Origin of the sequence: uncultured Draconibacterium sp. (genome assembly GCF_913063105.1) — a bacterium.
In the GTDB taxonomy this organism is placed as follows: domain Bacteria; phylum Bacteroidota; class Bacteroidia; order Bacteroidales; family Prolixibacteraceae; genus Draconibacterium.
On the sequence record NZ_CAJXYQ010000002.1, the window covers coordinates 115343 to 173013 of the forward strand.

The 57671-nt window shown below is 39.4% G+C and carries 44 protein-coding genes and 1 tRNA gene (2 of these 45 running past the window's edge); 21 read left to right on the forward strand and 24 right to left on the reverse strand.

The window, feature by feature from the left end; all coding sequences use genetic code 11:
• Positions 1-260, reverse strand: the 5' portion of a protein-coding gene (locus QZ574_RS02160; RefSeq protein ID WP_297086304.1) for an AMP-binding protein. The gene continues 1645 nt to the left of window position 1, outside the view; the window shows 260 of its 1905 coding nt (coding positions 1-260); the start codon lies at positions 258-260; its stop codon lies beyond the left edge, outside the window.
• Between the two features lie 239 nt (positions 261-499).
• The gene (locus QZ574_RS02165) at positions 500-1537 is read right to left on the reverse strand and encodes an aldose epimerase family protein (protein WP_297086306.1); all 1038 of its coding nucleotides are present in this window, start codon (positions 1535-1537) and stop codon (positions 500-502) included.
• A 374-nt stretch (positions 1538-1911) separates the two neighbouring features.
• Here QZ574_RS02165 and QZ574_RS02170 point away from each other — a divergent pair, with 374 nt between their 5' ends.
• From QZ574_RS02170 to QZ574_RS02195, 6 genes are all read left to right on the forward strand, one after another.
• The gene (locus QZ574_RS02170) at positions 1912-2919 is read left to right on the forward strand and encodes a GntR family transcriptional regulator (RefSeq protein WP_297086307.1); all 1008 of its coding nucleotides are present in this window, start codon (positions 1912-1914) and stop codon (positions 2917-2919) included.
• Between the two features lie 124 nt (positions 2920-3043).
• A complete protein-coding gene (locus tag QZ574_RS02175) occupies positions 3044-4336 on the forward strand; it encodes a galactokinase family protein (protein ID WP_297086309.1) in 1293 nt (430 codons plus the stop codon).
• A gap of 180 nt (positions 4337-4516) precedes the next feature.
• Positions 4517-5560: a UDP-glucose--hexose-1-phosphate uridylyltransferase gene (locus tag QZ574_RS02180; RefSeq protein WP_297086312.1), complete on the forward strand. Its 1044-nt coding sequence runs from the start codon at positions 4517-4519 to the stop codon at positions 5558-5560.
• Between the two features lie 28 nt (positions 5561-5588).
• Positions 5589-6845 carry an MFS transporter gene (locus QZ574_RS02185; protein ID WP_297086315.1) on the forward strand — a complete coding sequence of 419 codons (1257 nt, stop codon included), beginning with the start codon at positions 5589-5591 and terminating at the stop codon, positions 6843-6845.
• Positions 6846-7008: 163 nt separating this feature from the next.
• Positions 7009-7929: a metallophosphoesterase gene (locus QZ574_RS02190; RefSeq protein ID WP_297086317.1), complete on the forward strand. Its 921-nt coding sequence runs from the start codon at positions 7009-7011 to the stop codon at positions 7927-7929.
• A 149-nt stretch (positions 7930-8078) separates the two neighbouring features.
• Positions 8079-8152, forward strand: a tRNA-Asp gene (locus tag QZ574_RS02195).
• A 623-nt stretch (positions 8153-8775) separates the two neighbouring features.
• Here QZ574_RS02195 and QZ574_RS02200 read toward each other — a convergent pair.
• Positions 8776-9525: an AraC family transcriptional regulator gene (locus tag QZ574_RS02200; protein ID WP_297086319.1), complete on the reverse strand. Its 750-nt coding sequence runs from the start codon at positions 9523-9525 to the stop codon at positions 8776-8778.
• On the opposite strand from QZ574_RS02200, the gene QZ574_RS02205 reads away from it, so the two are divergent.
• The 11 genes from QZ574_RS02205 (at position 9464) to QZ574_RS02255 (ending at position 28026) form a co-directional block, all read left to right on the forward strand.
• Positions 9464-11704 (forward strand): SusC/RagA family TonB-linked outer membrane protein, encoded by a 2241-nt coding sequence (locus tag QZ574_RS02205; protein WP_297086321.1) that lies wholly within the window; start codon positions 9464-9466, stop codon positions 11702-11704. The genes QZ574_RS02200 and QZ574_RS02205 overlap by 62 nt on opposite strands.
• 46 nt (positions 11705-11750) lie before the next feature.
• Positions 11751-13211 (forward strand): RagB/SusD family nutrient uptake outer membrane protein, encoded by a 1461-nt coding sequence (locus tag QZ574_RS02210; RefSeq protein ID WP_297086323.1) that lies wholly within the window; start codon positions 11751-11753, stop codon positions 13209-13211.
• Positions 13212-13346: 135 nt separating this feature from the next.
• The gene (locus QZ574_RS02215) at positions 13347-15425 is read left to right on the forward strand and encodes a hypothetical protein (protein WP_297086326.1); all 2079 of its coding nucleotides are present in this window, start codon (positions 13347-13349) and stop codon (positions 15423-15425) included.
• A gap of 260 nt (positions 15426-15685) precedes the next feature.
• Complete coding sequence (locus QZ574_RS02220; protein WP_297086328.1) at positions 15686-18133, forward strand: ABC transporter permease; 2448 nt, start codon at positions 15686-15688, stop codon at positions 18131-18133.
• A 65-nt stretch (positions 18134-18198) separates the two neighbouring features.
• Positions 18199-20388 (forward strand): right-handed parallel beta-helix repeat-containing protein, encoded by a 2190-nt coding sequence (locus QZ574_RS02225; protein ID WP_297086329.1) that lies wholly within the window; start codon positions 18199-18201, stop codon positions 20386-20388.
• Between the two features lie 332 nt (positions 20389-20720).
• Entirely contained in the window at positions 20721-22307 is a 1587-nt protein-coding gene (locus tag QZ574_RS02230) for a sodium:solute symporter (RefSeq protein WP_297086331.1), read from the forward strand.
• 171 nt (positions 22308-22478) lie between these two features.
• Entirely contained in the window at positions 22479-23162 is a 684-nt protein-coding gene (locus tag QZ574_RS02235) for an outer membrane beta-barrel protein (protein ID WP_297086333.1), read from the forward strand.
• Positions 23163-23174: 12 nt separating this feature from the next.
• On the forward strand, positions 23175-24056 hold the full coding sequence (locus tag QZ574_RS02240; protein WP_297086335.1) for an AraC family transcriptional regulator: 882 nt from the start codon (positions 23175-23177) through the stop codon (positions 24054-24056).
• A gap of 264 nt (positions 24057-24320) precedes the next feature.
• Positions 24321-25796 (forward strand): ketol-acid reductoisomerase, encoded by a 1476-nt coding sequence (gene ilvC, locus QZ574_RS02245; RefSeq protein WP_297086336.1) that lies wholly within the window; start codon positions 24321-24323, stop codon positions 25794-25796.
• A gap of 211 nt (positions 25797-26007) precedes the next feature.
• Positions 26008-27324, forward strand: a complete 1317-nt coding sequence (locus QZ574_RS02250; RefSeq protein ID WP_297086337.1) for an SO_0444 family Cu/Zn efflux transporter — start codon at positions 26008-26010, stop codon at positions 27322-27324.
• Positions 27325-27357: 33 nt separating this feature from the next.
• Complete coding sequence (locus QZ574_RS02255; RefSeq protein WP_297086341.1) at positions 27358-28026, forward strand: DUF1080 domain-containing protein; 669 nt, start codon at positions 27358-27360, stop codon at positions 28024-28026.
• 25 nt (positions 28027-28051) lie between these two features.
• On the opposite strand, the gene QZ574_RS02260 is transcribed toward QZ574_RS02255, so the two are convergent.
• The 4 genes from QZ574_RS02260 to QZ574_RS02275 all read right to left on the reverse strand — a co-directional run bounded on the left by QZ574_RS02260 (position 28052) and on the right by QZ574_RS02275 (position 30873).
• Positions 28052-29287, reverse strand: coding sequence for a DEAD/DEAH box helicase (locus QZ574_RS02260; RefSeq protein WP_297086342.1), 1236 nt, complete (start codon positions 29285-29287; stop codon positions 28052-28054).
• Between the two features lie 100 nt (positions 29288-29387).
• A complete protein-coding gene (locus tag QZ574_RS02265; RefSeq protein ID WP_297086344.1) occupies positions 29388-29801 on the reverse strand; it encodes a threonyl-tRNA synthetase editing domain-containing protein in 414 nt (137 codons plus the stop codon).
• A gap of 216 nt (positions 29802-30017) precedes the next feature.
• The gene (locus QZ574_RS02270; RefSeq protein WP_297086346.1) at positions 30018-30491 is read right to left on the reverse strand and encodes a heme-binding domain-containing protein; all 474 of its coding nucleotides are present in this window, start codon (positions 30489-30491) and stop codon (positions 30018-30020) included.
• Between the two features lies 1 nt (position 30492).
• Positions 30493-30873 (reverse strand): heme-binding domain-containing protein, encoded by a 381-nt coding sequence (locus QZ574_RS02275; RefSeq protein ID WP_297086348.1) that lies wholly within the window; start codon positions 30871-30873, stop codon positions 30493-30495.
• 149 nt (positions 30874-31022) lie between these two features.
• On the opposite strand from QZ574_RS02275, the gene QZ574_RS02280 reads away from it, so the two are divergent.
• Positions 31023-33206, forward strand: a complete 2184-nt coding sequence (locus QZ574_RS02280) for a T9SS type A sorting domain-containing protein (protein WP_297086350.1) — start codon at positions 31023-31025, stop codon at positions 33204-33206.
• Positions 33207-33264: 58 nt separating this feature from the next.
• Here the strand turns inward: QZ574_RS02280 and QZ574_RS02285 are convergent, their stop codons facing one another.
• Complete coding sequence (locus tag QZ574_RS02285; protein ID WP_297086352.1) at positions 33265-33738, reverse strand: hypothetical protein; 474 nt, start codon at positions 33736-33738, stop codon at positions 33265-33267.
• A 43-nt stretch (positions 33739-33781) separates the two neighbouring features.
• Positions 33782-35176: a redoxin domain-containing protein gene (locus QZ574_RS02290; RefSeq protein WP_297086354.1), complete on the reverse strand. Its 1395-nt coding sequence runs from the start codon at positions 35174-35176 to the stop codon at positions 33782-33784.
• Between the two features lie 124 nt (positions 35177-35300).
• On the opposite strand from QZ574_RS02290, the gene QZ574_RS02295 reads away from it, so the two are divergent.
• Positions 35301-36209 carry a glycosyltransferase gene (locus QZ574_RS02295; protein WP_297086356.1) on the forward strand — a complete coding sequence of 303 codons (909 nt, stop codon included), beginning with the start codon at positions 35301-35303 and terminating at the stop codon, positions 36207-36209.
• A 36-nt stretch (positions 36210-36245) separates the two neighbouring features.
• Here the strand turns inward: QZ574_RS02295 and QZ574_RS02300 are convergent, their stop codons facing one another.
• From QZ574_RS02300 to QZ574_RS02320, 5 genes are read right to left on the reverse strand one after another with little or no spacing between them, the layout of a single operon-like run.
• Complete coding sequence (locus QZ574_RS02300; RefSeq protein ID WP_297086358.1) at positions 36246-37289, reverse strand: hypothetical protein; 1044 nt, start codon at positions 37287-37289, stop codon at positions 36246-36248.
• 50 nt (positions 37290-37339) lie between these two features.
• Entirely contained in the window at positions 37340-37936 is a 597-nt protein-coding gene (locus tag QZ574_RS02305) for a hypothetical protein (protein WP_297086360.1), read from the reverse strand.
• 5 nt (positions 37937-37941) lie between these two features.
• The gene (locus QZ574_RS02310; RefSeq protein ID WP_297086363.1) at positions 37942-38496 is read right to left on the reverse strand and encodes a sigma-70 family RNA polymerase sigma factor; all 555 of its coding nucleotides are present in this window, start codon (positions 38494-38496) and stop codon (positions 37942-37944) included.
• Between the two features lie 60 nt (positions 38497-38556).
• Positions 38557-39237: a tRNA/rRNA methyltransferase gene (locus QZ574_RS02315; RefSeq protein WP_297086365.1), complete on the reverse strand. Its 681-nt coding sequence runs from the start codon at positions 39235-39237 to the stop codon at positions 38557-38559.
• A 34-nt stretch (positions 39238-39271) separates the two neighbouring features.
• Positions 39272-39967: a hypothetical protein gene (locus tag QZ574_RS02320; protein ID WP_297086367.1), complete on the reverse strand. Its 696-nt coding sequence runs from the start codon at positions 39965-39967 to the stop codon at positions 39272-39274.
• Positions 39968-40204: 237 nt separating this feature from the next.
• Between QZ574_RS02320 and QZ574_RS02325 the strand changes: the two genes are divergently transcribed.
• Positions 40205-42181 carry a peptidase U32 family protein gene (locus tag QZ574_RS02325; protein ID WP_297086369.1) on the forward strand — a complete coding sequence of 659 codons (1977 nt, stop codon included), beginning with the start codon at positions 40205-40207 and terminating at the stop codon, positions 42179-42181.
• 102 nt (positions 42182-42283) lie between these two features.
• Here the strand turns inward: QZ574_RS02325 and rho are convergent, their stop codons facing one another.
• From rho to QZ574_RS02365, 8 genes are all read right to left on the reverse strand, one after another.
• Complete coding sequence (gene rho, locus QZ574_RS02330) at positions 42284-44119, reverse strand: transcription termination factor Rho (protein ID WP_297086371.1); 1836 nt, start codon at positions 44117-44119, stop codon at positions 42284-42286.
• A 333-nt stretch (positions 44120-44452) separates the two neighbouring features.
• The gene (locus QZ574_RS02335) at positions 44453-45046 is read right to left on the reverse strand and encodes a class I SAM-dependent methyltransferase (RefSeq protein WP_297086373.1); all 594 of its coding nucleotides are present in this window, start codon (positions 45044-45046) and stop codon (positions 44453-44455) included.
• A gap of 50 nt (positions 45047-45096) precedes the next feature.
• Positions 45097-46032 (reverse strand): hypothetical protein, encoded by a 936-nt coding sequence (locus tag QZ574_RS02340; protein ID WP_297086375.1) that lies wholly within the window; start codon positions 46030-46032, stop codon positions 45097-45099.
• 425 nt (positions 46033-46457) lie between these two features.
• On the reverse strand, positions 46458-49385 hold the full coding sequence (locus tag QZ574_RS02345) for an FAD-binding and (Fe-S)-binding domain-containing protein (RefSeq protein WP_297086377.1): 2928 nt from the start codon (positions 49383-49385) through the stop codon (positions 46458-46460).
• Positions 49386-49477: 92 nt separating this feature from the next.
• Entirely contained in the window at positions 49478-50530 is a 1053-nt protein-coding gene (locus QZ574_RS02350; protein WP_297086378.1) for an alcohol dehydrogenase catalytic domain-containing protein, read from the reverse strand.
• Between the two features lie 249 nt (positions 50531-50779).
• Positions 50780-52894: a molybdopterin cofactor-binding domain-containing protein gene (locus QZ574_RS02355; RefSeq protein ID WP_297086380.1), complete on the reverse strand. Its 2115-nt coding sequence runs from the start codon at positions 52892-52894 to the stop codon at positions 50780-50782.
• 27 nt (positions 52895-52921) lie between these two features.
• The gene (locus QZ574_RS02360) at positions 52922-53389 is read right to left on the reverse strand and encodes a (2Fe-2S)-binding protein (RefSeq protein ID WP_347840634.1); all 468 of its coding nucleotides are present in this window, start codon (positions 53387-53389) and stop codon (positions 52922-52924) included.
• 6 nt (positions 53390-53395) lie between these two features.
• Entirely contained in the window at positions 53396-54514 is a 1119-nt protein-coding gene (locus QZ574_RS02365) for an XdhC family protein (protein ID WP_297086385.1), read from the reverse strand.
• Positions 54515-54551: 37 nt separating this feature from the next.
• On the opposite strand from QZ574_RS02365, the gene QZ574_RS02370 reads away from it, so the two are divergent.
• Entirely contained in the window at positions 54552-55172 is a 621-nt protein-coding gene (locus QZ574_RS02370; RefSeq protein ID WP_297086387.1) for a nucleotidyltransferase family protein, read from the forward strand.
• Between the two features lie 13 nt (positions 55173-55185).
• Here the strand turns inward: QZ574_RS02370 and QZ574_RS02375 are convergent, their stop codons facing one another.
• Both QZ574_RS02375 and QZ574_RS02380 read right to left on the reverse strand, forming a co-directional pair.
• Positions 55186-57429 carry an aminotransferase class III-fold pyridoxal phosphate-dependent enzyme gene (locus tag QZ574_RS02375; protein ID WP_297086389.1) on the reverse strand — a complete coding sequence of 748 codons (2244 nt, stop codon included), beginning with the start codon at positions 57427-57429 and terminating at the stop codon, positions 55186-55188.
• Positions 57426-57671: the 3' end of a hypothetical protein gene (locus QZ574_RS02380; protein WP_297086391.1), read on the reverse strand. It continues 882 nt past the right edge of the window; 246 of the gene's 1128 nt are visible here — the last part of the coding sequence; its start codon lies beyond the right edge, outside the window; the stop codon is at positions 57426-57428. The genes QZ574_RS02375 and QZ574_RS02380 overlap by 4 nt, the downstream gene beginning before the upstream one ends.

Consider the following 57671-nt stretch of genomic DNA (forward strand, 5'->3'; position numbering starts at 1 on the left):
GAAAGCGGGACATTTATTCCGCCGGCGTAGAGCATGCCTAATTCGCTAATTATCCAGTCGTTACGTCCATCGGCAACCAGTGCTGCCCTGTCTCCTTTTTTAAAACCAAGTTGTATGAGTCCGGCAGCCAAATCCAATACCTTTTCGCGGGTCTGCTTGTAGGTGGTGGGCTGGAATTCACCTTTTGTTTTTTCCCATAAATACGGATTGTCGGGGTAGTTGGCAACTGCCGTTTCAAATAGTTCAACAATGGTTCTCATTCGTTTTATTTTATTTATTTAGTATTCGTTACACAGCTTTAAACGGTGTATCCTGGTAATTAAAAATTACCGGCCGGCCGATTTTAGCCAATCAGCGCTTCTAATTCATAAGATTAATTGAATTTTATGCGCTTTTGCTGTAAATTTTAATTGCCTGTTCGCTCTCAAAAATATAAAAATTCCCGGAAGTACCTTGGTTGGTACATTGGCATAAAAAATGCCCTTTCGGGCATTTTCTTTTATTCGGTAATAAATTTATAAATTGTTTTCTGGTCGTATAGCTCTCCGGGTTTTAATACGGTGGTCGGAAAGTTCTTGTGATGCACCGAATCCGGATAGTGTTGCGTTTCGAGTGCAATACCCGAAAAACTGCCAAATTTCTTCTTGCCGTCTAAGGTCAATTCCGGATTCCAGTAACCGGTATAAACCTGCATTCCGGGTTGTGTGGTGTATACCTCTATTTTGCGTCCGCTTTTTGCTTCACAAAGAGTGCCGGCATGTATTAATTCGCCTTCTTCGTTATCGAAAACAAAATTGTCATCGTAACCCATTTCCAATCCTGCAGCGTTTAATTTTTTTGCCGAGGTAAAATCAAATGCAGTACCCACCACCGGAACAATTTTGCCGGTTGGTATCTGTTCTACCATTTCCGTCATTTTTGTGGCGTTTAGTTCCAGTTCGTGGTTTAATACGTTTTCTTTTTGGCCACTTAAGTTAAAATAGCTGTGGTTGGTTAAGTTTACCACTGTAGTTTTATCCGTTTCAGCAAAATACTGAATGCTTAAATCGTTGTTTTTATTTAATGTATAAATGCAGGTAACCTTTAAATTGCCGGGATAGTTTTCTTCGCCATCGGGGCTGAGGTAGCTAAGTTTTACACCAACCTCCTCAGTCGTGTCTATTTGCTCGGCGTCAAAAAGTTTTTTATCAAAACCTTCCAAACCTCCGTGTAAATGATTGGGGCCATTGTTAATGGCCATTTCGTAGCTGGTACCCTCAATTTCCAGTTTTCCTCCGGCAATACGGTTGCCAAAGCGGCCGATTATAGCTCCAAAATACGGATAGCTGCCCAGGTATTCTTCGCTCAGGTAGTTTTCAAGTTTGTCAAAACCACAAACAACATTTTCAATGCTGCCATTTTTATTAGGCATATCCACTGCTGTTATTATGGCTCCGTAGTTGGTAATTTTTACGGTAATATCGTTGTTACTCAGAATAAAAAGAGTGGCTTCGCGGCCGTCTTTTAATGTGCCAAATTTTTGTGAAGTTATTTTCATTTTAATCAAATTATATGTTTTTTCAACCCGATTGGTACCCCGTAAATTAACTGCTTTTGGTTTTGGCTAATTTATCGGTGCTTCTAAATTTCAATTGTTTATTAATCTTTTCAATCCTATTTTTTAGGTGTTACAAGGTGTATATTTTTTTCAGCATAGACATCGAAATTACTGTTTTTCTTGTATTTGTATATTTATTAGTTACAATTTGCAGCGAACCATAAGCTTAGGCTGTGTTAGTCAGAGTGGTCACCGCCCCGGTTTTTTCAGTTGCAAAAATGCAAAAATCAAAAAATTAACTGGTAGGTACTGGTGGTGTTTTAAAACATTATTTTCTGAAAAAAATCTACTAATTTTGCAGAAAGCTTAACTAAATGCCAAGAAAGAAAGTTATATCCATCAATCCAAAAACATCTGTACCCAAATACCGGCAATTAATTGATTCAATTTTGTCAGCTATTGAAAGAAAGACGCTGAAAAAGGGCGATAAGGTACCCTCGATTAATCAGATTTGTGCCGAATTTAAATTGAGCAGAGACACGGTGATGTTTGCTTTTAACGAATTAAAAGCAAAAGGAATTTTAAAAAGTCAGCCCGGTAAAGGGTATTACATTGCAAGCACCGAGATTCAGGTAGAGGAGCGCGTGTTTGTGTTGTTCGATGAATTTAATGCGTTTAAAGAAGATCTTTACAATTCGCTCATAAATTCGCTGAAGGGCAAAGCTACAGTGGAGGTTTATTTTCATCATTTTAACTACAAGGTATTTAAAAACCTGATTGCCGAAAGTGTTGGAAATTATACCTCGTACATTATTATGCCGGCAGCTTTTGATAATACCAACCATTTATTATCAAAATTACCGCAAGACCGTGTTTATATAATCGATAGAAAAAAAGCAGATTTAGAGCGCTACCCGGTGGTTTACCAGGACTTTGAACAGGATTTTTACGATGCCCTTGTTGAGGGGAAAGAACTAATTGAAAAGTACAGAAGACTTGTTTTTGTAAATCCGGGAGGCAAAGAACCGGTGGAGCGGTCACGGGGATTCGAACGTTTTTGTCAGGAGAATAATTTTAAATACGAAATTGTAAAATCGTTAGCAGGAATCAAGCCCTCGTTGTGGGAAGCCTACTTTTTAATTTCGGACCGCGATTTGGTGGAAATGGTAAAGATTGCGAAATATTGTAAGTTTAAACTGGGTAAGAAATTTGGAATCGTTTCTTTTAACGATACCATGTTGAAAGAAGTGGTAGCAGGCGGAATTACAACTATTTCTACCGATTTTAATGAGATGGGCAAAACCCTGGCAAATATGGTGTTATCGCGCGACAAGTCTCAAATACGCAATAAATCGCGCATGATTTTCAGAAATAGTTTATAAATGTTAAATCTGCTGTGTAACATCTTTTAAAGAAGCCTTGCGCTAGCTTTAAAAATTATATTTGTACCCACCAGTACCTACCAGTTGGTAAAATGAATAACTATAATAAAATCAATAACAAATTATGACAAAAATTGGTACATTAAACGAGAAGATTAACGGTGGAGAGAATCCGTTATTTAAAGAATTATATGGCAGCGATGCCTCGGAATTGAAACTGCAGGCTGAGCGTTATGCCAACCTGATGGGGGAGTTTGAAAAAACATTTGGAAACGACGATGTAGCTCTTTTTAGCTCGCCAGGCCGTACTGAAATTGGTGGCAACCATACCGACCATAACTTTGGCCGTGTTTTGGCCGGGGCTGTAAATCTTGACAATATTGCTGTTGCTGCTGCAAACGGAACAGGTACTGTTCGTATAAAATCAGCAGGATATCCTGAATTTCAGGTAGAGCTGAGCAACTTCGAACCCAATGAAGACGAATTCTATACTTCTACTTCGCTGGTGAAAGGAATTGCCGCAAAAATGAAAGAAAACGGCTACGAAATTGGCGGTTTCGATGCCTGTATTGAGGGAAGAGTTCCAAAAGGCTCGGGGCTGAGTTCTTCAGCTTCATTTGAAGTTTTAATAGGTGCGATTTTTAATGCTTTGTTTAACGATGGCAAAATGGGAGCTGTTGAAAATGCAATTATCGGGCAATGGAGTGAAAACAACTACTTTGGCAAGCCTTGTGGTTTAATGGATCAAACAGCCTGTTCGGTGGGTGGTTTAATTACCATCGATTTTGAAGATCCTGCAAACCCAATTGTAAAAGAAGTAGATTTCGACTTTGTTTCAACGGGTTACTCCCTGGTAATTACCGATGTTGGTGGCGGTCACGACGATCCTGCATCACAGGCAGAATACGCATCGCTGCCAACCGAAATGAAATCGGTTGCTGCCGAATTGGGTGCTAAAGTACTCCGCGAGGTTACTTTGGAGCAAATAGTTGATAAAATTCCTGAGCTGCGCGAAAAAGGTATTAGCGACCGCGCAATACTTCGTTCGTATCATTTCCAGGGCGATAATGCTCGTGTGGTAAAACAAGTTGAAGCCTTGGAAAACAATGACTTTGATGCATTTTTACAAATGGTTGTGGAGTCGGGTTACAGCTCGTATATGTACAATCAGAATATTTTTGATGTGGTTCATAAAGACGAGCAAGTGGTTTCGCTTGGTTTGGCTTTAAGCGAGATGGTATTAAAAGGAAGCGGTGCCTGGCGTGTACATGGCGGTGGCTTTGGTGGTACCATTCAAGCATTTGTTCCGCAGGATAAACTGGATGAATATGTAAAAATACTAGAGCACGTTTACGGACAAGGCTCATGTCATAAATTGTTTATCCGTTCAAACGGATCAATAAAACTTGACTTATAGAAAACGCCGGCCAATCCAGGTCGCTTTTTATAGCGAAGGATGAGGTAATTAAAAAATGTGCCTTTATACTTCGCAATTTCAAACGATATTTTAACTTTGAGGCCGAATATCAGACTTATCCCGATCCATATCGGGATAAGTTCGTTATCGACCTAAATTATAACTGACATAATAGATTCGATGAGTTTTAACATAGAAGACCATCCCCATAAAAGATATAACCCGTTAACAGGCGATTGGATTTTGGTATCGCCACACCGGGCGAAAAGACCCTGGCAGGGGCAGGTTGAAAAACCGGTAATTGAAGAAAGACCCAAGTACGATCCGAATTGTTACCTGTGTGCCGGAAACGAAAGAGCTGGCGGAAAAGTAAATCCTGATTACAAAGGAACTTTTGTTTTTACCAACGATTTTAGTGCTTTGTTAACCGATACGCCTGAGGGAGGTATTGATGACGGAGAACTGTTTCAGGCAGAAAGCGAAAGTGGTATTTGTAAGGTAATTTGTTTTAGCGAAGACCATAGTCTCACCATTCCGGAAATGGAGGTGGAAGATATACGGAAAGTAGTTGATTTGTGGTGCGAACAATATAGCGAGCTGGGTGAAAATCCGGCCATTAATTATGTGCAGATTTTTGAGAATAAAGGCTCGATAATGGGCTGCTCAAATCCGCATCCGCACGGTCAAATCTGGTCGTCGAAAGGTATACCTACCGAACCATCAAAAGAGTGTAAAACACAAAAAGCATATTTCGATAAACATGGTCGCACCATGCTGGCTGATTATGTGAATGCCGAACTTAATAAACAAGAGCGCTTGCTGGATCAAAACGATTCGTTTGTAGCCTTAATACCATTTTGGGCGGTTTGGCCTTTTGAGGCAATGATAATTAGCAAACGGCCCGTGCAGAATATTCTGGAGCTTAGCGATAACGAGCGTACTGATTTGGCTGATATTTACAAAAAGCTAACGGTAATGTACGATAACCTGTTTGAAACATCATTTGCATATTCTGCAGGTTTACACCAGGCCCCTACCGATGGACAGGACCATCCGGAGTGGCATTTGCACATGCATTTTTATCCACCATTATTGCGTTCGGCAAGCGTTAAAAAGTTTATGGTAGGATACGAAATGTTGGGAACACCACAACGCGACATTACTGCCGAAGGGGCTGCCAAACGATTGCGCGATTTACCAAAAATTCATTTTAAAAAGAATTAATTACTACTAAAATCAATACAAAATCATTATGGAAACGAAAAATCAAAATCGTACAGTTCCTATTATTATGATGATCCTACTCTTTGGTATGATCTCATTTGTTACCAACCTGGCAGCACCTATGGGAGTTGTTTTAAAAGCTCAGTTCGGAGCCAGTAACTTTCAGGGGATGATGGGTAATGCAATGAATTTTATTGCATACGCCGTTATGGGAATTCCGGGTGGAATTTTATTACAACGAATTGGCTACAAAAAAACAGCCCTAATTGCCATTGCAGTTGGTTTTATTGGCGTCGGAATCCAATATCTTTCGGGTTATGCCAGCGAAACATCTGCATTTTCTGTTTACCTGGCAGGTGCATTTGTGGCCGGTTTTTCAATGACTTTATTAAACACAGTTGTTAATCCCATGCTTAACACTTTAGGTGGTGGAGGCAACAAAGGTAACCAGCTTATTCAGGTTGGAGGTTCATTCAACTCTGTAATGGCTACTATTACTCCAATATTTGTTGGTGTTTTAATTGGTGAAGCTGCAAAAGCGAGAATTTCTGATATTTTTCCGGTAATGTACATTGCAATGGGGGTGTTTGCCCTTGTTTTCTTTGTATTGTTATTTGTAACTATTCCTGAGCCAACTTTGGAATTTGCCAAAGAACCTATGAAAAACCTAATGGCTGGTGCAATGAAATTTCGCCATTTTGTTTTGGGTGCGGTTGCCATTTTTGTATACGTAGGTGTAGAAATTGGTGTGCCCGGAACAATGATTCTTTGGTTGTCGGAACCAGGTGGAGTTGGAATGAATGCTGGCGTGGCAGGTTCTATTGCCGGGGCTTACTGGATGTTAATGCTGGTTGGTCGTCTGACAGGAGCAGCTATTGGTGGCAAAGTTTCAAGTAGAACCATGTTAACTGTGGCGTCAGGCCTGGGGCTAATTTTAGTTCTTGCTGGTATTTTTATGCCCGTATCGGCAAGCGTTAGTCTGGGTGCTTTTGGTGTTGACCAAATACCCGTGAAAGCTCTGTTGTTTGTATTGGTTGGTTTGTGTACTTCAATTATGTGGGGGGGTATTTTTAACCTTGCAGTTGAAGGACTGGGAAAATACGTTGCAGCAGCCTCCGGTATTTTTATGACAATGGTTGTAGGTGGTGGATTGGTTCCATTGGTGCAAAATGCAGTTGCTGATGCCGCCGGATTTATCCCAAGTTACTGGGTAATGGTAGTTTGCCTGGGTTATCTATTCTTTTATGCTGTAATTGGAAGTAAAGTAACCAAGCGTGCCGATTAATTTTTGAATACTTTTTCCCTTGTTTTGGGAAGAAATATATATCAATTCGGGATTATCCCACATGAAGCCATCTGTTGTTGCAGATGGCTTTTTTTGTGGAAAAAAATAAATGAAGCTATATCCACCTACATTTTTTTTATTTTAGCACTACTTAATCACTGTTATGTACGATATTATTGGAGATGTGCATGGGTATGCCACCCTGTTAAAAAAGCTGTTGCTTGAAATGGGGTATAAAAAAACAAATGGTAGTTTCTCTCATGAATCGCGAAAAGCCATTTTTGTTGGAGATTTTATAAATCGCGGACCAGAGATACGAAAAACAATTCGAATAATAAAGGCAATGGTTGAAGCCGGACATGCCTATGCTGTGCTGGGAAATCATGAGTTAAATGCCATAATATACCACCTGAAAGATAAACAAGGACGCTCGATTATAAATAAACCCAGCAAGTATTTTCTTTCCTTATTTAAAACGATAAACGAATATTCCGCACAATCGCTCGAGTGGCGCGAAAACCTGAAGTGGTTGCGCACCTTGCCCTTGTTTTTAGATTTTGGCGAAATAAGGGTAGTACATGCCTGTTGGAGCGACCAGGCCATACAAACTGCAGCTGGTTTATACGAGGATGGGAGATTACGAAAAAAAGTTTTCCGGAAAGTTTATAAAAAAAACAATTCAGAGGAGGCTAAATGTGTGTGGTTGCTGACAAAAGGTATAAACATGAATATGCCGTCAGATTTGAGGGTAATGAACAATAAAGGGGTTTCTCCGCGTTCATTTCGTATAAAATGGTGGGAAAATCTGGCCGGATACGATTTTAGAACCGCTTCCTTTGAAAGCAAATTTACGATGCCTGCCTATACCATACCCAAAGAGATTGTTCCAGCGACCTTTCCTTATCCCGAAGATGCCCCAATTTTATTCTTTGGACATTATTGCCGCGGGGTAGGTCCGTACCTGATAAAACCTAATATTTGTTGTGTAGATTCATGTGTTACCGGTACAAAATCGCTTTTAGCCTACAGGTGGAGTGGAGAAAAAGAGCTAAATATGAATCATTTAGTAAAAATGAGTATGTAAATTGTGTTGTAATAAGTTGAAATATAGCGTGTTGTGTAAAAGTGTAAAAAAATATTTTTTTGTATTGCAGGTAAAAAAAGAAAGTATATATTTGCATCACCTTTGCAAAGGGCAACTAGCCCGTTAAAAGGGAAAAGTTCTAAAAAAACGGTGGCGTAGTTCAGTTGGTTAGAATGCCGGCCTGTCACGCCGGAGGTCGCGAGTTCGAGTCTCGTCGTCACCGCTTAGTCTCTTAGACAAAAAATAGACAAATGATGAAAAGGAGTGTAAAACAGAGAGTTACACTCCTTTTTTATTTTGTGTAATGCCATTAAAAGGACAAATAAATTCCAAAAAACGACAAAGATAGGATACCAAAAGGTTACACATTTTTGAAAAGTGTTTTCTGTAATCATTTTTGCTATAAGTCTTTGATATGTAGTGTTTTGACTTTGCGTAACTAGCTTAGTTAGTACAGTTTTCATCTTAAAATTAAGCATCATGAAGAGTATATTTAAGATTTTATTTTGTGCCTGTAAAAATTACGTTACCAAAGACGGGGATCTTGGAATTATGGTTCGCATTTCATTAAATGGTCAAAGAACGCAGTTTAGTACGAAATTGCAGTACCCCTTGGTTTGTGGAATACCGCCGCTAACCATACTATTGAAGTTTAATTGTTTCTAATATTTCTTCTGCCAATACATCTATGTTGGTTTTGAAATAATTCCGGAGTAAAAACAACTAATCAATAACTTTTTTGTACTTGTAAAATAGATTTAGTCAGGGCAGGTGCTTCCATAAAATAATAACGGCTTAATAAATACGACGTACTAGTGGAATAGCTTATTGTAGAATTTGAACAGATTAACTCTTGTTTCTGAGTCGAAATTTTTTCGGAGTAAATCCGGTCTTTTGTTTAAACAACCTGCAGAAATAATAGTCCGATTCAAACCCAATTTCAAACGCAATTTGTTTCGAAGTGAGTTTGGTCTGCACCAGCATGTTTTTGGCTTTCTCAATTTTTAAGAGAATAAAATATTGGTTAGGAGCAAAGCCAGTATGCTTTTTAAAATCTGACCTGAATTTTGAATAGCTCATACCAAGTGTTTTCGAGAGTCGTTCAAAATCTATTGTATTATCAATGCGTTCATTCATAATATGTATGGCTTTTGAAATGGAAGGTTGGTGCTGAATTTTATGATTCTGGCTTTGTTGAATATTGCAAATTTCGGCTAACAGCTGAAAGCAAATACCCGATGCAGAGCGTTGGTAGCCAAAGGGTTCGTTACTGATTAATTGAAATAAGCTTGAAAATTGCTTTACTATCAGTTGGTTGCCGCAGTTTTTTATAATTCCCGTCTCATTTTTAAACAAAGAATTATTCATGATGGAATCTGCCAGGTCACCTGAAAACCCAACCCAATGTTCGGTCCAGCCTGTTTTTTGAGAGGGGCGGTAGCGGTGCCATTCTCCCGGAAATAATAGAAAGCCATCACCTGCATTAACGTTTACTTTGCCTGTTAATTTATACGGTTCGCGTGGAGCAAACGGGGTGGTAATTATTACAACCAAAAGTGGCAAAGGAATGGCCGGTGGTGGTATTGAGTACAGCACATCTATGGGAGTAAGTACTGTCTCAAAAAGATACGATGTGTTGGAACCTGAAGAATATTTAAATGCAATTGACGATTTAGGCGGTAACTCTGCCTCGCTCGATGCCGGTTACGATACCGATTGGCAAGACCAGATCTACCGAACTGGTATTTCGCAAACGCATAACCTTTCTTACAGCAGCTCATCAGCAAAAGGAGATTACCGTGCGTCAATGAGCTATTTTAAGCAAAATGGTATTATCGAGGAAAGTTCGCTTGAACGGTTCACTGCCAGAATTAACGGTAACCGCAACTATTTCGATGATAAACTGAAGTTTTCTACACAACTTACCGTTTCAAATGTAAAAGACCAGGGAGTACCGATTGGAAACACACCAAACCATTATGGCGATCTTATTGCATCGGCCCTTTATATGAACCCAACCGAGCCCGTATATTTAGAAGACGGATCACTAAATCAACCATCGTACGATCGGTTGAATCCCTTAGCCATGCTGGAGTACAGTGCAAATAACACCAGTACTTTGCGTGCCTTACTCAGTTTGTCTGCTGAATATCAAATCACCAAAGATTTATCTATCAAAACCATTTATGGTTACGATATGTCAAAATCAGACAGAACATACGCGTACTCTCCGTTATTGTATGCAAATGGAATTTGGGAGAATGGCCGTGCCGGATTAACTACTATTAGCATGGATAATGGCCTGTGGGAAAATTTTATCAATTACAAGAAAACGTTTGACCAGGTAGTATTTACCGGATTATTGGGCTACTCTTACCAATTTTTCAATACAAAAGGTTCAAATATGAACGCCGGTAAATTCAGGTTTGACGACCTGGATCTGATGATGAACAATATGGCATCAGGCGAATCGATTGTTGGTAACACCTGGAAATCGAAAGATGAATTGCAATCGTATTTTGCCCGTTTAAATTTTGTGGCTAAAGATAAATGGTTGGTAACAGCTACCGTTCGAGCCGATGGTTCAACCCGGTTTGGTACCAATAACAAATACGGTTACTTCCCGTCAATGGCATTGGGGTATCGTTTGTCGGAAGAAGATTTTATTCCTGAATCAATTTCGAATTTGAAAATTCGTTTGGGATGGGGGATTACCGGTAACCAGGAGATTCCACATAACTTATATTCGCAACGTCAGCGTTACGGAACTTCGGGTATTACCAATAGCGGCGATATAAATATTGGAACCTTGTACAATGTTACATTTGCAAATCCTGATTTGCAGTGGGAAACCACAAAACAGTTTAATGGCGGTATCGATTTTGGTTTTAACGATAATAAAATCAGAGGTACAGTTGATTTCTACCACAAAACCACTACCGATCTGTTAATACAGCAACGAAGCGCACAGCCTGCTCCGCAATCGTACTTCTGGACAAACCTGGATGCCAACATTATTAATGCGGGTGTCGACTTTTCTTTATCAGCCGATTTAATCTCAGGTCGTGATTTTAGCTGGGAATTTACTTCAAACCTAAGTTACAATAAAAATGAAGTAAAAGATTTTGCAACTACAATTGAAACGGGTAGGCTCGACGGACAAGGGCTTACAGGCGTTTTTGTTCAACGTATTGCAAATAAGCAGCCAATGTATGCCTATTTCCTACGTATTTTTGAAGGATTTGACAGCAACGGACTGGCTGTGTACAAAGAAGATAAACCAGTGTATACCGGAGATAGCCCAATACCTAAAGTAAGCATGGGGCTAACCAATACTTTCAGGTATAAAAATTTCGATTGTAACGTTTATTTGAACGGACAGTTTGGCCATAAGATATACAGCAATACAGCCAATGCTTTCTTTTATGCAGGTAACCTGGCTATCGGACGAAACGTACCTAGTTATATTGTCGGAAACGGAGAAGCTGCAGTGAATACCGCCGATCCATCAACACGATTTTTAGAAGACGGCTCATTTGTTCGCTTGCAGGATGTTACACTGGGGTATAATATTCCGGTGTCGAAAATAAAGAACATTTCGAAATTACGCTTGTCGTTAACAGGCCAGAATTTATTTGTAATTACAGATTACAGCGGACAGGATCCGGAGGTAAATGTAAACAAAGCTAATAATGGTGTTCCTTCTTTGGGAATTGATTACACCACTTATCCGCGTTCAAGAACAATACTAATGGGGCTAAGTGTACAATTCTAAAACAAAAAAAATGATTGACATGAAAAGAGATTATAAATACATAGTAATGGTCTGTACTCTGTTGTTCGGGATTGTATTTTCGGGCTGTACAGACCTTGAGGTTGAATTTAACGATTCGTATTACGTAGAACAAACCGACGAGGGATTTACAAAAGTTGATGTTGAAGCGGTTCTGATATCGGCTTACAGTAGACTTAATTCAATCGTGGGAAGTTCGTTTAGCGGGGTGAGCGGATTAAACGAGCAAACTTCTGATGAATTAATGATTCCGACACGTGCAACCGACTGGGGAAACGGTGGTGTACATCGTCTGTTACATGCACACAACTGGGATGCAGCACATAACGATATTTTGAGCGTTTGGAACGATTTGAATGTTGGTGTTTATTATTGCAACCAGATTTTGGCTTCAAATCCAACAACTCTTCAGGCCGCCGAGGCAAAAACCATTCGTGCTTATTTAATGTATCACCTTATCGATTTATTTGGCCAGGTACCTTTTCGCGAAGTGGATCAGGGAGTTGATGAAGATCCTGCAGTGTGGAATCGCTCTGAAGCTTTTGATTTTGCTGTTGGCGAACTCGAAGCTGTTATGAACGACCTTCCCGATGGCGGACCCGATGTGGAAGACCCAACAAAAATGAGTAAGGCATTTGTACACGCACTACTCGCAAAGTTTTACATAAATAAAGCGGTTTACAAATCAGCTAATCCGGCCGGTCCATATACTTTCGAGGCTGCCGATATGAATAAGGTCGTTGCGCATTGCGATGCCGTTCAATCCTATGGTTACGAATTGGAAGAGAACTATTTTGATAACTTTAACAAAAACAGCCGCAAAGAAAAAATTCTGACTTTCACCAAGTGGTGGAATGGGATGTGGATTTGGCCACAATTGCACAATAGCCAGGGAGGATGGAATGGAGCAACAACTTTGGGTAGCTTTTACGATAAGTTTGAAACAAATGACAAACGTTTGTTTTACAGCCCTGATGGTGGCAGAGGTTTTGGCTTGTTGGAAGGTTTGCAAACAAAAAGCGATGGATCTACCTATTTGAACAGATCGGGAGAACCATTAGTATTTACAAAAGAAGTATTACTTACCGGTAATGCCGATTTTGAAGGAATTCGTGTTTTGAAATACGATCCGAACAGCGATGATGGTTTCGTATTGATGCGCTATGCAGATATACGCTTGTTAAAAGCAGAGGCCATTTTGCGCGGAGCTACCGCTACCAATGGCGAAACTGCCGAAAGCATTGTGAATGAATTAAGAACAATACGAGGCGCAAGCAATACTACTGTAAACCTTGAGATGTTGCTGGATGAACGTGGCCGTGAATTATATTGGGAAGGTATAAGACGTTCTGACCAGGTACGTTTTGGAACCTTTAGTACCACAACATGGGAGTTTAAAGACGTAACCGATGACAATCTGGTGTTATTTCCAATACCTAATCTGGCTGTTGAGTCAAATCCTAATTTTACACAAAATCCAGGATATTAAATTTTAAATGAATAGAATAAATAGCATAGGAAGCCTCATTAAAATGAGGCTCCTTGCTTTTGTTCTTATCTGATATCAATCAATTGGTATAAATCATATAATTCACTCGAACCAACTAATAACTTCACTTCTATCATGGCTTCAAATGTTCACAAAGAAATATGGCATTCCTTGTTGTTCTTTATTTGTTTATTTACTATTTCTGCTTGTTCAAACGATATTTATGTTTCGCCTAAGGGGAACGACGCAAACAAGGGAAGTAAAAATGCGCCGCTTCAAACTTTAGCTGCTGCACAACAAGCTGTTCGCAACTTAAAAAAAGAAGGAATCCCCAATGGTGGTATTAATGTTTATCTACATGGAGGAACCTATAATCTGGATGAAACACTTGTGTTTTCGGAAGAAGACTCCGGTGAAAAAGGCAAAGCAATAAAATGGCAGGCAGCAGAGGGTGAAACACCTGTAATTAGTGGTGGACAACAGTTGAAAGGCTGGCAAGAATGGAAAAATGGTATTTGGTGGGCACCCTTAAACCGTGAAACTAAATTAAGAGCGTTGTACGTAAACCAACGTGCTGCTAAAATGGCCAAAAAGAAAAGTAGAATTAAAGCCCAGGGGTGGTATGGGCAATTTGAAATAACCGGCCAGGAACCATGGGCGATGACAGAAGGAACGCGAGCAGATGGTCTGATGTTTAATTCAGATGAATTGCCCCTTTTGAAAAATGCAGAAGACATTGAAATACGTAATCAGACTACCTGGACTATGAATCGAATTTCGCTGAGGGAAATGGTAGGTGAGGGAAATTATACCATTGCATTATTGCAGCAACCCTTTGGAGCCATTGCACAGATGCATAGCTGGGGCTGCGCACTTCAGCCGGATTCGGAATATGAGGTTTTTAACGCATTGGAATTTTTGGATGAACCGGGTGAATTTTATTTCGATCGCGAAGCAAAAAAGTTGTACTACTATCCACTTGATGATGAAGATATGTTTAGCTCTGAGGTAATTGTGCCGGTTTTAGAGCAGTTGATAGTATTAAAAGGAACGAATCGCGATAAACGTATTCATGACCTTACTTTTGAAGGAATTACTTTTGCGCATACACATTGGGAGATGATGCGGGTAGAAAATTCGACCGGAGCAACAGGAGTACAGGCAAATGCACTGGCCACAAAATATATCGACCACGGCAACTGGCATCTTAATAAGTATACTTCTACCGATCTGTCGTCTGCTGCTGTTTCTGTTTATTCGGCAGACCGGATTACATTTGCCAATAACCGCTTTGAATTAAATGGGGCCATGTCGTTAAACCTCGAAAATCACGTATCTAATGCAAAAGTAATTGGCAACATATTTTGGTATTCGGGAAGTGTTGCAATAAATGTCGGACACCCACAGCATGTCTACATTGGCCGGCAAAATGGCGACAATTATGGTTGGGGGCCTTACCATATTGATAATTCAAAAGATAAGTATGATGAAACAGAAGAGGGGCTTTGTGAGCAGATTGAAATCTCAAACAACCTAACCCGTCATACCAGTTGGGAGCACCCGCCTTCATTCCCAATAAATGTATTTTATGCAGCCGACCTGAACATTGCTCACAACGATATTGGAACAACGCCATATGGCGGAATAGCTGTTGGCTGGGGCTGGTGGGAATGGCTCGGAAATGCTCGCTATGTGGAAGAGGCCAAAAATAAGCCATCGCAAAATATGCGCAATATTAAAGTAAATTACAATAAAATTGAAGGTGCTGTTAATACCCTCCACGATTGTGGTGCAATTTATTTTTTAGGAAGACTGGAGCCTGAAGCAAAGGATGGAGAAGAGCAAAAATATGCCGAAATTCAGGGCAATTACATTCTTAACATGCATAATGGCCATCTTATTCGCGGTATGCATCCGGATGCAGGAACGCAATACTGCCACTTTTTTAATAATGTTTTTGATATCCCGGAAGGAATGCTAACTATTTGCGCAACACCCTGGCAGGACAAAGGCCGTTGGCTTATTGAAGATAACTATACTACTGCCACTCCGACATGGAACCACTGGCCTGAAAAAGGACCAAATAAGACTGTTGAGATACGAAATAATTACCATGTGCCGGATAAAAACTGGCCCGAAGCTGCCAAAGCAATTATTGAAAATGCCGGACTTGAGGAAGCGTACAAGCATCTTTTTGAATTAATTGAAGAATAGAGCCTGTTTAAGAAAAACAGGTTTAATGGGAAATAAATTACAATACTTAGGTTGATACGTTTTTACAGAATTGACCGTTGTGCAAAAAATGTATATTATTTTTCGTAAAAGAAATATCTTGAAATAAATTTAATGCATTAAAGCCGATTTGTTTGATCGATTAAATTATAGAGCCATTTTATGTAACTTACTATAAAAGTGTGTTGTTAAAAGAACAATACTTGTTTGTTTAAGTATCCAGTAAAACTAACGCTAATAGTATGGAAAACCATGCAAAGAGATTTTATCGAAACCTGAAAAGAAACTGCTTTGTTACTGTAATCAGTGCCATTAGTTTAATTATTGGTTTCACTGCGTGTATGCTCATCTTTTCGTATACTTTAAACGAATTTAAGTACGACAAACATTTGCCGAATTATCAGCAGCTTTACCGGGTTGCGTCGAAGGTTAGAATGGGCGGTATTGATTTTAGTTCGGCAATGGCAGCCCCGCCATTGGCAAAAACATTGGTTCAGGAAATTCCCGAAATCCAAAAAGCCACCCGTTTATGGCAGTGGAATATTCTTTCGGTAAAACGGGAAACAGCTAAGGGAGAACTTATTGCGTACAACGAGAATTATGTAACCGAAGTTGATTCTAACTTTTTCGATGTTTTTAACTTCGAATTGCTGCAGGGAAATAAGCAAAACTGTTTAAAAGCACCCAATGCAATTGTTATTACCGAGGCCACCGCAAAAAAGTATTTTGGTACGGAAGCCTATGAACAAGGTATGATAATGGGAGAGGTGTTGTTCCTGAAAATTTTTGGAAAATACAGGCCCTACGAAATTATGGGAATTTGCGAGACTCCGCCTAAAAAGATGCATTTCGATTTCACTATTCTGTTTTCGAATAAAGCCGATCCCGACAGTGGCACCAACCATTGGTTAAATAATACCTATTATACTTATGCGCTTTTAAATCCGCAGGCAAATATTGCCAGGGTTGAATCGAAACTCGAAAATATTGTCACGAAATATGTTAACCAGGGGTACAACAAAAACTTTGCTCTCTCCGAAAATGCTGATTCTGATTATTGGCAATACACGCTGCAACCGATCTCTGATATTCATTTAAAATCAAATTTCGAGCGGGAACTAAAAGTAAACAGTAGTTACCGCAATATTAAAATAGCCATTGGAATTGCTTTACTGATTCTGATAATTGCGCTAATTAACTATATCAACCTGTCAACTGTTGTCAATTTTAGTCGCTCAAAAGAAATGGCCATAAAAAAAATTGCCGGGATGAAAAGCGGCTCAATTTTTTTCGGATTTATTTCCGAGTCGGTTTTGTTTGTAGTAATAGCAATGGTTATTGCATTGGTATTAAGTTTGTTAACTGTTGATTTGTTGGAGTCGATATCAACAGGAATTAGCGAATTGCAAATTTTGCAGGAGCCTTTAACCTTCTTTTTAATTGTAGTATTGATATTGCTGACAGGAATTGCCGGAGGAATGTATCCGGCGCTTAAAATGGCCGACGCCAAAAATATAACACTATTGAGCTCCAAAGTAACAGGCATTGCTTCGGGGCAGCGTTTCAGAAAGGTTTTTGTAATTCTGCAATTTGTTATTGCAATTGTTTTAATAGTTTCATCTATTGTTGTTTCTCGACAGTTAAGCTTTCTTACCCATAAAAATCCGGGTTTTGATAACGAGCATGTTTTAATTTGCGATGCCCCTGTTTTTGCCATGAGGAACCATTTCGAAAACTTTAAATCGGCACTTACAGACCAAGACGGTATTCTCGAGGTATCATCGGCAAATACGGTACCAGGCGATGGTGAATTTAACTTTCCCTTGTACCTGAAGAAGCAGCGGCAAGGTGCACACCAGGTGGTTATTCCATACGAGGCCGGTTACGATTTTATTTCAACACTGGGGCTTCAGCTGCTTGAAGGACGGGATTTTGCAAAAAATTACGACGATACAAATACAATTATTTTAAATGAAACGGCTGTAAAGGCATTGGGACTTACCAACCCGGTAGGCAAGTATATTTACAACAGCGAAGTAAGGGCAAACACCGAAAAGCTCACAAGGCTACAAATTATCGGAGTTGTTAAAGACGTTCACTTCCAGTCGTACCATAAAAGCATTAAACCCTTTGCCATTCAATTAAAGAACTTTCATAACTACCTGGTTGTGCGCGTTCAACCCAACAACCTGAAGCAAACCATTGATTTTGTGCAAAAAAGCTGGAGCAATTTTTACCCAGAATCCCCTTTTAGCTATACTTTTTTAGATAAAAAATTTGAAGCACTTTACCACAAAGAGGAAGGAATGAAATCCTTCATTCTGCTTTTTACGGGCCTTGCAATATTTATTGCAGTTATAGGATTGTTTGCTTTGTCAGTTTTTGTTGCCAACCAACGCGTGAAGGAGATAGGAATCAGGAAAGTGAATGGAGCGAAAATAACAGAGATAATAATCATGCTAAACACCGATTTTGTAAAATGGGTGGTAGTTGCTTTTGTAGTGGCCTGCCCGCTTGTTTATATTGCCATGCGCGTGTGGCTCGGTAATTTTGCCTATAAAACTGAACTGGATTGGTGGATATTTGCTTTAGCCGGAGTAATGGCTTTGGTAATTGCATTATTTACGGTTTCTTATCAATCGTTTAAGGCTGCTGTTAAAAATCCGGTGGAGAGTTTAAGGTATGAATAATCAAATACAAGATAATTAAAGTAAATCCTATCCAATTATATAGTTAATTAATAATTCGTAAAAATATGACACGTAAAATGATTAAAAAGGTTAATAAAATTATGCTCCTCTCTTTGGGGTTGACTATAATATCATTGGGAGTACTAACTGCCCAAGAGGTTTATCATGTTAATCCAAATGCTGTAAAAAACGGTAGGGGAACTTTAAAATCACCATTTAATTCTATTCAGGCGGCACAAAAAATGGTAGCCAAAAAGAATGGAAATATGTCGGAAGATATTATTGTGTATTTGCATGATGGCACCTACAAACTTACAAATCCATTGGTTTTTAAAGAAGAAGATTCGGGAAGCAATGGTTTTAATGTTATTTACAAAGCCTACAAAAATGAAACTCCGATAATAAGTGGTGGGCAACAAATTACCGGGTGGGAAAAAGTAGATGAGAACATTTACAAAGCTCATTTCGAGCGTGACCAAAAGCTAAGAGCATTGTTTGTAAATGGAAAACGGATGCGTATGGCAGGAACCGATGTTCCTGTTGCCGGGCAAGGAGATTGGGGTGAATTTAAAATTTCAGGAGAAGAAAGTTGGGCATTCGGACCGGGCACTACCATCGATGGAATTAAATTTCTGTCAGCAGATATTAATGTGTACGAAAATCCGGAAGACATTGAATTGGTGCAATTTAATGTCTGGACTGAAAAGATACTTTGTGCACGTGAGATTGAAAAATTTGGAGATACCACTGTTGTAAAATTACAACAACCTTACGGAGCTATTGCCACATCAATGGCCTGGGCCGGAAAAATAAATTACCAGAAAAACTTTGTGATTCGAAATGCCTATGAGCTTTTGGATGCTCCAGGCGAGTTTTATTTTAACCGTAAATCACAAACTATTTACTATTACACCGATGGTGAAGATATGGCAACGGCCGAAGTTATTGCCCCCGCATCTGATGGGTTAATTCAAATAAAAGGCAGCTCAACAAATTCGCGTGTTAAAAATATTTGTTTTGAAGGAATTACATTCTCTCACGATCATTGGCAACTAATGGAAGTTGCAGGTTCGTATGGTTTTGCCGGAATACAATGTCTGGGACTGGCAGTAAAATATATACCTAATGGCAATTGGCATCCGAGCGAATACAACAGCACCGATATTCCGAGAGGTACGATACAAGTGCAAAATGCTGAAAATATTTCTTTTCGTCGAAACCGTTTTCAGAAATTAGGCTCGGCAACTACCATAAACTTTGTGAACGATGTAAGAAACAGCGAAGTGGTTGGGAATTATTTTAACGATTTATTGGGCAATTCTGTAAATATTGGCCATTCGCAACATTATAAAATTGGCGATGGCCCAATTGCCGAACCACAACAGCGTTTACAAAACAACAATGAGGTTTCAGCTGCCCACCTAAAAGTTGCCAACAACGAACAAATTCAACAAAAAACGCCTGTTCCGTCTTTAGTCGCAAATCATTCCGATGCGATTTCCAGCGAAGATCAAATGCTTGAAGAGCTGTCAAATAACTACTATAAAAAAGGAGACGGAGCCGTTTTTACGGTTGCGGCAGAAGGTTTGTGCGAATTCAATACAATAAGTAATAATTATGTACGAAATGTGAGTCTCGATTTCCGACAAGTAGAAGGAATTACTTCATTTTTTGTAGCCAATACAACCATCGAACATAACGATATTGAGTGGACACCCTATGGTGCCATCACCTGCGGTTGGTGGTGGGGAAATGCAGGGATTCCTCCTTCAAAAGTTGCAAAAAACAATAGGATTCGTTTTAACCGGGCAGGAAATACACACCAGGTTCTCGACGATGGCGGTATTATTTACATGCTGGGAGAGCAGCCCGGTTCGGTAATTGAAGGCAATTACGTGTTTAACGGACCACGCTGTATTTATCCTGATGACGGTTCGGCTTACCTTACCATCAAAAAAAATGTGGTGGATAATCCAAGCTACAAATGGATGTGGTTGCATTTTTGGACTAAAAGATGCCACGATAATGTGGTAAGCGAAAATTATGTGAAAAATAACCTGCTGATGGATAACGGCACGAACAATAAAATTGAAAAGACTTTTTCGTTTCGGGAAGACGAGTTCTCAGAAGAAGCGCAAAAGATTATTGAAAATGCCGGAATTCAGAAGGAATATGAAGACATAATCCCGAAAGAAGAACCGGAAAGAATATTTATTCATCCGAAAGATTTTGTTGAAGGCGATATTTTCCACTAAAAAGATGAGTTGGAAATTTTTATATTCTGGTAAAAGTCAATAGTTGTTAGTAATGAGTTGTATATGTGCCGTGGTTAAACATCCTTGGCAGGTAATGTTTTGTTTAAATATTTGTTTTTAAAGCGGTATACAAACGCAATGCATCTTGTTTTATCGCACACTAGCTGTTTTTATCAAAAATTATAGAATCGACCGTAGTAAAATTGTAGTACTTATTTTGTATAAAAACAAACATCTTTATACCTAATCGTATTTTCAATAACCATTAAAATTTTTACTGCAAACAAAACCTGTTTTGAAGTAAAAAATAAGTGAACAATAAACCGGAATTTATGGATAACATTAATAGCTTTTTAAGTACAATAGATTTTATTGTAGTTGCAATTTACCTGTTTGTTCTTATTGCAATAGGGTATTGGGTAAGTTTTGTTAAAAAGAAAGATGAGGATGCTAATCTTTTTCTGGCAGCCCGATCCCTTAATTGGTCAAAAATAGGCTTAACAATGTGGGGAACCAATGTGGGACCATCTATGCTCATAGCATCGGCCAGTATCGGCTATACATCGGGTGTTGTGGCAGGTAACTTCAGTTGGTATGCATTTGTTTTTATATTGCTTTTGGCAACCGTGTTTGCACCACGTTATTTAGGGGCAAAAGTACAAACCCTGCCCGAGTTTATGGGGAAACGTTTTGGACAATCAACAAGAAGTATTCTTGCGTGGTACACTTTAATCGCAACGCTAATTTCATGGTTGGCTTTAACTCTTTTTGCAGGCGGGATATTGGTCGGTCAGATATTAAACATCTCCTTATTTTATTCGGTAATTATTTTAATGCTGATATCCGGTTTTTTTACAGTAGCCGGAGGATTAAAAGCAATCGCTTATACCAATGTCTTTCAAATGATTTTATTAATTGTTGTTTCAATGATTCTAACAGTAATTGGAATTGTAAAGGCTGGTGGTCCGGCGGCAATTGTTGAGGCAACACCGGCAAACTACTGGAATTTGTTTCAACCTCTTGATGATCCAAATTATCCGTGGATAGCTATTGTGTTGGGGTATCCTATAATGGGGGTTTGGTTTTGGTGTACCGACCAATCCATGGTACAATCGGTTTTGGGGGCTAAAAATCTGAAACAAGGTCAGATGGGAGCCAACTTTACAGGATGGTTAAAAATTCTGGATGTTTTTCTGTTTATAATTCCTGGCGTTATTTGTTTTGTGTTGTTTCCCAACCTTAGTAACCCCGATGAAGCATATATGACCATGGTTACCCGATTATTGCCTGTGGGTTTAATTGGACTTGTAATGTCGGTTTTAATAGCGGCTTTGGTTAGTACAATTGGCTCGGCACTTAATTCACTTAGTACAGTTTTTACCATGGATATTTATGTAAAAAACTACAAACCGGAAGCAACTCCGAAGCAGGTAATTAAAACAGGTAGAATTGTTACCGTAATTGGTGCATTTTTAGCTGTAGTTTGTGCCGTTGCCATAGATAGTATTAAAGGCTTAAATTTATTTGACGTTTTCCAGGCAGTTCTGGGATTTCTGGCGCCTCCAATGTCAGTAGTCTTTTTGTTTGGTGTATTGTGGAAAAAAACGACTAAAAAAGCAGCCAATTTTACGCTTTCGGTTGGCACCTTAATCAGCTTAGGAACGGGCGTAATGTATTTGTGGGTATTTCCCAACGAAAAATATGATTTCTGGCCGCATTTCCTGCTGCTTTCATTTTTTATTTTTATCCTACTTGCGGTTTTAGCCTTCTTAATTTCTAAGTTCGATAAAACTGACGATACGCAAGTTGAATTTAATTATGGGAAACTTCCAAAACCAGATAGGCAGGTATCGATACTTTGGGGGGCTTTGGTTGCTGTAATGATAGGTTTATACCTGATTTTTAACCTGGTTTTATAGTTTCTGATTAGTGTTGCCATAAAAATTTGTAGCTAATATGAACACGTTAAGAAAAGGAGAGCCACCTTAACGAAATATGCGAAATAGTTGCACGTACTATGTATTACAGTTTTTTCAATAAATTATTTATATCTTTCAACATGTTTTTATAAACCCAATTATAACTAAGAAATGAAAAAATCTGTAAGACTCTCTGCTGTAATCTTTTTTGTGTTTTTGTCGGCTACGGTTTTGGCGCAGTACCCTTCGGTAACTTTTTTTGGAGGGGCCAACATGGCCACCACCGATGTTAAATTTGGATCAGTTAATACTGATATTGAAGATACCTTTAAACCCCTTTACGGAATGAATATTGGTGCGCTGTATGAGTATGTGTTAAACAAGGATAAGTCGCAGGAAATAGCTGTAGAGGGTGGTTTGATTTTTGAAAATAAAGGCTTTCATCAAAAACTGGAAGAACCAAGCTACAGCCACAAGAACAAAACAACACTTTATTTCATTGATGTTCCTGCCTATTTAAAATACATTTATCGGTTTCGGTCGTTAAATAAAATTTATGTTGGTGCCGGAGGTTTTGTGGGAGCCGGTTTATTCGGCAACGAATCAATAACTTTTCAATACGAGGGGGCAGACCCTACAAGTAATTCGGAAAGTGTAAACTGGGGATCAGAAGGAGACTACCAGCGTTTGGATTACGGCGTTTCCGGAAAAATAGGCTTCTTAAGCCATCGTGGTTTAAACATTTGTGTATCGTACGACCATGGTTTTGCTGATATTGCAACCTTAGAAACCGAAGAGGCAAAAACCCGCGTATTCCGTTTATCCCTCGGATATACCCTGAGGTTGGATGACTAAAATCTGCGTTTATTGAAGCCTGACGCTGAAAATATTCCCGTTTACAGCTTGCATAATTTCAGTTCGGAAGAACGTGCAAGCCAGCAGTTTCAAGTAGAAGTATTTGATGCAAATCGCCATTTTGCGGTTAAATATCCGCATCGGCACGATTTTTTTGAAGTGCTGTACTTGCAAAAGGGCAGTGGCTCGCATGTTATTGATGGGAACAAATATGATATTAAGCCCCCATGTGTGTTTTTTATGTCGCCGGGGCAAGCCCATAAAATCGACTTATCGCACGATATTGATGGCTATATATTTATTTTTACTTCCGAATTTTATCTCATAAACCAACGCAACCCTAATCGTTTAATTGAATTTCCCTTCTTTTTTACCATTCGGCAAAACAATCCTCCCTTGCTTCTTGAAAATGAAAACGATGTGCTTTTTCTTGAGCGTTTATTTCAAAAAGGAATTGAAGAAATAAAGAAAGAAAAAGGAGGCGCAATTGATGTCTTGAGGGCAGTACTTGATCTGATTCTGACCACCTGTGCGGCACAATATCCTTATGACGAAAACCGATGGAAAGGAAAAGGGCATATTATAGTTAAAAAATTCTTTCAGTTGTTGGAAGAACATTTTCACGAGAACCTTACGGTAGCCGAATATGCCGATTTAATGGCATTAACGGCAAACCATTTAACACAAACAGTAAGTCAGCTTACAGGTAAAACGTCGTCGCAAATTATAAAGGCAAAACAAGTTATCGAAATAAAACGCCTGTTGGTTCACACCAACCTCTCGGTAACAGAGATTGCTACTAAACTGAATTTCCCCGACCAAAGTTACTTTGCCAAATTTTTTAAACGCGAAGTGGGTATGTCGCCACTGCAGTTTCGAACTCGCTCGATGTAGCGCCAAGAGTAAATATTCCATTCAATAGGAGTTGTTAAAATATTGAAAATTAATGGGGTAAAATAATGTCTGTGGTGGTTTGTAAATCCTAATCCATGAAAATTACCTAAAAATCATGTAATTTTACATTTTCTTGTAACGAATATTTTATTGCTTTGTACAGGTAAAATTTGTTGGCTATATACGAGACGGCAGAATTTATTATTTTTTCCGGGTAAGTTACCGGAGACTCAAAAAAGAATAGATTATTAAAAAATAAAACAGATGGGAAATTATTTCAATTCAATTCCTTTACGGATACAGTTAGAAGAGTTAGGAAAATGTGACTTTATGGATCAGTCGGAATTTTCTGACGGAGTGGAAAAACTTAAAGGAAAGCAGATAGTAGTGCTTGGTTGTGGTGCTCAGGGCTTAAACCAGGGCTTAAACCTTCGCGATAGCGGGCTGAACGTAGCTTATGCATTGCGCCAGGTGGCAATTGATGAAAAACGTGCATCGTTTTTAAATGCTACTGAAAATGGTTTTGAAGTAGGTACTTTCGAAGAATTGGTTCCCAAAGCTGATTTGGTGCTTAACTTAACGCCAGATAAACAACACACTCCGGTAGTGAATAAGGTGGTGCCGTTAATGAAAAAAGGTGCTTGTTTGGCCTACTCTCACGGTTTTAATATTGTAGAAGAGGGAATGCAAATTCGCGATGATATTACCGTAATTATGGTGGCACCAAAGTCACCCGGTTCAGAAGTTAGAGCGGAATATGTGCGTGGATTTGGAGTTCCTACACTGATAGCGGTACACCGCGAAAACGACCCAAATGGCGATGGATTGGAGATTGCAAAAGCCTATGCCGTTGGTACCGGAGGACACAAGGCCGGCGTGTTGAAATCGTCGTTTGTGGCTGAAGTAAAATCTGACCTTATGGGGGAGCAAACAATTTTATGTGGATTGTTGCAAACCGGTTCTATACTGTGTTTCGATAAAATGATTGAAAAAGGAATTGATGCAGGTTATGCGTCAAAACTAATTCAGTATGGTTGGGAAACCATTACCGAAGCACTAAAACTCGGAGGTATTACCAACATGATGGATCGTTTGTCGAATCCGGCAAAAATTGAAGCCTACAAATTATCAGCGGAATTAAAGGAAATAATGCGCCCCTTATTCGAAAAACACATGGATGACATTATGAGTGGAACTTTCTCTACAACCATGATGGAAGACTGGGCTAACGATGATAAAAACTTGCTGGGATGGCGTGCTGCCACCGGCGAAACAGCTTTCGAGAAAACACCTGCAGGAGATGTTGAAATTACCGAGCAAGAGTATTTCGACAATGGTACCTTAATGGTAGCTTTTGTAAAATCAGGGGTAGAGCTGGCTTTTGAAGTAATGACCGAATCTGGTATTAAAGAGGAATCAGCTTACTACGAATCGTTACACGAAACTCCGCTGATTGCCAATACAATTGCCCGTAAAAAACTTTTCGAAATGAATCGTACAATTTCGGATACTGCAGAGTATGGTTGTTATCTTTTTGACCATGCCTGTAAACCTTTATTGACTGATTTTATGAAGAAAATTGAAACGAACGTTATCGGAACTAATTTCAATGAAGGAATGGATGCTCATGTGGATAACAAAGAATTGATTGAAATTAACGACGAAATTCGTTACCATGATGTGGAAATAATTGGTGCCGAATTGCGCGATGCAATGGAAGCCATGAAATCAATTATTTAATTGATCTGAAAAAAAACAGACGATTATATATTTTTATTACCGGCTCTGCCTTTACAGGTAGGGCCGGTTTTCTTTTATACCTACCCTCTGCCAAATAAAGTAAGACGCATCGTAAAATAAGCAGTTCTTAATGTATTGAATTATCTATATGTTTATATTTGCAGAAATAAGTTTGTTGAAATCAAGCAACAGACCTTGAAAAAAGAAAAGGATGACATACATTCAACAATACCTCGGAGAACTTTGGTACCTGATAATGGAAATGGCGCCATGGTTGGTGTTGGGATTAATTTTTGCCGGTGCGCTAAAAGTATATTTCCCGCAGAAACATATCGACAGATACATGGGGAAGGCCAATTTTAAATCGGCATTAAACGGGTCTTTGCTTGGTATTCCTATGCCTTTATGTTCGTGTGGCGTAATACCAACGGGCATCTCTTTTTATAAAAATGGTGCCTCAAAAGGAGCTAGTAACTCCTTTCTGATTTCCACACCCCAAACCGGTGTCGATTCCATTTTGGCAACCTATTCAATGCTGGGGTGGCCCTTTGCTGTTTTGCGTCCGCTGGTGGCTTTTGTTACCGGAGTTGCCGGTGGCGTGTTAACCAATATTTTTGTAAAAGACAAACCAAAGCCTAAAGCAAACCCTTCAGCTTTTGCGAACTTCTCGCTTGATGTGGCAACGGTAAAAGGCGAACCAAGTTGTGCAGATGATGACTGTGGATGCCACGATGAGGAAGAGAATGATCAGCGGCACTCGCTGGTTCGTGTCGTTGATTATGCTTTTATTGAATTATTGCAGGATATAGCCCGCTGGCTTATTATTGGCTTTTTACTAGCTGCCCTTATTTCGGTGGTTTTACCCAACGATTTTTTTAGCCGTTTTCAAGGCCTCGGAATTATTGAAATACTTGTTGTATTGGTAGCATCTGTTCCGATTTATATTTGTGCAACAGGTTCAATTCCCATCGCAGCCGTGCTCTTAATGAAAGGCGTTTCGCCCGGTGCAGCCCTTGTGTTTTTAATGGCCGGGCCCGCTACCAATTTGGCAACAATTACCGTGTTAGGCAAAACTATGGGCCAAAAATCACTTTTGATTTACCTGGCTACAATTATAGGCGGTGCTGTATTTTTTGGTTGGTTAACCAACCTTTTAATTCCTGCTGATTTTATATTATCAAAAATTACCATGTTGCATGATGGAGCGCATAACCACGAGGTGTTGCCGAAATGGTTGCAATGGTTTTCATCAATTTTACTGATTGGTACAATGGTTTTGGGGTATTTCTTAAAAGACTTTTTTAAAAGAAAGCGGGTTGCCGAAATTACAGGCGAAACCTTTACTGTTGAAGGAATGACTTGTTCGCATTGTGAAGCAAACGTGGTGAGTAATCTGAAGAAAATAAAGGGTGTTAAAAGTGTAGTTGCTGATAGCAAAAGAAATACCGTTAAAGTTAGCGGCTCGCGTTACAAAAAAGAAAAGATAAAAGAATCGGTAAATAATTTAGGCTATCGTTTTATTGGATGAGGGTGAGTTCTTTTTTACCTTTAACTAAAAAAGATGATTCGATTCATAGTGCCGGTTGTTTTCGTTGTTCTTCTTGCTTTTTCGAGTTGTAGTCACCGCTCAGGGCAGAACGAAAAAACACCCGAAAAACAGATTTCTGAACAAAAGGTACCTGAAGGCTGGCAGACATTATTTGATGGTCAATCGTTAGGGAAATGGCAAATTACCTCGTTTGGTACTGAGGGGCCGGTTATGGTAACAGACGGTAAATTGATAATTAATTATGGCGATGGTTGTAGCGGAATAACCTGGACAGATACTTTCCCAAAGATAAATTATGAGATACAGCTGGAAGCGCGCAAAACGGTGGGTAATGATTTTTTTTGCGGATTAACCTTCCCGGTTAATAATGATTTCTGTTCGCTGATAATTGGCGGGTGGGGAGGCCCTGTTGTTGGTTTAAGTTGTATTGATGGTGTAGATGCATCGGAAAACCAAACGAAAGTTTTAAAACATTTTGAGAAAGATGTGTGGTATGCTGTGCGCCTAAAGGTAAGCGATACAAAAATAATGGCCTGGATTGACGATGAGCAAATGGTAGACCTGGCCTATCCTGAAGTTGAACTTACGATTCGGCCGGAAGTGAGTCTATCAAAACCCTTTGGCATTTGCACCTGGCAAACCACCGCCGAATTACGAAATATGTTTATCCGTAGGTTTTAAATTACCACTAACACCAGCAGTACACCTATTTACGTTTTTTCTTTTTGGCAGCTTTACGTTCTTTTTCGTTATCGCGCATTAATTTTTGCCAGTTATAATCGGTGTCTTTGGTAAAATCGAGGGTTTCAAGGTAGTCTTGTTTTTCAATTTCCAAACGCGAAATTTCTTTCCCTAAAAAGCCCTCAATCTCTTTCAGAATTTCACGTTCTTCGTTGCTGCAAAACGATACAGCTTTGCCTCTCTGATTTCCACGGCCTGTTCTTCCCACCCGGTGAACGTAATTCTCAGCCACTTCGGGCAAGTCATAATTTACCACAAAATCAACATCCGGAATATCGATTCCTCGTGCGCTAACATCGGTGGCAATTAATAGCTTAAGTTCTCCGGTTTTAAAACGGTTCATGGTGCTGTCGCGCTCTGCCTGATCTTTATCACTGTGTATAGTTTCGCTTTTAATGGCAACGCGTTCCATTGCTTTTTTTACACGTTCGGCTCGTACTTTTGTTCGCACAAAGGCAAGAATTTTGGCCTCCTTGTTTTCGTCAACCAACCGTTCAAGAAATGCACGTTTATCGTCCATTTCAATAAAGGCCACCTGGTGCTCGATGGTTTTTGCCACCGGATTTTTTGGCGAAATCTGAATGCGTATCGGTTTGTTAACGAGCGAGTAAGCCAGTTTTTTTATTTTTTTATTGATTGTGGCCGAAAAGAATAAAGTTTGTCTTTTTTTCGGCAACAGACGAACCAGGTCGTTAATGTCGTTTATAAAACCCAGGTCGAGCATATGGTCGGCTTCATCAAGGATTAGCGTTTTTACCTGGTCGAGCCGTATAACCTGTTGACTCACCAAATCGAATAAACGCCCCGGAGTAGCCACGAGGATATCGGTGCCACTTTTTAATCTGCTGATTTGAGGATCCTGGCTTACTCCACCAATAATAACAGTTGTTTTAACACCGGTATTTCTTGCAATTGAAGTAAAAACCCCGCTAATTTGTTGCGCAAGTTCGTGCGTAGGTGCCATTACCAGACAACTAATTCCCTGCGATTTTCGTTGATGCTTTAATTGTTGGATATTGTGCACAACAGGAATGGCAAATGCTGCTGTTTTCCCGGTCCCGGTTTGGGCAATTGCCAGTACATCTTCTCCTTTTAATACTGGGGGAATAGCCTTAAACTGGATATCGGTTGGCCTGCGGAATCCGCTCTTTTCCAGGTTGTTTTTTATGGTGTTGGATATGGAATAATCCTCAAATCTCATTTTGCTTATTTTGCCGCAAAGATAGGCGAATTTATTTAGGGTAAGAATCAAAAGGTTAAGCTTCGCCTTATTGACTGCTGAAATTAAAAGTATTGTTATTTTAAAGCGTTGCCCAAATACGCGCCAGCGAGAAACCCGGAGCTTTTATATTTAAATCCAAAAAATAACCAAAAGGAGTTTGTGCCGTTTCAAATTCGGCATTTTTAAGGCGTTTCTCGGCTAGGTCAAACAATTCTTTAGTAAACTCAACTGAAGCTTTCGATTCGGATAAATGAGCAAAAGAGTGCAAAATAATACGCTTGCAATTGTTTTTTCGAGCTGTCCATTTTAAATGATTTACCAACTTTTTTTCACGGCTTTTAACGTCTTTTTCTTCATCGATTGCTTCAACTTGAATAAAAGCTAAAATCGAATCTGAATACGCAGCTCCTTTTGTAATATCTTCAACGGCATCGAGATTTTTCTGTGCGGGTTGATACGAAAACTCATCAACATACATTACCAATACCTTCATTTTACAAATTTTTGGCAAAGATACTATTAAAACATTCATGATTTCCGGGAATCATCAACAGGAATGAGAGTGCAACTTTATTCGACTAACTCTCCCTTTCTATTCATGAAGATGAAAGTTTGTGTAGTAGCAACAAGCAGGGTGAGTTTTTTTAATTTGAATTAGATTTTGCTATTCATTTTTATAGAACTCTCAGAAATAAAAGCTGGCGAAATATCATTTCCCGGCAGCATTGGCCAGTAACTCTTCCGATAATTTTGTAGTCCAGGCACAAAGTGCGGCAATTTGTTCGTCGCTCAATTTTGCTTTGGGGTGCAAGGTACTGTACGATTTTAGTGGCATGGTTTTTCGCTCGGTTTCCTGGCACACTTCTTCAAGCATCGTAATTTTCTCAAAAATATCCATCGTTTCCCATTCCGAAAAGTTAAGTTCTGACTTTCCATGCTGAATGTGTTTGTCAATAATCCACGATACGGGTGCAATTTTGTTGTACCAGAGGTAGTTGGTTTGGTTAGAATGGCAATCTAAACAGGCAGCTGTTAAAATCTGCCTGATGTTTTCCGGTACTTCCTCTTGTTTAAAAATATGCTTGCTGCTTACCTGTTCATTATTCTTTTCGGTTTGAAAGAATTGCATCACAATAAAAGTAAGCAGCAAGAGTACTAAGAAAAATCGTAAAAATCGGCGCATATTAAATTCCTTTAACCAAAGTCTCCGCCTCTTTTTTCGACCACTCAATCAATACTTTTTTATCCGCATCGCTCAAAGCTTTTTCCGGAAATCGTTCTAAAAATTTCTTCGGAGGCATATCATTTTCTTCCACCACTTCCGAAATTTCTTTATAGGCACTTATTTGCTTAATTTTAGAGAGGCTTTCCAGCTTTTTAAAATCAAGTGCGTCTTTACCATCCTCATTTTTCGAGTCGGTGTTGTGACAGCCAAAACACGATTTGTCGATTACTGCCTTAACATTCTCTGGCATAACGCTTTTTTTCTCAGGCTTATCCGAGCCAATGGCAATAAAACTTACAATAACAAATACAGAAACAAAAAGGAAGAATGATTTTTTCATAATAATTTTTTTTGCTTTATTGGTTTATGTACAATATAAAACACTTTACTGGAGTTTTTGTTGAAATGTTACATGTTTAACCTGAAATGAGTAAAAAATACGTAATTTACGGCCAAATATTTTTTATCCTTCAAGAAAACCATTTGAAGATGCGTTTATACATTCCTGTACTCATTCTATTCCTTTTGGTGGTAAACTCTGTACACGGCCAACTTTCTGAAGGTGGCTTCCCCTTGCAGGTGCTTACACTAAAAAGCGGAGAACCTCCATACAAAAAAATGCCTGTACTGAAGCAACAAGTTATTGATGCCGCTTTGGCAAAAAATCAGTCGGCTCACATGCAATTAAAAGCCTTAACTTTTGCCCATGCTTTTGAGGTGGATTTTACCCCTGAAAATTCCGGTACCTGGTACACCACTAATTCTGGTGTAAATGTTTGGAAACTCGATATCGTTTCAGAACGAGCTTACTCTCTGAATCTTATTTTCGAGGATTTTAAACTTCATAATAAGGGACGCTTGTTTATTTATAACGAAGAAACAAACCATTATTTGGGAGCTTATACTTCGAGGAATAATAAAGCAAGCGAAAAGTTTGCGGTGTCGCCGGTTGCCGGTGAAAGAATTACGGTGCAGTACGAGGTGCCTGAAGAATTGGGAACACCCACAGACTTTACAATAAGCAGGGTAAACCATGATTTTATGGGGATTTTGAAGTTTGACAGAAGACCCATTCAGGGGCAAATTGCCGGCGATTGCAATATTGATGTTAACTGCGAAATTGGAGAACGGTGGAGCCAACTAAAAGATGCAGTTTGCCGGCTAATTGTTGATGGACGAGAAGTGTGTTCAGGTACACTCATTAATAATACTGCCGAGGATGAAACACCTTATGTATTGTCGGCATCACATTGTTACGACGAATGGGATTTGGCAGAAACCACAGTTTATACATTTAATTACGAGAGTCCGTATTGCGCCCCTTTGGATGGTGATCCTATTCATTCCTTATCAGGAGCAGTAATGAAAGCTCATTTTGATAGCCTGGACTTTGCATTGGTTGAACTCGATGATATTCCTCCGCCCGATTTCAGACCATACTACGCAGGCTGGGACCGCTCGACAGGTTTACCCGATTCTTCCCTTAGTATTCATCACCCCATGGGAGATGTGAAGAAAATATCGTTCGACTATGACATGCCCGAGTATGCTACTTTTAAATCATCAACCATTAAAAATCCAACCAATGGATCTTTTAAAGTGTTGCGGTGGGATGAAGGTGTAACAGAGGTAGGCTCATCAGGCGGTGCATTATTTAATTTTAACGATCAATTAATTGGTACGCTTTCGGGGGGTGCAGCAATGTGTGGTAACCCGGTAAACGATTATTATGCTCGTTTTGCCATGCAGTGGGACTATCGAACCGATTCAACAAAACAATTAAAATATTGGCTTGACCCTAATGATACAGGTGCAGCAAGTGTTGATGGGAAACAGTTTAATACCAAAGAAGATTTATGTAATGCCTTTACACACTTAAACGATGCGGATGAGCACGGAAATATTGCCATTACCGTTTCAGGAGAAACAAAAGGTTACTGGGGCGGAACAAATTCGGTTGGTATTGATGAGTTTGTTGAGCGCTTTGCCATTGATGGAAATGAAATTTTGGATGGAGTTGCTTTTGGTGTGGGGCGCCTGGAAAGTAACAATCCAGACAATAAAATTACGGTTAAGGTATACAATGGCAATCGTATTCCTGAACAATTGATTTACAGTAAAGATGTGTTTGTAAATAACTGGGCTGAGGATGCCATGAATTTTGTTGGCTTCGATGAGTTGGTAGAACCGGCAGATACCTTTTTTGTTGGATTTGAGTTGAGTGGTATAAATGCAAACGATACTTTTGCCATTTATCAGTCGCTAAGGCAAAATGAACAAGCTACGAACCATTTTTACCTGAAGCAAAATGGAAGCTGGCAAAGCTTTGCTGCCATGAATACCGAAAACTTTGCAATGGTAAACGTTATTGAATTGGTGGCCTGCAATTATAGTTTAACAACAGATCCTCCAATTGTGGAGCAACCCGAAAATGTATGGCTTTATCCAAATCCAACGGCAGGTGCGTTAACTTTGGAATCGGATAATGAGATTGACCCGAATAATATTTCGGTGTATAATTTAATAGGACAGGCCATTGAAACAGAAGTGGAGCAGACCGATATGTATCGCGTAAAAATTAATTTATCGGGAAAAACACCGGGCGTTTATTTTGTGCGATTTTCGTATGGCGACTCTTATGTTACCCGAAAAATTTCGTACGTGCCCTGGTAAAATTTATCGGTCAATTTTACTCGGATTACTCATCAAAACTTTGTGTAAGTAACCCGGCTTATTCGGGTTTAAAGGGGAATGACGAATGATGCAGGTTAAGTTTTAGCAGGTTATTTTCGGTTTTGAAAAACCCCATTGTGTACTCTACCTTTGTTTCGGCGCCGTTTGCATCAATAAAAAAATAATTTCCCATGGTAATGGCCTGCTTAAAATTGGCAATAAAACCGTGGTTTTCAAAACGCACCTTAACCCAGGGTTGTAGCGCAAAACCCAAATCCTCGGGAAATTTCTCGTTACCCCCAACAAAATAGGAAACAGCTTCTTCTTTATTCGACCTGAACTGCGGGGTTGTTGCCTTAGTAGGTTTAAACAGCACAGTGCCTTCGTCGTAACCGTAAAACGAATCAACCAACTCTTCGGCAGCTTTTACAATATCACCTTTTTCGGTAAATACTTTTCCAAGAGCAATAATGGCATTACCCCAATCGTAATGTCGTTTAAAAATTTCTTCTTTATTGAATTGTTCATTCATCTTTTTGCTGTTTTTTTAACAAGATAACAGGCATAAACAGTGCTTAGTTCAAATCACGTTCAATAATTTTTTGTAGCTGTTCAACTGTCATTTTTTTACCAATAATCTGTTTGTTTTCATCAAGCAAGTATACACCCGGGGTTTTTCGGGCATCGTATTTAATTTTAAATCCTGAACTGTGGTGCTCGTCCCAAACATTTATCCACTCAAACAAGTTGTGCCGGGTTAAAAAGTCGCCCCATTCTTCTTTATCGTCCATCGAGTAAATGGCATACACTTCCAGGCCTTTGGCTTTATTGGGCAGATAAACATCTTTGTACAGTTGCGGAATAAATACTTTGCAATGCGAGCAATTGGGTTCGTAAATTACCACCAATGTGCGTTTGGCAGTAATTTGATGCAGTTTGATAAATTCGCCGTCAAAACTCTCGAGGGTGAGGTCTGCAGCAGTTTGCCCAATCAAGTTATCTTGCAGAAAAAGCACATTCTCTCTTATCTGCTCCATCGATTCGTCTGATGCCCAAAAAGCCTCTCCGCTAAAGTAGTAATCGCGAGCGATATCAATAAATAAGGCATCCATTCCCATTATGTTGCTGTTTATGCTGCTGTTTAAAAAGTAAGCGCATGCAAACTGAAAAATACGTTTGCTGGGTTTTACATCGGCTAAAAAATTGTAGACGTAAGGTTTTACCGAATCGTAAGCAGGGTAGAGCACTTTGGTAAACCAGGTTTCAATTTTCGATTTGTAAAAAGGGGTGTAAAGGTAGCGCTCGTCGGTATAGTCAAAGTAATCCCAAAAATGCTGACGCTGATAATTAAATCGTACCCGCAGCAACAACGAATCGTTTTGGATAATGGAATCAGCCAGAGTAGATTCATCAAGAGCCGGAACATAGTTGGCGGTTATAAATTTGTAAAGAAAAGACTCCGGATGCTTTTCTCGGATCATTTCCCAATATTCCATCATTTCATCATTTAGCTTCCGGCGTTGTTCTGAAAGGTTTATTTTTTCAGCATCGGTGGCTGTTTTATACGCCTGGCTGATAGCGGCACTTTTTTGTTGAAGGTTATTCAGGAAATTCATATAATCCACAAATAAAGCTGATTCGGGAGCGCCGTCAAATTGGGCATTTTTACCATCAAAGGTTGCATTGGTAAGTTTAAACTGCTGGTCAGCTCCAAGTAAAAAATCAAAATGGTGGTCTTTATCAACAAGTATTTTATATAAGCCTTGTGGCAACAATGAATCGCCTGAAAAGGTTCCATAACCATCAGCATTGAGTTTTATCGTATCGGCTGCATAAATTTTACCGAGGTAATGATAAGTGAGTTGTACACTTTTATCTGGTGCCTGCGCGAGCTGAATTTCGATAGTATAATTCTGAGCACTTAGCTGAAAGCTTAGCAGTGTAAAAATGAAAATAGTAAATCGTATCATCTAATATGGTTAATCTTTGGCTAAAAATATAAAAATCAAACAAACCATTAAACACAGAATAATTCGTTAAGATATACAATGTTGGTATATGTTTGTTAAATTCAGGCCCTGTTAAAATAAAATTATGCTTTCGGTAAATATTCCGGTTTATAATGTTGAAATTGTTGAGTTGGTAAATCAGTTACACCAGCAAGCTATTCGTTTGGATTTGTCAGTTGAAATAAGGGTTTACGACGACGGGTCAGACGAGATTTTTAAGTCGATAAACCGCACCGTAAAAGATATTTCAAATGTAATTTATAAAGAGCTGGATAAGAATGTAGGCAGGGCCGCTATTCGTAACAAGATGGGCCAAGATGCCGGGGGTGAGTGGTTATTATTTATGGATGCCGATTCGAAATTGATAAGCGGAAATTATTTGAAAAATTACTTTGATAAGCTTTCCGGCAATCGGGTATTGTGTGGTGGTACGGCTTATGCTTCATCAGAACCTGCTGATCCGGAAAAATTGCTGCGTTGGACCTATGGAAGTAGGCGCGAAGCCATATCGGCAGCAAGGCGCAACCAGAGCAAGGGATTTATTATCACATCAAATAATTTTCTTATTTCGCGGAATTTATTTCAGCAGATACCTTTTAGAGAAGAGCTGCGCGAATATGGCCATGAAGATACCTTGTTGGGTTACGATCTTTTTTGTCAGGGTATCGAAATTTATCATATTGATAACCCACTTGAACATACAGGGCTAGAGAGCGCCCAGGTATTTCTGAAGAAAACATGCATGGCTTTGGCGAACTTAAAGAAAATTGCTGAAGAGCTGCTGGAAGGGGAGCATAAATTCTATCGTCAGGTGAACTTTTTACGAAAAAACCGACTGTTAACTTTTTTTATTCCCGGTAGGTTTTTAGCTCTGCTTTTTAATCGTTACCGTTTAAAACTGGAAACAAACCTGAAAAGCAGACGGCCGTCGTTATTTTTGTTTGATTTGTATAAACTTGGTTACTATGCAAGCATAAAAAACCGCTGGCATTAAATTGCCAACGGTTTATAGAATTGTCTAAGTGTTTTTTTAATCGTCAAGTTTTATATCGCCGTAACGGCTTTTAACGGTTACTTTTCCACCCATCCCCGAACCAACTGTTCCAACTATAGTGCTTGTATGGTTTTCTTTAATCCGATTTCCTGTAAATTCATCAGACGGATATGAAATACCGCAATAATCGCAGCTGGCATCAAGCGAATAGTCTGAGTCATCCAGTCCAAGCTGAATCTGTCCGTAACTGTTTGTAATGTCAATAAATTCAAAACCCGGGTCAACTTCGTCTACTTTAATGCTTCCATAGCCCGATTCAATTTTTAAACTTTTTGCTAATTCTTCAATTTTAATATTGGTGTATTTTGTGCGTGCTGTAAGCGATTGTAATTCTTCAAATTTAAATTTGTCGTATTTCGATTCAATTTTAACAGCATTACATTCTTCCACATTTATTGAAGAATATTTCGATTCAATTTTCAACTTGTTGGCTTCTTCAATGTCAATTGGAGAATAGCTAACATCAAGGTTCATAAACGAAGCAGCTCCAATATTGGCATTGCCGTAGGCCAGCACCAGGTTTAACGACCCCGTTTCTGGTGTACTTAATTCATAAGCCGTGAAATTTCCGTATTTACATATAAATTCGCCATTTCCGGTAAGTTTTCCAACAACAGTATTGCCATACTTATTACTTATTTTCAGGTTCTTGTCAGAAGGTATATTTACTTTATAATCAATACTAAAGCGTTTCTGGCTTTTAAAATTGTTTTCAATTTCGGTAACAGCTTTTACTGTACCCCCCGATTTACTAAAATTAACCTCAATTAAATCCAGCAGGTCATCGGCTTTATTTTCGTTGGGCGCTTCAACGGTAATAATAACATCAATGGTAACTTCATCGCCGCCCTGGTTGTTTATTTTAACTTCTCCAAAACGGTTGTCAATTTCCAGCGAAGTAACTGCATCAACCGGCCATGCTTCGTTGTATTCTTTTGTTTTTTCTTCAGCAACTACTGTTGTTCCGGCAGCTATTAGCCCGATTACAAACAGTAACATCATACTTTTAATTGTTTTCATTTTATTCTGGTTTTAATTTTTACAAATACTTTTATTTCTAATTGTTTTGGTTAAATGGCCATAACCTCAGTTGGTGTTTCTTGCGTTTTTTGCTGCACTTCTTCAAGTTTTGTTATAATTATGGTAATTACACTAAGCTTCGCCTGGTAATACTCCAGCATGGCATTGATTACGCGTTCGTCGTTTGGATTGGCGCTTAAATCCTCCTGAAGAGATTGATACAAGGTTTCAAATTCGGCGAGTTCGTCATTCATCATATTTTGTTCATCCTCAGAAACCAGGCCCTCGGCTATCCATTTGTTCCATTGTTCAATTCCGTTGTTAATTGAATTGGTGTAATAGTATTCAACTTCGCCATATTCAGGAGATATAGATGCCAGCGAAACAGCGGAGTTGTTATTTTTTGCATTAAAAATACCCTGGTTGGTGGGAGACAGGTATATAAAAGCCTGGTTTACAATTAAAAATGCAAATACTGCAGCAGCTGCAATTTTCCAAATAAGGCTTAGGTTTAATTTTTTGCTTTGTTTGTTTTGTGCATTAAGTCTGGCTTCAAAACGGGCAAAGTGTCCTTCCATTGGTTCGTTGTCGTTTAACGCATCAATGTTTTCAAAAATTAATTTTTCTATGTTATCCTTTTTTTCCATTTCCTTCAATTGTATGAAAATATTTCTCTTCCTTTTAAAAGCTCTTTCAATTTATTTTTTGCTCGTAACAGCTGGGTTCTCGAAGCCGAATTGCTAATTCCCAAAACCTGGCTGATTTCTTCATGGTCGTAACCTTCAATAAGGTAAAGACTCAGTACAACCCGGTACCCGTCAGATAGCTCCTGAATAGCCTGTTTCAAAACTTTGGCGTCCAATTCGCGGCTCTCCATCTGGTATTCGGCAATTTCTGCGGTTCGTTCGTTTACCTCCTCAAAATGTACCTTACGTTTTTTTAAATAATCCAATGAACGGTTTACTACAATACGCTTTAACCATGCTCCGAAACTGACTTCGCCTTTGTAGGTTTCAATTTTGTTAAATGCACTTAAAAAGGCTTCCTGCATAACGTCTTCAGCTTCCATTTCATCATTTAAAATTCGCAGACTGACACTGTACATTGCTTTGTAGTACAATTTATACAGTTGGAATTGCGCCTTTTGGCTTCCTTCCTTACACTGATCGATTATCTCCTGATGAATATTTTTATAAAGTGTATTCAAACTCTTGTTTTTCTGATTGAATGACGAAGGCAATTTTTTAATGTTGCATACGTTGTGAAATTATTTTTTGTTTTGAAGCAATTTATTACAAAATGAATGCAACAAATGAATATCATTTTCTCCTAAAAAATTTATTCTTTCCAGAAAACGAGGGTAGATATTACTTTCGGGATTGAAACCACTTTCAAGTAGCAGGCGTTTTACTTTATCTTTTAAAGCCATAAAACTTTCCTCGTTTCTGGAGGCCGGCTTTTGTTTGTTGTAACGCAGCTGCGATAGCTCGTAGGCATAAAGCATTACCGCTTGAGCCAGATTTAACGAGGGGTAGGTAGTTTTTAAAGCGACGGTAGTCAGGGTATCACATAATTTCATTTCCTTGTTGGAAAGCCCCGATTCTTCGCGACCAAACACAACAGCCACTTTTTTTATACTGTTGCCTTTTGATGTTAGAATTGTTTTGAGCTCGGGAAGAGTGGGATAATCAGCTTTTACTGATCGTTTTTTTGCGGTAGTTCCAACAATATAATCAAAACCTGCAATGGCCTGCTCTAAGGTACTAAATACTTGAGCCTCTTCAAGTATTTCGTTTGATGCATGGGCCAGCCAACGTGCCGGTTTGCTTAAATGATTGCATGGATTTACCAAATACAGTTGGTTAAATCCCATGGTTTTTAGCGCCCGGGCACTCGCTCCAATATTTTCAGGAACAGCAGGTTCAACTGAAACAAATGTTATTTCCATTGGGCATAAATTATTTGCCAACGAAAATAATGTTTTACAACGAATTATAATATTTTACCAACGCAACCAATGGTGCTTCTTTGTTGGGTTTTACTTTATTCTTTTTTATGTAGGTGGTAATTGCTTCCTGATGCTCAGGAAACAGCTGCGGAAGATCTTTTTTTGTTTCAATTTTAACAGCCGCTTCTTTTCCCACCCGCAGATAATAGACTGATGGGCGTTGAATAAATTGGGCTGGCTCCGGGTCTTTATAGGGCGCTGCCTCTTTCGGTTTTTGATAGTCAACAACCGGTCGTGCATACAAGCTAAGTTCTCCTTCGTGCAGTATGATAAAAAAGCCCCGCTTTATTTTTTTTGACAGCTGATAGGGAATGTACGACAGCTGGTATTTGCCAAAAACAGCTTTTTCTACAATTTCGGGGGTGGCCATGGCCATTACCTGTTCGCCTGAATTCCGAAATTGCAACTCGTCGTTATAAACATTGAAACGTAATGGTATGCCGTTAAATTGTACTTTTTGGTAAGTGTAAATGGTCCCCTCAATAAATTCATCGTTTAAAAACGGCGAACCTTCAATTTCATTTTCTGTCAGAAAGGTTGAATATTCACCTGTTTGCATTTTGTACGATTCAAAAAATTCAACAGCATTGCGGATGTCGTAAACACTTTGTGCAGAGCATACTATCGTAGTGAAAATAAGTAACAGAGAGGTGAGAAATAAGCGCTTCATTTGATTAAGTTTTAAATGCTCGTGTAAATTATAAAACTCCGGCTTAGAATCATAATTCTTTTGAAGTGAAAATTGTATTTGCACAATCGTTAAATAGTATTTGTTGAAAATATGTTCTGTTTATTCCACCGCAAGCACAGATTTGCTTAGGGATAAAAAAGTTTATTGTTTTTAAAAGTGCTGTGATATTGCCGGAGCTTAAAATTTATTATTGCTAATTTTGCCCGAAAATAATTTATGCAAGCACCGGAACTTCTTTTACCCGTTGGAAACCCTGAATCCTTTTATGCTGCACTACGTGGTGGCGCCAATGCAATTTATTTGGGGTTAAAACAGTTTAATGCCCGCGGCAGGGCAAAAAATTTTACCAATGGCCAGCTTGTAACCCTATTAAACGAAGCGAAAAAATACCAGGTTCAGGTTTATATTACCTTAAACACCGTAATAAAAAATGCCGAATTATCGGAGCTGCTCGAGTATCTGAATTTTTTAAATCAGGCCGGAGTAAGCGCCGTAATTATTCAAGACTGGGGCGTTTATTTTATTGCCCGATCTTACTTTCCTAAATTGGTATTGCACGCCAGTACGCAAATGGGAATACATAACTCAACAGGTGCCAACTATGCCCAAAAAAAAGGAATTGAACGGGTGGTACTTGCTCGCGAATTAACTTTGACTGAGCTCTCAAAAATTTGTAAAAAGAGCAATGCCGAAACCGAAGTTTTTATTCATGGTGCTTTGTGCTATTCGTTCTCAGGTATGTGCCTGTACAGCAGTTATGCCGGCGGTAGGGGAGCCAATCGTGGTTTGTGTACACAGCCTTGTCGACGAAATTACAGTGCCGCCAAAAGCACTGATTACCTGTTTAATTTAAAAGATAACCAGTTAATCGACCTGGTGCCTCGATTTGGCAAAATGGGAGTAAGCAGTCTGAAAATCGAGGGAAGAATGAAATCGGGTGAATACAGCTACCGGGTTGCAAAAGCGTATCGTCTGGCTCTTGATAGTCAGCAAAACATAAATGAAGCGAAGAAACTCCTTGCCCTTGATTTTGGACGCGAAAAAACGGCTTACTTTATGGGAAAGGATGTAAAATTATCTATCTCTGACCGAACTGTTGCAGGCGTTTACCTGGGGCAGGTAAAGCGTACCAGGGGCCAGTTGTTATGGATAAGCTCGGAAATGGCAATTGAAACTGGGTTTCGTTTGCGCTTTCACGTTGCCAATACCGAAAAACAACAAACCATTAAGGTTAAAGAGGTAATAGAAGAAGATGGTCTTTTCAGGATAAATACCGATGGAAAACAAATAAAAAACAACAGCGAGGTATACTTATCGGGCATTAACGATGTAAAATTTCCTTCAAAGCTCGACGAGTCAAAAGATAACTTTAGGCAACTGAAATTTGGACATAAACAAAAGATATTGAATGCTTTAAAAGCTAAGAACACCTTTGGGAAGGACGAGTTTTTCTTTCGTATAAACTCGATGGAGTGGCTTAAAAAGATGAACCTCAATGAAATGGATGGTTTATTTTTATCATTCTCGAAAATTACATGGAGTAGGTTTGATCCGGAATTGCCATTTATTCAAAAGTTTAGGGATAAGATTTACGTGGAACTTCCTAAATTTATTCAACAGGATGCTATACAGTTTTATCGCGAACTGATTGCACGCATGGTCAAAAGCGGGATTCGTAGTTTTGTTATCAGTCATTTGTCGCAAAAAGAGTTAATACCTCCAAAATGTAAAATAGTTTGCAACGAGAATGTGTATGTTTTTAACGATGCAGCAGCCACTTTTTTGAAAAATGAAGGCGTAGCATTGTTTTCTTACCCGCAAGAAATTGATTTTGAAACCATGTTTTCACTAACGCATAAAGATGGAATTGTACCGGTTTATTTCTATCCCGAACTTTTTTATTCGAGAATGCCTGTGCAAATTGATGGAACTGAAGAGGAATTGGTTGATGATATGAAAATTAAGCTGAAACGATTCAGACGAAATGGCATTACATCAATAGTGCCACGTATTCCGGTATCTATTTCGCAATCGAAAAATAAATTAACAAAAAATGGATTTTACCGATACCTGATAGACTTGAGCTATGAACCAGTCTCAAAACACCGCGCAAAAACCATAAAAAGCCGGGTGCTTCGTTCGGAGCAAATTCAACCTTCAAATACCTTTAATTTTAACAAGGGACTGAAGTAGTTTATTGCATTCCTTTGTTTTATAAAAAAGCTGAAAGTATATACGCAGAAAAAAAGCAGGTTCGATAAGGAACCTGCTTTATTATATAATTGTTGTTAATTATTAACCATCGTTCATCGATGTGAGGAATTCTTCGATCCCCGAAGTACGCATCAGTCTTGTTTTCATGAATTCCATTGCTTCCAACGAATTCATATCCCCCAGGTAATTACGCAATATCCACAGTTTGTCGAGAATATCTTTTGAGAACAGCAAGTCTTCGCGTCGAGTACTTGATGTAGGAATATCCACAGATGGGAAAATACGTTTGTTCGACAGTTTACGGTCGAGTTGTAATTCCATGTTACCGGTACCCTTAAATTCTTCAAAAATCACTTCATCCATTTTTGAACCGGTCTCAGTAAGTGCCGTTGCCAGAATAGTTAAAGATCCACCTTCTTCAATGTTACGGGCCGCACCAAAGAAACGTTTTGGTTTGTGCAGAGCATTGGCATCAACACCACCCGAAAGCACCTTGCCCGATGCCGGCTGCACTGTATTGTATGCACGTGCCAGACGAGTAATTGAATCCAGCAGGATTACCACATCGTGTCCACATTCGGTTAAACGTTTAGCTTTTTCAAGTACAATGTTGGCCACTTTTACGTGTTTATCGGCGGGTTCGTCAAACGTTGACGAAATTACTTCGGCATGTACACTTCTTGCCATATCCGTAACCTCTTCAGGGCGTTCATCAATAAGTAGCACAATCATGTATACTTCCGGATGATTGGCAGCTATGGCGTTAGCTATTTCTTTAAGTAATACCGTTTTACCGGTTTTAGGTTGGGCAACAATTAAACCACGTTGCCCTTTACCAATTGGCGCAAACATATCAACAATCCGCGTTGAAATATTGTCGTGGCCATTTCCCGTTAGGTTGAATTTCTCGTCAGGGAACAATGGTGTTAAATGATCAAATGGTACGCGATCACGGATGTACTCCGGGCTGCGGCCATTAATTTCAAGTACTTTAATTAAGGGGAAATATTTTTCACCTTCTTTGGGCGGACGAACAGTTCCTTTAACGGTGTCGCCGGTTTTTAACCCAAAAAGCTTTATTTGCGATTGCGAAACATAAATATCATCTGGCGAATTCAGGTAGTTGTAATCTGAAGAGCGAAGAAATCCGTAACCATCTTGTAAAATTTCCAGCACACCGGTGTTGTTTATAATTCCCTCAAACTCAAATTGGCGGTTTTTCTGGCGATTACCTTGCTGCTGGTTTTGCTGATTTTGTTGTTGGTTTTGATTCCTGCTTTGCTGACGTGGCCTGTCATCTTTATGCCCGCCGTGTTGTCTTTGCTGGCTCTTTTGCTGTACAGGTCGTTGTTGTTGTGGTTGCTGTTGCTGTTGTTCTTTTTCTTTGGGTTGATTTGTGGCTGGTGCAACTTTTTGCTCACGGTTTGGTTTTTCGGCTTCCTGGTTCTGAACAGCTTTCTTTTCTTCAGCTTGAGGAGCCGGCTGAGGGGCTGCCTGTTGCTGTTTGTCATCTGTTTTTTCGCGGTTAAAACCTTTAATTATAGCTTTAATCTGCTCCTGACGCGACTGAACATTATCTTCTTTTTTATCTGCTTGTTTCTTTTTCGGACCCGAGCCAACTTTTTCGCGTTTTACCGTTTCAACCCGTTGACGAGGCCTTTTCGAACGTCGAGGCTCATCGTTGCCTTGATCGCTTTGTTCAGCTTGTTTTTTTCGAATACCTAAAACACCTTTTTCTTCTTTTTTGGGAGTATTCTTTTGCCCTTTTTTCTCTGCCTCTAAAACGGCCTGAGTATCCAGTATTTTATATATAAGATCCTGTTTCTTGTAGGATTCTACACGTTTAATTTTGAGCTCTTTAGCGATCTCTTTTAATTCAGGAACAAGTTTCTTGTTCAATTCTAAAATATCGTACATATATTAATGTTATAACTTTTTCTCGATTAATAATTGTTGAAAAATTCTTGGAACAATTGCCGAGGAGAGTGATTTCTGATGAAATCGAGTGCAAGTATATATAATTACCTGCTTGTAAACAAAAAATTGATTCTATTTTTTCTCCCTATCTGTTATTTTTAAGTAAAATTAAATGTTTTGAAATTTCTTTCAAAAATATTGTGCTAAAACATTAGCATTAAACTGAGCTGAAATTGTTGATTGTAAATACTATACGTTTAATACCCTTAAATTGTTTAGGTTTTTCTGAAAAGACTTTATTTAAACATCAGATTAGTAAATGTAAGCAAGTATTTATTTAATTCCAACAAGGCGGATTACAGATGAAATGCCTTGATGAAAGACACCTTCGTTGAGTTGGGTTTCGGTTTCAGTAATCGACAAAGATGAAAAATTCGCAAAATCACTTTTTAACTCCTTTTTGCTGAATAGAAAGTCTATATCTCTTGGGCCACCGGTGTTTTTACTAATTTGTTCTTTAGAGAATGCTTCTAATATAATTGTTCCGCCTGGTTTCAGAAAAGAGGCCAATTTCCGGTGCACATTTTCTCTCATCTTTCCTGGCATGTGTGCAAATGTCAAACACATAAAATCGAAATAATCCTTTTCAAACGAAACATTTTGATAGTCGCTGATAATATAGTTGATTGAAACATTATGTTCACTTGCAAGTCGGTTTGCTTTCTTATTTCCTTTTATACTCGGATCAAAAGCGGTTACATCCCAACCCAGTTTAGCAGCAAAAACAGCATTTCGGCCTTCTCCTTCAGCAGGAAACAGCGCCTTTCCGGGGGGTAATTCTAGTATATTTTGTTTGTAATATTCGTTAGGCTCTATTCCATAGGCATACTCCGTACTGCTATAACGTTCATCCCAAAAGTTATTCATAAAAATGTTTTTTCAGAAAGAACACTTTTATTTGGGAATGGTTGACTTTTTTACTGCCAATTTTTATTAGTGGAGCAAAACTGAACCTTTAGTTCAATTAAATAATAGGGGTAATTGTTATCAATACTAATAAAGTACGGTGGTTCTTGTGGCTGAAATTGTGGAGCACCAGAATAAATGAGCGTGCCGGATTCGGTAGAGGTGTTAAGACCAAAGGCATGTACTTCAGGTGTTTCGCCGGAGAACATCCAGTCTGGTTTAAAATCAAAGTAAATATTTCCGGACCTTATAATTACATTGCCAATGTTTTCTCCATTATCAGCATAAATAGCCTGAGCTGTTAACAGAGATCTTTGTACAAGGTTTTTCTCATTAATTGGAGCACCACAGTATGCCCTATGTGCAAAGCAACCTCCACTGGCAAATGGGTGACAGCATACAAATATGGAATACGTACCCCATCTGTTTTCATTAAAAGATATTCCAGCACTCCAAACTGAAATTGATTCGTTGGTTTCATTATCGTTAAAAATGGCATGGGCAAACAGGTAAATAGCTTTGCCTTCAAGTAACATTTCAGGTATATGGTAAATATCGGCAAGCTTAATGTTAAAAATATCAATGTTTTTTCCCTCAGCTTTATAAGTAAATTTACCCGGAACCGGTATCTTTTGTTTGTTTTGTGGAACTTGTTCCGGATCGGTTCCTGCCCACAGATGAACTTCGGAGATGCTATATTTATTTAATGCTGAAAATTGGATGTTAACTGAGGTACTATTGTTCGAAACCAACAGAAAACCAACGTCCTTATTTATTGCAGAACGTAAGGGAATTGCTACCGGATCACAAATTGATTGAAAGTTGTTTGGAGAACTTTTCAAAAGCACTCTATCGGGTGCTGTGGGAAATATCTCCTCATAGTGACACCCTCCAACTAGTGTGATAAGTACTAGAGCTAATAAAATAATTTCTTTCCCTTTTTTCATGATGCTGTGTTTTTTTGTATAAATCACTTTTTTTCAACAGGGTACATCCCTGATTTGTAATACTATTGGGGTTTAATAAGCTCATGGAAATAACCAGGACTATTTTTGTTGAACCAACAAAAAATTGTCTTTTTTAAGCGTCCCGGAAAAAAGACATTTATTTCATCAATGCTGCAATTTCCTAATTTGACCAATAAACTGATAAAAAAGATAGGGTATAAAACTATGGTTCTTTGAGTGTTGATTGTTAAGTTGTTAACAATGGTGTTTGATAACTCGGGAATAGCAGATGAAAGCCAGAATTAGCAGACCGTTTAGAGATATGGAGAATACTAACTATTTATAGAATTGTTGAAATATATTGTTAAAATCAATGTTGTAGCTTAACTAAAATAAGAGTATGTTGACAAAATAAGTAGTTCTATCTACAATTGTTTAAGTGCTCCATACAGCACCTCAACCGGGTGTAGGGCTGTTCTTCCTGTACCATCTTTTATATGATGACGGCACGAAGTTCCGGGAGCTGAAATGATATAATCGTTTTTTGCTTCGCGAACTGCAGGAAAAAGAACCAGTTCGCCAATTTGCATGGAAAGTTCGTAATGCTCTTTTTCGTAACCAAACGAGCCGGCCATCCCACAACAACCCGAAGGAATCTCGCGCACAAAATAGTTTTTTGGTAACGACAACATTTTTTTCGACGGTTCGGTTGATGCCACTGCTTTTTGCTGGCAATGACCGTGCAATAAAATGTGTTGTTCTTCGGTAGTAAAAGTCTCTTCCTTTATGTTTCCTTTTTCTATTTCAGCGCTTATAAATTCCTCAAAAAGAAGAGCATTCTTTGCCAATATTTTTGCTGCAGGCTGCAGTTCTTTGTCAACCAATTCCGGGTACTCATCGCGGAAAGCCAGAATAGCCGAAGGTTCAATTCCAACCAGCGGTTTTTCGTCTGTGATAACATCTTTCAAAATATTTATATTTTCAGTAGCCACTTTTTTCGAAGTGCGCACCAGGCCTTTTGAAAGAAAGGTGCGCCCGCTTTCTTTGGTTATTGGAATTTTAACCTCGTAGCCCAGTTTTGTTAACAATAAAATAGCTTTAATGCCAATGTCGCTTTCGTTGTAGTTGGTAAATTCGTCGTTAAATAAATATATGGTTCCAATTTTCGGCTTGTCGGGCTTGGGTATACCTTTTCCAATCCATTTGTTTAGCGTTAATTTTGAAAGTGACGGAACGTTACGTTTAGTGGAAAAACCAATGCTACTTTTAAGTAATGATGTATTCATTATAAAATTTGAAACCGGACGAAATGCCATTGCCAGTTTGTTGAGGCGTGGCAGGTAGGCAATTAGTTTTGAGCGCAATGGAATGCCGTGTATGTCGTAATAATTCTGCAGGAATTCGGCTTTAAGTTTAGCCATATCAACGTTGCTTGGGCATTCGCTTTTACATGCTTTGCATGATATGCACAGGCTCAGAATATCATAGATTTCGTTCTGATCGAAAAGCTTTTCTTTTTCGTTGTTATACAGGAATTCGCGTAAAATATTGGCGCGTCCCCGCGTACTTTTGTCTTCATCGCGGGTAGCCATAAAAGTAGGGCAGAGAGTACCCCCTACGAGTTCACTTTTCCGGCAGTCGCCCGATCCGTTACATTTTTCTATGCTTCGGAAATAGCCTTTGTTATTCGAAAAATCGAAAACTGTTTCGGGCTCGGGAATTGGTTTGCCGGGTATTACCCGCAGGTTTTCGGTTATTGGTGGCGTATCAACAATTTTTCCGGGATTAAATATATTTTCCGGGTCCCAGCTTCTTTTTACTGATTTTACAAGTTCGTAGCATTGTTCTCCCAACATAAACGGGATAAACTTTCCTCTAACGCGGCCATCGCCGTGTTCTCCACTCATCGATCCCTTGTATTTTTTTACCAATTTGGCAGTTTCGTTCATCAAGGTATCAAAAATCTCAACATCCTTCGGATCTTTAAAATTAATTAGCGGGCGGAAATGAATTTCGCCGGTAGCAATGTGCGCATAAAATACGCTGTCTAAACCTAGTTTTTTCAGAACAACTTTTATGTCGCCAACATAATCGGGCAGGTATTCAGGGTGTACGGCAGTGTCTTCAATTCCGGGGACACCTTTTCTATCACCAGGTATATTCGATAATAATCCTAAGCCGGCTGTACGCAAGGCCCACACCCGTTTTATTTTATCCGCACCGGTTACCAGCGGGTAATGATAGCCTAATCCTGTAGCTTTTAGTTCATTTTCAAGGGCTTCGGCGGTTTCCTTTAATTCTGTTTCAGTTTCAAAAGAAAACTCAATCATCAGCATTGCTCCGGGATCTCCTTCTACGAAAAAGCGGTTTTTGGTTTGTTCTATATTTTGTTTAGCCGCTTGCATTACCGGATCGTCCATTAACTCAATGGCTGTAGGGTTGTATTTTAGGGCAATCAGGTTCGCCTGCAACGATTCTTCCAGCGTTTCGAAATGCGCACATACCAAGCCTTTAAATTTTGGTGGAAGAGGAATTACATTGAGTTTTATTTTAGTGGAAAAAGCCAGGGTACCTTCAGAGCCGGCCAACAGTTTACAAAAATTGAATTTTTTGCCGTTTTGGGTAAACGGATCAGTATGAACCAATTCATCAATGGCATAGCCCATGTTGCGCCGGGTTAGTTTAGGGTCGGGAAAATTGTTTCGTATTTCTTCCTGATTAGCAGTGTTGGAAAGCAGCTCATTAATTTTGGAGTAAATGGCCGTTTCCATTGGGTTGGAATTATCGCTTATTTTTTGCTGAAACTCCTCTGTGGTGAGCGCTTTAAAAGTGGTTTCCGAGCCATCAGAAAGTATAGCATCAACCTCCAAAACGTGTTCACGAACACTTCCGTAGGCTAAGGAGTGCAATCCGCATGAATTGTTTCCTAACATTCCGCCAAGCACACAACGGTTGGCAGTGGAGGTTTCAGGGCCAAATTGTAAACCGTGTCTGGCCAAAAACAAGTTGAGTTCGGCCAGCACCACACCCGGTTCTACAATAACGTATTGTTCTTGCCTGTTGAATTCCAGAATTCTATTCATGTATTTCGAAACGTCTACCACAATTCCATTTCCAACCACTTGCCCGGCCAGGGAGGTGCCGGCACCACGAGGAATGATGTTGGTTTTATTTTCTTTTGCAAAGGCGATGATCTTCTTGACATCATCTGCATTTTTGGGTTTGGTAACAGCCAATGGCAGCTCCTTGTATTGCGATGCATCAGTTGAATAGAGTACGCGTTGTACCTTGTCGATAAAAAGGTCGCCGCAAAGTTGGGCTTTAAGTTGGTTGAATTTGTCAATAGGTATCATATCGGTTGCAAAAAACAAATTTAGCAATACTTTATAATTTGTAATACAAATTAGTTAAGGAGGTATTTTTTTAGTTTGGTGCTTTATTCAGCTTATGCCGATTTGAAATCCAAGAGGATTTTTATATTTTTTTCCGGATCTTTTGCTAAAACTTCAAAGCCATTTTGTGTTTCAGAGCCATGTAATATTTTTGAGATTAAGGCCTCAGGTTTTAACCTGTTATTTGTTAAATGCTCAATGGCTTCCGCAAATTCTCCATGGCTTACCCGCGATGTCAGAATTGTTCCTTCTTTCCAAATCAATTCTTTAAAAACCACCGCTGCCGGTTCGGCACCCAGGCCCAAAACACAAACTTTTCCACCGCCAACAATTGAGCGAATGCAACCAACTACCGGATTTACAGTGTTCTCAGCTTCTTCAGGATGACCGACAGCTTCAAAAGCAATATCAACTCCCTTTCCATCGGTTTCTTTTTTTATACGTTCTACCGGGTTTTCTTTTGAAGCATTAATGGCAATAACATTGCTGTAGTATTTTGGGCCAATGGCTAATCGTTCTTCCAGTATGTCAACCATAAATACAGTATTGTTGGTAACTGTTCTAACAGCTTGCAGTATGCATAAACCTACTTTCCCCGAGCCCCAAATTACAATACTGTCGTTTTCCTGCACATTGGCGCGGTTTTTAGCGTGGCAGCCAATACTTAAAACTTCAATAAGCGCTACGTGTTCATCGGGAATAGACGCTGGTACTTTGTATAACATGCTGGGAGGTAGAGAAATGTATTCGCAGAATCCACCGTCCATATCAATGCCAATTAGTTTTAAGCTGGTGCATGCCGGATAATGTCCTTTTAAACAGGCAGGGCATTTTCCGCACCAGATGATTGGGTCGGGTGCAACTTTGTCGCCAACTTCCCAGCCATTCACATCTTTTCCCACTTCCACCACAACACCGCCAAACTCATGTCCCATAATTAAGGGAAGCTTTGTACGCGGGTGAAACTCACCAGTGTGAATGTGTTGATCGCTGCCACATATGCAGCCATATGTTACTTTAATTAACACTTCGCCTGATTTGGAGCTCGGTTTATTAACTTCTTTCCATTCTACCCGGTTGTATTTGGTAAGTACAGCAGCTTTCATAAGTATAGGTTTAAATTTTGATTTTAAAGATAATGGAAAAGCTTTATTTCTGAGGGATTTAATGCAATATCTTAGAATTTGAGAAATGACCGGCTTGTTCTATTTATTCTTTTATCCAAGCATAATACTTTGTAAATTATAAAAAGCGCCAGCTGGAAATGGTACACTCTTTTTATAGAAAGATTATGGAAATAGTATTGTTGGTATTTAACCCTCAGTTGTTGAGGCAGTGGGGGGTTAATTACAAAACTAAACAATTCCAACTTCGGTAAACGGCAATTTGCGCAAACGAACACCGCTGGCGTTGAAAATGGCATTGGCCAGGGCCGGAGCTGTTGGAGGAAATCCCGGTTCTCCGATTCCGCCCGGAGCGTGTTCATTAATCATTATCTGTACTTCAATTTCCGGCGTTTCATTAATTCGCAGTAGTTCGTATTTATCAAAATTATTGTTTTGCACTTTTCCTCCGTTAATGGTTATTCCTCCTTTATAAGCAGCGGTTAATCCCATTATAATGCTGCCTTCAATTTGAGCTTCAATGGTATCGGGGTTTATGGTTTGTCCACAATCAATGGCGGCATCAACTTTCACAATTTTCACCCCTGCCCCCGATTTTTTTACCGTTACCACTTGCGCACAGTACGAGGCAAATACATGGGCAAATGCCACTCCTTTATATTCGCCCGGAGCAGGATTGTCCCAATTCGATTGTTTGCGTATGGCCTCCAGCAATGAAACAGCGCGTTCATCATCCATGTATTTTATTCTGAAATTCATAGGGTCTTCGCCTGCGTGAATGGCTACCTCATCAACAAAACTTTCGTTTACAAAGCAGTTGGTTGACGAATAAACGGAGCGCCAATACCAGATGGGTATGGGAAGTTGAACCGAAGTTCCGGCCTGGGTGTAATTGGCAAAATTGTACCCCCAATAGGCGCCCTCGTAGGTGCCTCCACCGATACGGCTTAAATCGGCACCTGGATTTTGGTGACCAATAATCTGGGCAATAATATGGTTTGAAAAAGAAGTTAGTTTTTTTTTATCAAAACCTGCCTTGAAAACATTTAAAGTTGCCGGACGAAATGGACCGGCATTGGTATCATCTTCGCGGCTCCACACCACTTTAACGGGCCGTTTTGTTTCAGCAGATAAAAGGGCTGCTTCAGCTGCAAAATCCTGCAGCGAACGGCGGCCGAATCCTCCCCCTAAAAAAGTAACATTTACAGTTATGTTTTCTTCCGGAATTCCGGTAATTGTTGAAATGTCGGTTCGGGCCCGCTGGCCGTTTTGTGTGGGTAGCCAGGCTTCAACAGTGCCATCAGCTTTAACCCAAACAGTAGCATTCATTGGTTCCATAGGCGAATGGGCTTCGTAAGGGCATTCGTATTCGGCTGTAATAAAGTCAACCGCGCTCGAAAGCAGCTGCTTATCTTCGTTTTTAAGACGTTGGGCTGTAGGCTTTATTGTTTTTTCCTGATGAAAACGTTCGAAAACTTTATCATTGTCAAATGCTTCAGGAATGGCTCTCCAGGTTATTGTCAGTTGTTTCCGGGCTTTAAAAGCCGTAAAGTAATCATCCGACATAATTGCTACTCCTTCGCGTGGTTTTCCAAATAATTCAGTTTTTAAGATTACTGTTGAAGTAACTCCGGGAAGGGCTTCCACCTCGTCCTTGTTATATGACTCAACGGCTCCAAAAAAGTATGGTGTTCTTTCAACTGAAGCGTATAGCATGTTTTCCACTTCAATGTCAAGCCCAAAAACTGCTGCTCCGTTTACTTTCATCGGAATATCCTGGCGCAAAGTGGGTTTGCCAAGAATCTCAAAATCAGCACTTTTTTTAAGCTCAACATTTTCCGGAACTTCTAATTGTGCTGCATCGAGCACCAAATCGCCATAGGCCAGCTGTTCTTTGGAGTTTTTGCGCAAAACAATTCCATTTTCAACCCAACAATCGGCAATTGGACAGCCCCATTTATTGGCAGCAGCCTGCATTAGCATATGTTTGCCGCTGGCACCTATTTTACGTAATTCGGTGTATCCCCGGCGCACACTGGTACTACCACCAATTCCCTGGTTACCGTATTTTTCTTTATCGGCAACCGATTGTACAATTTTTATTTTATTGATGTCTACTTCAAGTTCCTCGGCAATAATCATTGGAATGGCCTGGTATACGCCTTGCCCAAGTTCCGGTTTATGGTTCAGAATTGTAACTATTCCATTAGTATCGATAAAAACAAAGTGGTTGAGTTCAACATCATCAGCACTGGCAGTTGTAACTTTGTTTTCAGAACCGGTACACCCCAACATTAAGCCAAGTCCGGTAGCACCAGTTAGTTGTAAAAATTCTCGTCGCTTCATCTTTTAAATTTTTTTTGTTTTATGGTGCTATGATTTTAATTCTTCTCCTGCATTTTTTATGGCTTTTTTTATACGAGGGTAAGTACCGCAACGGCACAAAACTGCAGTCATTGCCGTGTCAATTTCGGCATCTGATGGCGTAGGGTTTTGATTTAGCAAAGATACAGCTGTTAAAATCTGCCCACTTTGGCAATAGCCACATTGTGGAACCTGAACCTCGGTCCAGGCCTTTTGAACGGTTTTCAGGTGTTTATAATCTTCCGACTCGATAGTGGTAATTTTTACATCGGGCGTAACCGTTGCTACAGCTATGGTACACGATTTTATCGGGAATCCGTTAAAAAGTACAGTGCAAACACCACAATGGGCTGCCCCGCATCCAAATTTTGTTCCTTTTAATCCTACCTTATCGCGAATAACCCAAAGAAGCGGGGTATCGGGTTCGGCCTCTACTGCGTACATTTTGCTGTTAATGTTTAACTTAAATTGTGCCATATGCTTTTAAAAATTATTGAGTAAACAGGTTGAACTGTCGGGATTGTATTCTTCCATTGGAGCCTCACTCACTGCATCGTGAATACGGGTGGTTTTTTGTGAAAGGGGCGTTGCATTTTTACCCGAAAAACAGGCCTGAATTTCGGCGATTATACTTAAGGCAATTTCTGTAGGATTATCACTGCCAATATCAAGCCCAATGGGGTAATGCAATTTTGTTTCATCGTATTGTATGCCTGGTTTTCGTTTGTTGAGTTCCTCTACCATACGCGCACCACGGCGTTTGGGACCCATTATGCCAATATATTTTACCGGGTGATTTATTATTTTTTCGAGTATGAAATAATCTTTATAATAATCGTGACTAACCAGCAGAACAGCGGTGTTTAAATGTAATTGTGTTTTTTCGATAAAATCGTCAAAATTGGTTTGATTAACATTAATTCCGGGAAGTTTTTCACGGATATTTTCCAACCCACAATCATTCGCTACTTCAATTTGCCATCCCAGTTGATGGGCAAAGTTTACCAGTGGAACTACATCGGGGCCCGATCCCCAGATAACAACTTTACGCTGCAGACCAATGAATTCGTTTAAGGTAATTCTAGTGGCTGTTTTTTCAACCTGGCAAAAATTTTCGTTCACAGGGGTCTTCTGAGGAAATTCTTTTGTCTGCTGTTTCTTTAATTTCCTGCTGACAGTAACTTTTTCATTTATCCATTCAACATTGGTGCTTAAAAATGCAGTTTGCTGGTTTTCGAAAATAGCGATTACGGATTTTGAAAAAGTAACGATTGTTTCGTTTACCGGTTCAATAAGTATGTCGATAATTCCATTACAGCCCAGCGCTACCCGTATTTCTTTGTTTTTGCTTTCGCGGGTATCGTAAGTTACCAGAATATTTTCATTGTTTTTTATGCTGTTAATGGCTTTGTTTCTGATATCACCTTCTAAACATCCGCCACTTATATTGCCAAACCAATTTCCATTTTTTTGAATCACCATACGTGTGCCTTCGCGTCTGTATGCCGAACCTTGCACCCGCACTACTGTTGCAAGGGCAAATTGTTTTTGCTTATATTGTTCTACAAACTTTTTTGCCAGATGATAAAACTCGTGATGCATTTTTTTGTTACCTGTTATTAAACAATACCTTAAAATTTTGTCGCAAAATACCAACAAAATAGCAGGACTGATTTTGGCAGCCGGAGCGTCGAAACGTTGCGGGACTCCCAAACAATTACTGCCTTTTAAGGGAACTACCTTATTAAATTACACTAAAAAACAATTAAGTAAGAGTTTGGTTGACAGCACCTTTGTGATACTTGGCGCAAATGCCAGTGAAATTGTTAAAAAGAGTGGATTAAAAGAACCTGAAATTATTGTTTTTAATGAATGGGAACAAGGTATGGGGGCATCGCTGGCCTATGCCTGCCAAACCATTTTAAGCAAAGAAGAGTTTGATGGAATTTTAATTACACTTACCGATTTGCCATTGGTTGGTGCTGAACATTACCAGAAAATGCTGCAAAATTTTACTGAAAAAGAGGATATTGTTGCAACCAAAGCTTCAAGCGTTGTTGGAGTTCCTGCTTTGTTCGGAGCCAGTTACTTTAAATGTTTGAGTCGGTTAAAAGGTAGTGTTGGAGCCAAATCAATTCTTCAAAAAAATACAAAACACCTTAAAACAATTGCCAATAAAAATGCCGGTGTTGATATTGATACCATGGAAGACTACCAAAAACTGCTGTTAACAATGGATCATAAATCTTCTTATTCCTAATCACTTTCGCCACTTATTTTTTGTGGTCGGTTGCCAATATTTCCTCCAGGTTTTTAATTACTTCATCCACATTCGCCTTAGTAAAACAAAGTGGCGGTTTCGATTTTATTACATTCTCGTATGGGCCATCGGTACTTACCAGTATGAAACGGTTGCGTAGTTCGTTTTTTACCCTTTGTGCAAGTGGGGTGTTTGGTTGATTGTTTAATCGGTTGTTCACCAACTCAATACCAATAAACAGCCCGGCACCACGCACGTCGCCAATACATTCAAATTTTAACTGTAGCTGGCGTAAACGTTCTAAATAATAATTTCCAACCTCTTTTGCGTTTTGTTGTAGCTGTTCTTCTTCCAATACATTTAAAACTGCCTGCCCAATGGCACACGAAACCGGATTTCCTCCAAACGAACTAAAAAACTCCATTCCGTTGTTAAAAGCATCGGCAATTTCGCTGGTGGTAACAACTGCGCCAATGGGATGACCGTTGCCCATTGGTTTGCCAAGAATTACAATGTCGGGCACCACATGGTACATTTCGTATCCCCAAAAAACATCACCCAAGCGTCCAAAACCGGTTTGTACCTCATCCGAAATGCACAAACCGCCCTGTGCTTTTACTGCTGCATAAACATTCATTAAATAATTTTGTGTAAGTGGCACCTGGCCACCGCAACCCACTATTGGTTCGGCAATAAAAGCTGCAATTTCGTTCTGGTTAATTTTCTTGATGGCATCGTTTGTAAACTGCTCTGCACTGGGTTTGCCCCTGAATGCATCAGGCAAGGGAAGGGGAAGTACCTGGTCTGAGGCTCCATTACCTCCTTTTCCTGCAAACTTGTAATGGCTGATTTCGATTACCGAATTGGTATTGCCATGATAGCCATATTCCAATGCCGCAATACGTTTTCGGCCAGTAAAATGCCGAACCAAACGGATGGCCAAATCGCTGGCGGCGCTGCCCGAGTTTACCAGGAATACCTTATTTAATTTTTCAGGAAAGTAGTTAAGCAGGCTTGCTGTGTATTGGTTTAACTGGTCGTATAAATAGCGGGTGTTCGTATTTAGGCTGGCCATTTGTTTTTGTCCGGCTTCAACAACCCGGGGGTGCGAATGTCCCACGTGCGGGATGTTGTTGTAGGCATCGAGGTAGCTGTTTCCATATTTGTCAAACATGTATTGAAATGCTGCCTGTTCCATATAAATTGGCTTTTTATAGCTTACCGAAAGAATTGGATTTACCGACGAAAATCGTTGTTGTTGCACTTCTTCAATTGATTTCTCGATTGTAACATCAATTCCGGCAGCTTTTCGGAATTGGTTTTTGGCATAAACCGGATTTATGCTCAACCATTTTTTTAACAGTTGCCATGCAGGTTTTTCGCTAATGGCAATATAATTATTTGCCGGTTGTTTTATTTTCTCTTCGGCCGAATTGCAAATACTGGTGCAAAGTCGTGCAGCTACCAGCCAGTAAAGCAGGTCTGTTTCAAGTTGATTTAACGGAGTTTTTTGTCCGTAGCCTTTAGCCAGGTGAAACGCCCAGTTAACCGGATCTTCCTTTCCCATAACAGCGTAAGTTATGGCAATAGCAAGTTCGTTTATCAATTGTGTGTGGCAAATGTCGCCAAAATCAATAATTCCACTGAGTGTTTCGCCGTTAACCAGCACATTCCAGTCGTTGGCATCGTTATGAATGATTTGTTTTCGAAGGCCCGGAAGTTGCGGAACAACCAGTTCGCGGTGTTGCAGCAAAACATATTCAACCAGTTTACGCTTGCCCGGGTTGCTTATAAGGTTGACTTTTGGGGCAACGGTAGCTTGAAAATGCTGTAAATCCCAGTTAAAATGGCGTGCTTCTATCCGATAATTTTTCAGACCGGCAAGCTGTAAATTCATATTAGCCAGAAAAGCACCAAATCTTTCAAATAATTTTGGAGTAGGTGCCGATTGAGCTAGGAATGTACCTTCAACAAACGATAGCAAACGATAGACTTTATCGTTGGTGAAAGTAAGCTCCTGGTTTGCTGAATTTTTTATTAGCTGCGGAAAAGATGGATGTCCCTTGAACAATGAAAGAGCGGTATTTTCTGCCTCAACAAGTTCGGTTGTTTCTTTGTCGTCAGCATAAACTTTTAAAATGTATTTTCCCTGCTTGGTATCAAGCCTGTAATTGGTACTGATATACCCGTCGAGTTTTTTTATTCCCCTAACATCTGTATTGAAAAAAGCGCTTAATATGTGCTTTATTTGTTTCATCGGTACCGTCTGAAAAAGCTGTACAGTTCATCGCTAAGCTGTTTATAAATGGGACGGGTAAATTCAATAAATAAATCCTGGTGCGGGGGAAGTGGCATTGCTTTTTGCTGGGTTAACGCAAACTGTGCATCAGACAGAGCTTCTGCATCGCCGGCAAAAATGGCATATTGGTTTACCCAGGTAAACGACCCCGGGATAAGGTTATCGCGCAATAGCTTGTCGGCCTGGAAATCAGTAATTCT

Bases quoted from the DNA above. Each gene is read 5' to 3' on its own strand.
- QZ574_RS02320 (WP_297086367.1), bottom strand. From the start codon at position 39,967: ATGAAGCGCTTATTTCTCACCTCTCTGTTACTTATTTTCACTACGATA.
- QZ574_RS02335 (WP_297086373.1), bottom strand. From the start codon at position 45,046: ATGAATAACTTTTGGGATGAACGTTATAGCAGTACGGAGTATGCCTAT.
- QZ574_RS02250 (WP_297086337.1), top strand. From the start codon at position 26,008: ATGACATACATTCAACAATACCTCGGAGAACTTTGGTACCTGATAATG.
- QZ574_RS02235 (WP_297086333.1), top strand. From the start codon at position 22,479: ATGAAAAAATCTGTAAGACTCTCTGCTGTAATCTTTTTTGTGTTTTTG.
- QZ574_RS02270 (WP_297086346.1), bottom strand. From the start codon at position 30,491: ATGCGCCGATTTTTACGATTTTTCTTAGTACTCTTGCTGCTTACTTTT.
- QZ574_RS02215 (WP_297086326.1), top strand. From the start codon at position 13,347: ATGGCTTCAAATGTTCACAAAGAAATATGGCATTCCTTGTTGTTCTTT.
- QZ574_RS02220 (WP_297086328.1), top strand. From the start codon at position 15,686: ATGGAAAACCATGCAAAGAGATTTTATCGAAACCTGAAAAGAAACTGC.
- QZ574_RS02210 (WP_297086323.1), top strand. From the start codon at position 11,751: ATGGTCTGTACTCTGTTGTTCGGGATTGTATTTTCGGGCTGTACAGAC.
- QZ574_RS02180 (WP_297086312.1), top strand. From the start codon at position 4,517: ATGAGTTTTAACATAGAAGACCATCCCCATAAAAGATATAACCCGTTA.
- QZ574_RS02255 (WP_297086341.1), top strand. From the start codon at position 27,358: ATGATTCGATTCATAGTGCCGGTTGTTTTCGTTGTTCTTCTTGCTTTT.
- QZ574_RS02355 (WP_297086380.1), bottom strand. From the start codon at position 52,894: ATGAAGCGACGAGAATTTTTACAACTAACTGGTGCTACCGGACTTGGC.
- QZ574_RS02265 (WP_297086344.1), bottom strand. From the start codon at position 29,801: ATGAAGGTATTGGTAATGTATGTTGATGAGTTTTCGTATCAACCCGCA.
- QZ574_RS02345 (WP_297086377.1), bottom strand. From the start codon at position 49,385: ATGATACCTATTGACAAATTCAACCAACTTAAAGCCCAACTTTGCGGC.
- QZ574_RS02365 (WP_297086385.1), bottom strand. From the start codon at position 54,514: ATGCATCACGAGTTTTATCATCTGGCAAAAAAGTTTGTAGAACAATAT.
- ilvC (WP_297086336.1), top strand. From the start codon at position 24,321: ATGGGAAATTATTTCAATTCAATTCCTTTACGGATACAGTTAGAAGAG.
- QZ574_RS02375 (WP_297086389.1), bottom strand. From the start codon at position 57,429: ATGAAACAAATAAAGCACATATTAAGCGCTTTTTTCAATACAGATGTT.
- QZ574_RS02185 (WP_297086315.1), top strand. From the start codon at position 5,589: ATGGAAACGAAAAATCAAAATCGTACAGTTCCTATTATTATGATGATC.
- rho (WP_297086371.1), bottom strand. From the start codon at position 44,119: ATGTACGATATTTTAGAATTGAACAAGAAACTTGTTCCTGAATTAAAA.
- QZ574_RS02165 (WP_297086306.1), bottom strand. From the start codon at position 1,537: ATGAAAATAACTTCACAAAAATTTGGCACATTAAAAGACGGCCGCGAA.
- QZ574_RS02230 (WP_297086331.1), top strand. From the start codon at position 20,721: ATGGATAACATTAATAGCTTTTTAAGTACAATAGATTTTATTGTAGTT.
- QZ574_RS02350 (WP_297086378.1), bottom strand. From the start codon at position 50,530: ATGAAAGCTGCTGTACTTACCAAATACAACCGGGTAGAATGGAAAGAA.
- QZ574_RS02295 (WP_297086356.1), top strand. From the start codon at position 35,301: ATGCTTTCGGTAAATATTCCGGTTTATAATGTTGAAATTGTTGAGTTG.
- QZ574_RS02170 (WP_297086307.1), top strand. From the start codon at position 1,912: ATGCCAAGAAAGAAAGTTATATCCATCAATCCAAAAACATCTGTACCC.
- QZ574_RS02275 (WP_297086348.1), bottom strand. From the start codon at position 30,873: ATGAAAAAATCATTCTTCCTTTTTGTTTCTGTATTTGTTATTGTAAGT.
- QZ574_RS02305 (WP_297086360.1), bottom strand. From the start codon at position 37,936: ATGGAAAAAAAGGATAACATAGAAAAATTAATTTTTGAAAACATTGAT.
- QZ574_RS02300 (WP_297086358.1), bottom strand. From the start codon at position 37,289: ATGAAAACAATTAAAAGTATGATGTTACTGTTTGTAATCGGGCTAATA.
- QZ574_RS02360 (WP_347840634.1), bottom strand. From the start codon at position 53,389: ATGGCACAATTTAAGTTAAACATTAACAGCAAAATGTACGCAGTAGAG.
- QZ574_RS02190 (WP_297086317.1), top strand. From the start codon at position 7,009: ATGTACGATATTATTGGAGATGTGCATGGGTATGCCACCCTGTTAAAA.
- QZ574_RS02315 (WP_297086365.1), bottom strand. From the start codon at position 39,237: ATGGAAATAACATTTGTTTCAGTTGAACCTGCTGTTCCTGAAAATATT.
- QZ574_RS02260 (WP_297086342.1), bottom strand. From the start codon at position 29,287: ATGAGATTTGAGGATTATTCCATATCCAACACCATAAAAAACAACCTG.
- QZ574_RS02225 (WP_297086329.1), top strand. From the start codon at position 18,199: ATGACACGTAAAATGATTAAAAAGGTTAATAAAATTATGCTCCTCTCT.
- QZ574_RS02325 (WP_297086369.1), top strand. From the start codon at position 40,205: ATGCAAGCACCGGAACTTCTTTTACCCGTTGGAAACCCTGAATCCTTT.
- QZ574_RS02340 (WP_297086375.1), bottom strand. From the start codon at position 46,032: ATGAAAAAAGGGAAAGAAATTATTTTATTAGCTCTAGTACTTATCACA.
- QZ574_RS02290 (WP_297086354.1), bottom strand. From the start codon at position 35,176: ATGATACGATTTACTATTTTCATTTTTACACTGCTAAGCTTTCAGCTA.
- QZ574_RS02175 (WP_297086309.1), top strand. From the start codon at position 3,044: ATGACAAAAATTGGTACATTAAACGAGAAGATTAACGGTGGAGAGAAT.
- QZ574_RS02285 (WP_297086352.1), bottom strand. From the start codon at position 33,738: ATGAATGAACAATTCAATAAAGAAGAAATTTTTAAACGACATTACGAT.
- QZ574_RS02280 (WP_297086350.1), top strand. From the start codon at position 31,023: ATGCGTTTATACATTCCTGTACTCATTCTATTCCTTTTGGTGGTAAAC.